Annotated in this window: 48 protein-coding genes and 1 pseudogene (1 of these 49 running past the window's edge); 13 read left to right on the top strand and 36 right to left on the bottom strand. The window is 43.2% G+C overall.

The features are described 5' to 3' along the window. The 4 genes from plsY to RMZ41_RS12900 form a co-directional block, all read right to left on the bottom strand. Nucleotides 1-522, bottom strand: the 5' portion of a protein-coding gene (plsY, locus tag RMZ41_RS12915; RefSeq protein ID WP_322641878.1) for a glycerol-3-phosphate 1-O-acyltransferase PlsY. It extends 159 nt beyond the left edge of the window; the window shows 522 of its 681 coding nt (coding positions 1-522); its start codon is at nt 520-522; its stop codon lies beyond the left edge, outside the window. A gap of 92 nt (nt 523-614) precedes the next feature. Next, nucleotides 615-1,880 carry a DUF3086 domain-containing protein gene (locus RMZ41_RS12910; RefSeq protein WP_322641879.1) on the bottom strand — a complete coding sequence of 422 codons (1,266 nt, stop codon included), beginning with the start codon at nt 1,878-1,880 and terminating at the stop codon, nt 615-617. Nucleotides 1,881-2,261: 381 nt separating this feature from the next. Beyond that, nucleotides 2,262-2,648 carry a DUF3119 family protein gene (locus RMZ41_RS12905; protein ID WP_322641880.1) on the bottom strand — a complete coding sequence of 129 codons (387 nt, stop codon included), beginning with the start codon at nt 2,646-2,648 and terminating at the stop codon, nt 2,262-2,264. Between the two features lie 133 nt (nt 2,649-2,781). Continuing rightward, nucleotides 2,782-3,576: an MlaE family lipid ABC transporter permease subunit gene (locus RMZ41_RS12900; protein WP_322641881.1), complete on the bottom strand. Its 795-nt coding sequence runs from the start codon at nt 3,574-3,576 to the stop codon at nt 2,782-2,784. A gap of 424 nt (nt 3,577-4,000) precedes the next feature. Here RMZ41_RS12900 and RMZ41_RS12895 point away from each other — a divergent pair, with 424 nt between their 5' ends. The 4 genes from RMZ41_RS12895 to RMZ41_RS12880 all read left to right on the top strand — a co-directional run bounded on the left by RMZ41_RS12895 (nt 4,001) and on the right by RMZ41_RS12880 (nt 7,430). Continuing rightward, the gene (locus RMZ41_RS12895) at nt 4,001-4,297 is read left to right on the top strand and encodes a hypothetical protein (protein WP_322641882.1); all 297 of its coding nucleotides are present in this window, start codon (nt 4,001-4,003) and stop codon (nt 4,295-4,297) included. A 908-nt stretch (nt 4,298-5,205) separates the two neighbouring features. Beyond that, entirely contained in the window at nt 5,206-6,027 is an 822-nt protein-coding gene (gene sppA / locus RMZ41_RS12890; protein ID WP_322641883.1) for a signal peptide peptidase SppA, read from the top strand. A gap of 129 nt (nt 6,028-6,156) precedes the next feature. After that, complete coding sequence (aroH, locus tag RMZ41_RS12885) at nt 6,157-6,558, top strand: chorismate mutase (RefSeq protein ID WP_322641884.1); 402 nt, start codon at nt 6,157-6,159, stop codon at nt 6,556-6,558. 320 nt (nt 6,559-6,878) lie between these two features. Then, complete coding sequence (locus RMZ41_RS12880; RefSeq protein ID WP_322641885.1) at nt 6,879-7,430, top strand: opioid growth factor receptor-related protein; 552 nt, start codon at nt 6,879-6,881, stop codon at nt 7,428-7,430. A 73-nt stretch (nt 7,431-7,503) separates the two neighbouring features. Here RMZ41_RS12880 and RMZ41_RS12875 read toward each other — a convergent pair whose 3' ends face one another. The 10 genes and pseudogenes from RMZ41_RS12875 to RMZ41_RS12830 all read right to left on the bottom strand — a co-directional run bounded on the left by RMZ41_RS12875 (nt 7,504) and on the right by RMZ41_RS12830 (nt 22,268). Continuing rightward, nucleotides 7,504-10,299 carry a response regulator gene (locus RMZ41_RS12875; protein ID WP_322641886.1) on the bottom strand — a complete coding sequence of 932 codons (2,796 nt, stop codon included), beginning with the start codon at nt 10,297-10,299 and terminating at the stop codon, nt 7,504-7,506. Nucleotides 10,300-10,301: 2 nt separating this feature from the next. Beyond that, a complete protein-coding gene (locus tag RMZ41_RS12870) occupies nt 10,302-13,574 on the bottom strand; it encodes an ATP-binding protein (protein WP_409875266.1) in 3,273 nt (1,090 codons plus the stop codon). A 36-nt stretch (nt 13,575-13,610) separates the two neighbouring features. Further along, nucleotides 13,611-15,380 (bottom strand): annotated as a pseudogene (locus tag RMZ41_RS12865) (GAF domain-containing protein); the annotation flags it as partial. A gap of 32 nt (nt 15,381-15,412) precedes the next feature. Next, nucleotides 15,413-16,090 (bottom strand): polysaccharide deacetylase family protein, encoded by a 678-nt coding sequence (locus RMZ41_RS12860; protein WP_322641887.1) that lies wholly within the window; start codon nt 16,088-16,090, stop codon nt 15,413-15,415. A 187-nt stretch (nt 16,091-16,277) separates the two neighbouring features. Beyond that, a complete protein-coding gene (locus RMZ41_RS12855) occupies nt 16,278-16,916 on the bottom strand; it encodes a Uma2 family endonuclease (protein ID WP_322641888.1) in 639 nt (212 codons plus the stop codon). A 54-nt stretch (nt 16,917-16,970) separates the two neighbouring features. Next, nucleotides 16,971-17,273: a hypothetical protein gene (locus RMZ41_RS12850; RefSeq protein WP_409875234.1), complete on the bottom strand. Its 303-nt coding sequence runs from the start codon at nt 17,271-17,273 to the stop codon at nt 16,971-16,973. A 100-nt stretch (nt 17,274-17,373) separates the two neighbouring features. Further along, nucleotides 17,374-17,847 (bottom strand): hypothetical protein, encoded by a 474-nt coding sequence (locus RMZ41_RS12845; protein ID WP_322641889.1) that lies wholly within the window; start codon nt 17,845-17,847, stop codon nt 17,374-17,376. Between the two features lie 239 nt (nt 17,848-18,086). Further along, on the bottom strand, nt 18,087-20,375 hold the full coding sequence (locus RMZ41_RS12840; RefSeq protein ID WP_322641890.1) for a PhoD-like phosphatase: 2,289 nt from the start codon (nt 20,373-20,375) through the stop codon (nt 18,087-18,089). A 163-nt stretch (nt 20,376-20,538) separates the two neighbouring features. Beyond that, entirely contained in the window at nt 20,539-20,715 is a 177-nt protein-coding gene (locus RMZ41_RS12835; protein WP_322641891.1) for a hypothetical protein, read from the bottom strand. 161 nt (nt 20,716-20,876) lie between these two features. Further along, entirely contained in the window at nt 20,877-22,268 is a 1,392-nt protein-coding gene (locus RMZ41_RS12830) for a malic enzyme-like NAD(P)-binding protein (protein ID WP_322641892.1), read from the bottom strand. Between the two features lie 706 nt (nt 22,269-22,974). Here RMZ41_RS12830 and RMZ41_RS12825 point away from each other — a divergent pair. Both RMZ41_RS12825 and RMZ41_RS12820 read left to right on the top strand, forming a co-directional pair. Next, the gene (locus tag RMZ41_RS12825) at nt 22,975-23,145 is read left to right on the top strand and encodes a hypothetical protein (RefSeq protein ID WP_322641893.1); all 171 of its coding nucleotides are present in this window, start codon (nt 22,975-22,977) and stop codon (nt 23,143-23,145) included. Nucleotides 23,146-23,214: 69 nt separating this feature from the next. Next, nucleotides 23,215-23,595, top strand: coding sequence for a type II toxin-antitoxin system HicB family antitoxin (locus tag RMZ41_RS12820; RefSeq protein WP_322641894.1), 381 nt, complete (start codon nt 23,215-23,217; stop codon nt 23,593-23,595). A 37-nt stretch (nt 23,596-23,632) separates the two neighbouring features. Here RMZ41_RS12820 and RMZ41_RS12815 read toward each other — a convergent pair whose 3' ends face one another. From RMZ41_RS12815 to RMZ41_RS12805, 3 genes are all read right to left on the bottom strand, one after another. Beyond that, the gene (locus tag RMZ41_RS12815) at nt 23,633-24,064 is read right to left on the bottom strand and encodes an NUDIX hydrolase (protein WP_322641895.1); all 432 of its coding nucleotides are present in this window, start codon (nt 24,062-24,064) and stop codon (nt 23,633-23,635) included. A gap of 8 nt (nt 24,065-24,072) precedes the next feature. Then, nucleotides 24,073-24,525 carry a DUF3531 family protein gene (locus RMZ41_RS12810; RefSeq protein ID WP_069070833.1) on the bottom strand — a complete coding sequence of 151 codons (453 nt, stop codon included), beginning with the start codon at nt 24,523-24,525 and terminating at the stop codon, nt 24,073-24,075. A gap of 206 nt (nt 24,526-24,731) precedes the next feature. Further along, a complete protein-coding gene (locus tag RMZ41_RS12805) occupies nt 24,732-25,691 on the bottom strand; it encodes a Sll0314/Alr1548 family TPR repeat-containing protein (RefSeq protein ID WP_322641896.1) in 960 nt (319 codons plus the stop codon). Nucleotides 25,692-26,009: 318 nt separating this feature from the next. Here RMZ41_RS12805 and RMZ41_RS12800 point away from each other — a divergent pair, with 318 nt between their 5' ends. Further along, nucleotides 26,010-26,684, top strand: a complete 675-nt coding sequence (locus RMZ41_RS12800; protein WP_322641897.1) for an energy-coupling factor ABC transporter ATP-binding protein — start codon at nt 26,010-26,012, stop codon at nt 26,682-26,684. 84 nt (nt 26,685-26,768) lie between these two features. After that, nucleotides 26,769-27,503: a 16S rRNA (guanine(527)-N(7))-methyltransferase RsmG gene (rsmG, locus tag RMZ41_RS12795; RefSeq protein ID WP_322641898.1), complete on the top strand. Its 735-nt coding sequence runs from the start codon at nt 26,769-26,771 to the stop codon at nt 27,501-27,503. 115 nt (nt 27,504-27,618) lie between these two features. Here rsmG and RMZ41_RS12790 read toward each other — a convergent pair whose 3' ends face one another. From RMZ41_RS12790 to RMZ41_RS12765, 6 genes are all read right to left on the bottom strand, one after another. Then, nucleotides 27,619-28,398, bottom strand: coding sequence for a superoxide dismutase (locus tag RMZ41_RS12790; RefSeq protein ID WP_322641899.1), 780 nt, complete (start codon nt 28,396-28,398; stop codon nt 27,619-27,621). Nucleotides 28,399-28,508: 110 nt separating this feature from the next. Further along, nucleotides 28,509-29,597, bottom strand: a complete 1,089-nt coding sequence (locus tag RMZ41_RS12785; RefSeq protein WP_322641900.1) for an ABC transporter ATP-binding protein — start codon at nt 29,595-29,597, stop codon at nt 28,509-28,511. Between the two features lie 51 nt (nt 29,598-29,648). Further along, entirely contained in the window at nt 29,649-29,894 is a 246-nt protein-coding gene (locus RMZ41_RS12780; protein ID WP_322641901.1) for a hypothetical protein, read from the bottom strand. A 7-nt stretch (nt 29,895-29,901) separates the two neighbouring features. Next, entirely contained in the window at nt 29,902-30,174 is a 273-nt protein-coding gene (locus tag RMZ41_RS12775; RefSeq protein WP_322641902.1) for a BrnT family toxin, read from the bottom strand. 7 nt (nt 30,175-30,181) lie between these two features. After that, a complete protein-coding gene (locus RMZ41_RS12770; RefSeq protein WP_322641903.1) occupies nt 30,182-30,400 on the bottom strand; it encodes a type II toxin-antitoxin system HicB family antitoxin in 219 nt (72 codons plus the stop codon). A gap of 28 nt (nt 30,401-30,428) precedes the next feature. Beyond that, nucleotides 30,429-31,157, bottom strand: a complete 729-nt coding sequence (locus RMZ41_RS12765; protein ID WP_322641904.1) for a GUN4 domain-containing protein — start codon at nt 31,155-31,157, stop codon at nt 30,429-30,431. Nucleotides 31,158-31,698: 541 nt separating this feature from the next. Here RMZ41_RS12765 and RMZ41_RS12760 point away from each other — a divergent pair. Next, complete coding sequence (locus RMZ41_RS12760) at nt 31,699-33,120, top strand: NADP-dependent isocitrate dehydrogenase (RefSeq protein WP_322641905.1); 1,422 nt, start codon at nt 31,699-31,701, stop codon at nt 33,118-33,120. Nucleotides 33,121-34,131: 1,011 nt separating this feature from the next. On the opposite strand, the gene mtnA is transcribed toward RMZ41_RS12760, so the two are convergent. The 6 genes from mtnA to RMZ41_RS12730 all read right to left on the bottom strand — a co-directional run bounded on the left by mtnA (nt 34,132) and on the right by RMZ41_RS12730 (nt 42,992). Next, nucleotides 34,132-35,193 (bottom strand): S-methyl-5-thioribose-1-phosphate isomerase, encoded by a 1,062-nt coding sequence (gene mtnA, locus RMZ41_RS12755; RefSeq protein WP_322641906.1) that lies wholly within the window; start codon nt 35,191-35,193, stop codon nt 34,132-34,134. A 204-nt stretch (nt 35,194-35,397) separates the two neighbouring features. Further along, nucleotides 35,398-36,774: a cytochrome P450 gene (locus RMZ41_RS12750; protein ID WP_322641907.1), complete on the bottom strand. Its 1,377-nt coding sequence runs from the start codon at nt 36,772-36,774 to the stop codon at nt 35,398-35,400. A gap of 609 nt (nt 36,775-37,383) precedes the next feature. Further along, nucleotides 37,384-38,946: a calcium-binding protein gene (locus RMZ41_RS12745; RefSeq protein WP_322734463.1), complete on the bottom strand. Its 1,563-nt coding sequence runs from the start codon at nt 38,944-38,946 to the stop codon at nt 37,384-37,386. A gap of 554 nt (nt 38,947-39,500) precedes the next feature. Further along, nucleotides 39,501-41,408 carry a 1-deoxy-D-xylulose-5-phosphate synthase gene (gene dxs / locus RMZ41_RS12740; protein ID WP_322641909.1) on the bottom strand — a complete coding sequence of 636 codons (1,908 nt, stop codon included), beginning with the start codon at nt 41,406-41,408 and terminating at the stop codon, nt 39,501-39,503. A gap of 541 nt (nt 41,409-41,949) precedes the next feature. After that, nucleotides 41,950-42,396 (bottom strand): hypothetical protein, encoded by a 447-nt coding sequence (locus RMZ41_RS12735; RefSeq protein WP_322641910.1) that lies wholly within the window; start codon nt 42,394-42,396, stop codon nt 41,950-41,952. A gap of 224 nt (nt 42,397-42,620) precedes the next feature. Next, complete coding sequence (locus RMZ41_RS12730; RefSeq protein ID WP_322641911.1) at nt 42,621-42,992, bottom strand: hypothetical protein; 372 nt, start codon at nt 42,990-42,992, stop codon at nt 42,621-42,623. A 241-nt stretch (nt 42,993-43,233) separates the two neighbouring features. On the opposite strand from RMZ41_RS12730, the gene RMZ41_RS12725 reads away from it, so the two are divergent. Continuing rightward, nucleotides 43,234-43,368, top strand: coding sequence for a hypothetical protein (locus RMZ41_RS12725; protein WP_322641912.1), 135 nt, complete (start codon nt 43,234-43,236; stop codon nt 43,366-43,368). A 99-nt stretch (nt 43,369-43,467) separates the two neighbouring features. Here RMZ41_RS12725 and RMZ41_RS12720 read toward each other — a convergent pair whose 3' ends face one another. The 7 genes from RMZ41_RS12720 to RMZ41_RS12690 form a co-directional block, all read right to left on the bottom strand. Beyond that, on the bottom strand, nt 43,468-44,430 hold the full coding sequence (locus tag RMZ41_RS12720; RefSeq protein ID WP_322641913.1) for an aldo/keto reductase: 963 nt from the start codon (nt 44,428-44,430) through the stop codon (nt 43,468-43,470). 392 nt (nt 44,431-44,822) lie between these two features. Beyond that, nucleotides 44,823-45,605, bottom strand: coding sequence for a hypothetical protein (locus tag RMZ41_RS12715; protein ID WP_322641914.1), 783 nt, complete (start codon nt 45,603-45,605; stop codon nt 44,823-44,825). 595 nt (nt 45,606-46,200) lie between these two features. Next, on the bottom strand, nt 46,201-46,506 hold the full coding sequence (locus tag RMZ41_RS12710) for a DUF4090 family protein (RefSeq protein WP_322641915.1): 306 nt from the start codon (nt 46,504-46,506) through the stop codon (nt 46,201-46,203). 164 nt (nt 46,507-46,670) lie between these two features. Then, complete coding sequence (locus tag RMZ41_RS12705) at nt 46,671-47,411, bottom strand: COG4280 domain-containing protein (RefSeq protein WP_322641916.1); 741 nt, start codon at nt 47,409-47,411, stop codon at nt 46,671-46,673. A gap of 264 nt (nt 47,412-47,675) precedes the next feature. Next, on the bottom strand, nt 47,676-47,930 hold the full coding sequence (locus tag RMZ41_RS12700) for a hypothetical protein (RefSeq protein ID WP_322641917.1): 255 nt from the start codon (nt 47,928-47,930) through the stop codon (nt 47,676-47,678). A gap of 175 nt (nt 47,931-48,105) precedes the next feature. Further along, on the bottom strand, nt 48,106-51,198 hold the full coding sequence (locus RMZ41_RS12695; protein WP_322641918.1) for a phosphoenolpyruvate carboxylase: 3,093 nt from the start codon (nt 51,196-51,198) through the stop codon (nt 48,106-48,108). A gap of 101 nt (nt 51,199-51,299) precedes the next feature. After that, complete coding sequence (locus RMZ41_RS12690) at nt 51,300-51,536, bottom strand: hypothetical protein (protein ID WP_322641919.1); 237 nt, start codon at nt 51,534-51,536, stop codon at nt 51,300-51,302. Nucleotides 51,537-52,005: 469 nt separating this feature from the next. On the opposite strand from RMZ41_RS12690, the gene RMZ41_RS12685 reads away from it, so the two are divergent. From RMZ41_RS12685 to RMZ41_RS12675, 3 genes are all read left to right on the top strand, one after another. Next, the gene (locus tag RMZ41_RS12685; protein ID WP_322641920.1) at nt 52,006-55,017 is read left to right on the top strand and encodes a DUF1574 domain-containing protein; all 3,012 of its coding nucleotides are present in this window, start codon (nt 52,006-52,008) and stop codon (nt 55,015-55,017) included. Nucleotides 55,018-55,100: 83 nt separating this feature from the next. Then, nucleotides 55,101-56,600: an MBOAT family protein gene (locus RMZ41_RS12680; RefSeq protein WP_322641921.1), complete on the top strand. Its 1,500-nt coding sequence runs from the start codon at nt 55,101-55,103 to the stop codon at nt 56,598-56,600. Between the two features lie 340 nt (nt 56,601-56,940). Next, the coding region (locus RMZ41_RS12675) for a photosystem II q(b) protein (protein WP_409875224.1) at nt 56,941-57,671 on the top strand (731 nt) is incomplete at its 3' end.

Here is a 57,671-nt window from a genome sequence, read left to right as displayed (position 1 = left end):
GAAAATGGAAACTGCGATCGCACCTGCAATTGAACTCAAAGAAACAATCCGCGATATCGCCACAACAACAGCAAACACACCAGCTGTTGCTAAACCTATTTGCCAACTCATAGCCAATAAAATCCCCAAGCTGATAGCAACGGATTTACCACCGGTAAAGCCCAAAAAAATCGATTTACTATGTCCCAGGATGGCAGCTAACCCAGTTAAAGTTACTATCCACGGTTGCCACAATTGTGCATCTACTGTTGGGGGGATAAAATTTTGACTAGAAGCGAAATCGAATAACCAGTAAACTAGAGCGATCGCTAATACTCCTTTTAAGGCATCAAGTACTAAAACGAAAGCTCCTGGCCCTTTCCCCAAGGTTCTTAGCACATTAGTTGCGCCAGTAGAACCTGAACCAACTTCCCGAATATCAATACCCTTTAACTGCTTCACAGCAATGTAGCCAGTGGGAAAAGAACCCAGCAGGTAAGCTATGACTACAATTGCTGCACATCCCGTTAACCAAATAGCCATAATAAAATTTAAAATTTACTCATTCAAAATTCAAAAAAGTCAAGAGTAATACCTCTTGACCAATTCCCAATTCCCAATTCCCAATCACTCATTTAAAAATCATCATCATAGTTTCTCACGGTTTTGGGGTCAGGAGCAAAGGCTAACCACAGAGGAAATTGCAGCAATGACAAACTGATTTGTTCCTCTGAATCGTCAATGATAATTAAAGGCAGTTGATTGGCTTTGGTTAATCGGTCTGCTTTTTGAGCCAAAGCATCAGATGCCTCGAATAATACCACGCCTCGGTCTGGGCCGAAATCTGGGCGACCGATTCCCAAACAGTCTTGCAAGCCGCGCCGCCATTCACCTAATCGCTCCGGTGTATTAGCTAAAACTAGAGTACGGACGCGATCGCCATACAGCTTGTGTAATATCGAAATTGCAGCCGAGGCAATTAAAATATTCTGTAAGCGGCTACCCATTGTCCGCAAACCACCCCGTCCTCCTTGGGTAAAAAACCAGTCTGAGACTCGTTCTGCATGGATTGGTTCAAAGGTACGGCGTAATTGCCACGCTGGGCCATAGTAATCTGGTTTATTGCGATATTGGTCAATTAGGCGACGAATTTGCTTTGTAGTGTCTTGAAATTGCTGCTGGGCAAATTGTGGAATTCCTGATTGGGGTTCAGCAGGTTTAACCTCTTTCACAGATGGTTTCTCGCGTGCTACTACAGTTGGTGTTAGTTGCAATTGTTCAGCTGCAACAGCCAAATCCTGTAAGCTACCCGTGAGATAGTCTTTAAAACCCTGCACCCGAATTGCTAAATCTTGGGATGTACCAGCAAAAGTGGTTCGCATTTCGTTGCGAATACGTTCTTGGCGGCGTTCTAGTTGTTCTACAGAGATTTGCAGAGTTTGTTTGCGTTGTTCTAACTGCACCAATGACTCTTGCACAAGTCGTCCCAGTGAAGTTTGAGTTTCGCTAACTTGTGCTTGAAGGTTTTTGTAAGAAGCTTGCAGGTTGGCTATTTCTTCCTTGAGAGCCGCTTCAGTGCTTTGCAATTCTGCCACTCGCTGCTCTGCTTCTGTATATAATGACGCTCCAATTTCTGACCCCAGTACGGTATTTTCCGATTCGGGTTGCGCTACAAACTCGCCATTTGAATTTTCTGTTAGCTCTACTGTAGTATCTACCACTTCTGCATTGGAAACAAGTGGCTCAAAAGTTGCGTAGTCTTCTGATGAGCTAACGCCTCCTGTTTCTCCCACTGACTCAACAGATGGATTGACAGGATGTTCAACCACATTGTTCTCTTCTTGTTTTTCTGCCAACCGCTCATCAATTGGTTCTGGGGTTTGAGATGCCTCTGGGTTCATAAACAATAGTGTAATTCCTATGACGCGAATAAATAGCTTTCAGAAATATTACAATTGACCTGCCATAAAAGTCGTGAGTAATGAGTGCTGAGTTATGAGTTTAGATCAAAACGACTCAGCACAGATGGCACTCATACCAATATTTATGAAGCTGCATAAAATTAAGCTTGGTAGGATTTGGGGCAATACTTGTCGGGTTTTGGGGAAAAGGGGAAGGTGGGGCCCCCTCTGGGGATAAGAGGCGGGGGAAAAGGGAAAGAAAAAACCTTTAACCCTTCCCCTTTAACCTTTTCCCAAACCCAATTCTGAGTTCAAAATCCAAAACCCGAGTAGTATTGCGACTTGGGGTAAGATCCCCAAGTTCTGTAATTGGTATCAGCATTAAATACGCGGACAACGTTGTTCTAAGCAAGTTTTCAAGACGTTGGGATCGAATAAAATCGGCAAAAAGTGAATACTTTTAATTTCTTTAAAGTAAAACAGGATGGGGACTCCATTCCAGAAGATTCGCCAGTTTTGCCATTCCTGGTAGGGAAAGCGCCGAATCAATTTTTCGCCTCTGTAAATATCTAAGTCGGTGACGGTAAATTGCAACCGCAGCGTTAACGCCTGAAACATGAGAAACAAACCAAACAGTGTGAAAACAGAGCCTATCCACGGTTGTACTAACAGTAGCGGAATCGCGGCAATCACCAACACTATAGGTATATTGTAACTAGGCTTGAGTTCCACAGTTGATGTGGAGTTAGGAGCAAATGAACTGGCCACAGTCTTAAATCCTGCTTTATTTATTAGTAGGCATATCTCCTATTTTAGGAGTCAGAAGTTAGGAGTTATGAGTTATGAGTGAGGAGTTTTAACTTTTAACTCCTAACTCCTAACTATTCAGTCCTAATTTTTATCAGCCTTTCAAGAATGCACTGCCAAGCCCCTGAAACATCAACCAAGAAAGAAAGAAGTTGCTCACAAATATAATCAGTAAGGCAGTCACAACAGCAGTTGTGGTTGACTGTCCTACACCTTTGGCTCCTCCTGTTGTTGTTAACCCCCAACTGCAACCAATTACGGCGATTAAAATACCAAAGCAGCATGCCTTAATCATGGCGCTAAAAATATCCCAGGTACCAAGAAAGTTACGGGCTGAGTCTAAAAATACTGTATCAGACAGATTGTAGATACTTATCGCAACTAGGAATCCTCCAAACATCCCTGTTACCAAAGATAGAAGGGTTAAAATCGGTAACATTAAACAGCAAGCAAGAACGCGGGGAATAACTAGGTAATCGATTGGATCTGTTTTTAACATCAACATGGCATCGATTTGTTCTGTGACTCGCATCGTACCAATTTCGGCTGCAAAGGCCGAACCTACTCTCCCTGCCAAAACCACTGCTGTTAACACGGGAGAAAGTTCTCGTGTCAAAGCTATAGAAAGCACTCCACCGATAATGTTTCCTGCGCCAAAGTTGATAAATTCCCGCGCCACTTGAATCGTAAACACTGCACCAACGAAAATAGCCGTCAAAAGGGCAATAAATAGGGAATCGGGCCCAACTGCTGCCATTTGTTCTAAGGTGTTGCGCCGATGGATTTTGCCCCTCAATAGGTGAACTAGGACTTGCCCACCCAGAAAAATCGCTGCCAGCAATCGCTGACTCCATTCTCCTAAACTGGATTTGGATGTAGTCTGGTTCAATGTTCTGTAGCTAACTCGGTAACTGCCTTAAGAATAGCGGAAGTCATTGGAATTGGGAATTGGGCATTGGGAATTGGGAATGGGGAATGGTTATTTTTACCTCGTTTCCTTGATGCCCCTGGCTCATAGGGGGACTGAATATTAACTTAGATTAAAGATGCTCTCAGAAAGAAAAGCTATGATTAAATGTGTTGCAAACCAATGATTAGCTGCTAACCTTGAGTACAAGCTTGATTCTACAAGGGTTTGATTGAATTAAATAATTTTTCAAAGCCCCAGCATGTGCTGTAACTAGTAGCCGTTTCTTTTAATGAAAACTTAAGATTTTTGACAGATTGTTTGCTTAGGAGCGATCGCACGTATTGTAGAAAATGACAAACCGCTATCTCGCTAGCGTCATCTCTACTCACGGAGTTTGTCCTAAATGACTATTTTCATTAACTTTCTCCGCTCTTTACTGTTGACAATCATTTTTAGTTTTGTTGCTCCCATTTTCTTAGTAGGCGGTGGACTGCTTCTTTTATCCCTCATCGGCTTTTTTCCCGGCTTACAAGACTTAACTGAAGCGATCGCTACTCAGATTATGCATTTTCTTGCCATCTTTGGCAGTGGAACTCCCCTGCATGGATTATTTGTCATTAGCTTGACCTGTAGTTTTGTCGGGGCGCTATTTGATACGTATGTTTGTTATCGGTATCAAATTTTACGGATAAATTCATAAAATAATGTTCAAGAGCTTTTTTAGGGGTTCATGAGTTGTACAACAGAGGAAAAATTGATATTTCCCAAAGTTAAAGTACTACTGGTATTAACCTAAATAGAACGGTTAGGAAAAACCAAACTATGTCAATAAAATTAAAGTAGACTAAAACCCTCTTTCCTCCTGCCTTCTGCTGAGGTTTACGGACTCGCTACCGCTACGCTATCCTGCCTTATCCTGATGATAAATATTCACGCTGACCTACTTAAATAGGGATTAGGGTAGCTGAATGAATTTTTATTATTAATTAAATTGATTACCGAAATTATTGATTAAATACTTATTAGTTATTAGTTATCAATTACTGATAATTAGTGCAGTCGTGCGACCATAGTAAAACAATTTAAAAATAGCCCAAAAGCCTTGAAGGAGAATTCAGAATTCAGAAGTCAGAAGTCAGAATCAAGACGCTCTCTACGAGACGCTAGCGCGAACGCTATCAGTGAGGGATTCATACCCGCGACTGATTGAAGACCACTAAATTTTTAATTTAGTGGGGGTCTTAAACCCGGTTATTCATCCGCCAGTCGTACAAAATTTATTCTGAATTCTGACTCCTGACTCCTGAATTCTGTTCGATAAGAGTAAGGGCTTTAAAACTTAGAATTATGCAAAACAGCTAAAATAGTCTGTGCTAAATCACGGCGTTGGACGCTAGACTAGAATTTGGCGTTTTGTGTTGGCTGCAATCTTTAAGGAATTTATTAGCATTCATTGAGAATATCAGATAAAACTCACTGGAAAATATAAAAACTTCCTTAAAATCCTGATAAACACAATGCCTGCTCATGTTTCTTAACAGAGCAAAGGAGGTCGTCTGACCTCTGGGGATCTTATATTGAGTTTATTACGAGGTATGTTTACAGCTTATGGTTTGGCCGTTTAAGCCCAAGTTTAAAAAACAAATTGCGCGGATTGAAATTACTGGTGCGATCGCCAGTGCTACTCGCAAGCGCGTCCTAGAAGCACTGAAAACTGTAGAAGAAAAAAAATTTCCGGCATTATTGCTGCGTATCGATAGCCCTGGCGGTACAGTCGGAGATTCTCAAGAAATCTACAGCGCCTTGAAGCGTTTGCGCGAAAAAATTAAAATCGTCGCAAGCTTTGGCAATATTTCGGCTTCTGGAGGTGTTTACATCGGCATGGGAGCCGAACACATCGTTGCTAACCCAGGTACAATTACGGGTAGTATTGGTGTCATTTTGCGCGGAAATAACTTGGAGCGCTTGCTAGAAAAAGTTGGTGTTTCTTTCCAGGTAATTAAGTCTGGCCCTTATAAAGACATTTTAGCTTTTGATCGGCAACTGACTCAACCAGAAGAAAACATCCTGCAAGAGTTGATTGACACAAGTTATCAGCAGTTTGTCCAAACGGTAGCTGATGGACGTTCTCTAACAGTAGAAGCTGTGAAAAGTTTCGCTGATGGTCGGATTTTTACTGGACAGCAAGCCCTAGAGTTGGGTGTTGTAGACCGCCTGGGCACAGAAGAAGATGCCCGTCGCTGGACAGCAGAATTGGTTGGACTCGATCCAGAAAAAACTCTCTGCTATACCCTAGAAGAACGTAAACCCTTAGTGAGTCGCCTTTTACCAGGGAGTCGTCAGTTTTCATCAGGAATTCGATCTGGTATTGATTGGCTCGAATTTGAAATGTCTACTAGTGGTTTACCGTTGTGGTTATATCGACCATAAATGGTTGTTTGTCATTGGTTATTTGTCTTTTGTCCTTTGTTCAAAGTCAAATGACCAATGACTAATGACTAATGACTAATGACTAATGACTAATAATTAATTAAGGAGGAATTTGGCGTGGAGTGGCAAATGAAGGCTATTCGCGGAGCAACAACCGTTTCTGAAAATACTGTTGAGGCAATTACAGAGGTAGTGACAGAACTACTGGATGAACTAGAAAATCGGAATGAATTCCAGCCGAAAGACATGATTAGTGTGACTTTCTCGGTGACACGCGATTTGGATGCGATTTTTCCAGCTGCGATCGCCAGAGTGCGACCAGGTTGGGATAATGTGGCTATGTTAGATGTGCAGCAAATGCACGTTGAAGGTAGCTTACAGCGCTGCATTCGGTTCTTAATCCACGCTTATCTGCCAGCCTCCGCCTCAATTCATCATATCTATTTACGCAACGCCGCTAGCTTGCGTCCTGACTGGAGTTTACCTCAGCCTTTACAGACATCACAGCCAGCAGTTAAGTCAAAAGTGTAAACTATTTAAGAAAATTCATATTAAAAAGAACAGGCAAAACTAGGTCGCCCACAAGGAGCGAGGTTTCAAGCTACCCTGTAATACAAAATTTTTTCGTCTATGAAGGGCAAGGTTTTAAACCTTTAACTTATTGCTTAATAAAAGTACAAAATTAGCTGTAGGATTACTATTTGATTTTTGAACGAAATTAGGTATTGTAGAGTGCGTTAGAACGAAGTTCGTAATGCACTATTATAAAGGGTTTGATGCCGTACTCTTTGCGCTCACATCCTACTGATATTTTCATAAATCAAACCGGATTCCTATACTTATGTTGCTTTATGAATCATGAAAAACAACTTAGTGCAATGCTTGTTCCTTTCTACTTAGGGGAGCAAAGAGATTCAGAAGATCGCACAATTCAAGAAATATGGACTTGGGATTTTGAAGAATTAGAGTGTACTCACAATTATATTCAGTGGTTGTTTCCTTTACCTGAGCGAAGTGCATTTAATTCTAATGCACCTATTGTTAATAAAGAAGTAATTCAAGCATTTAAAAAGAACCCACGCCTCCGTGAAAATTTGCTGCGCTCCTTGACAGTTATACTTAAGTTTTATGGGTTGGAACGTCACGAGAGTAATGACGGAAAAATAGTTATCAGCCAGTCAAAAGACTATCCGAATCGGAAACGTGAATGGGTACATATATTTAACCACAATTATCTTCGCATCACCCGAATCTTAAAGTGCTTAATGACATTTGGATTGGAGAATGAAGCCCAAGCATTTTATGAATGTTTACGGCAAATCTACCGTGAAGATAGCGATCGCATTGGAAGTGAAACATTCCAGCATTGGACAATTGCAGTTAAATCCAATATGGCAATGTAACCAATCTCGTTGGATGCCGATGTGATTGAAACTGTTCGCTGAGACTAAGAGCCTACAAATCTCAACATTTTAATTAACCTGAGTTCGGGTTAAACATCCCGTGTTCTAACAGGTTGACAATCTTCCTCACTAACTCCTCTGGTTCTAATGGCTTGGTAATGTGAGCTTGAAACCCAGCAGTTAAGGCTTTTTGCTGGTCAATATCTGCGGCATAAGCGGTAAGCGCGATCGCCAAAATCGTTCCTCCTTGATTGGATGGGCGCGAACGAATTTGCTCTATCAGCATATAGCCATCCATATCAGCCATACCGACATCACTCACAATTACATCGGGAATGAAACTATCAAGTACTTGCAATGCTTCTAGCCCAGACGCTACGGCTGTCACTTTTGCGCCATTTTCTTCTAGCAAAAATGCTTGAAACTCACGAGTATCACTATTATCATCCACTACCAAAATTTCCAGGTTGCTTAAGGGAGTCTGGGTGCTTGATGTTTCAGCATCGTCTGAGTCAAGGACAATTTGTGCTGATTGGTTCAAGATCGGTATTTGAACTGTAAAGGTTGCGCCCTGATTCTCACCCAAGCTTTCTGCTGTGACTGTGCCACCGTGCAGTTCTACAATTTGGCGGACGATCGCTAGCCCCAAACCCAAGCCACCAAATTTACGTGTCGTTGAGCTATCCTCTTGCTGGAAATAATCAAACACGTATGGTAGAAATTCCGGTTGAATGCCAATGCCTGTATCGATCACCCGGATTTGAGCCTGCCCTGCAATTTGCCTTAATTCAATGATTACTTGTCCGTCATCTGATGTAAATTTGACGGCATTGGTAAGCAAGTTCCACACCACTTGTTGCAAGCGGGCAGCGTCACCAGAGATGGGTGCAGTCGGTTCGAGATCGATGTGTAAGTTAATATTCTTTGCTTCTGCTGCTAAACGCACCGTTTCCAGGGCGGCAGAAATAACAGGGATTAAATTAAGGGGAGCCACTGTTAAGGACAGCTTACCCCGCATAATCCGCGAGATGTCGAGTAAGTCTTCAATTAATTGTGATTGCAGTTTGGCGTTGCGCTCAATCGTTAGTAGTGCTTCGCGTTGACGGGTGGCGTTGAGCTTGCCTTTTTGCAGCAGTTGTGACCAGCCCAAGATCGGGTTGAGGGGCGATCGCAACTCATGAGACAGCACTGCTAAAAACTCGTCTTTAATCTGGTTGGCTCGTTGCAACTGTTCTGCCTGTTGCTGAATCGAAACAATTAGGTTGGCTCGGTCGAGGGCGATCGCTATTTGCTCAGACATCAATTGCAGCAAATTGATTTCTTCTGGGGTAAAGCCAGTGCGGGTGCGGCTAGCAAACGAGATGGTTCCCAATAACCTCTCCTCCACAATTAACGGTTGACTGACATAAGCAGTAACACCCTGGTTGCGGACGATTTCGGCAAGAGGATCGGTGGCAATTTGGATGTGGTTGAGAACCATCTGCTGTCGTTCTTGCGCTGCCCAGCCACAGACGTATTCACCAAACTCAATCCACTCCATCGCCTCAGCCAACTCTTGAGTAATACCCTCATAGTTTTTCAAATGCAGGATGGGGCGGTTGTCTTTTGACTCGACGATGTAGTTGTAGTAAAAGTCCAACCCTAGCGCAGGTGCAAGTTTGCTGAATAAATTGTGCATCAGCGTCATCGGTTGCTCAACCGCCAGGAGAGCGCTGGTGATGTCATAGAGCAACCGAAAACGTTCATCAGCTTGCCTCTTTGAGGTTACATCGCGCATGATTTTAATAAATCCTTGCACGTCCTCGGCTTCATTGCGTAAGGGCATCACAAAGCCACTACCCCAAAAGCGGCTACCGTCTTTTCGGATATGCCAGCACTCATTTTCTGCCTGTCCTTGAGTTTGGGCGGTCTGGAATTCCCAGCCAACGCGGTCTTGTTGGTTTTCTTCAAAGGCATAAAGGCTGCGACTGTCACGGCCAATCATCTCTGCTTCTGAATACTTGAACAATTCTTCAGCACCAGCACTCCAACTTGTGATCGCAGCGTTGGGATCGACGGTAAAAATCGCATATTCTTTTGCACTTGACACCATTAACCGAAAGCGAGCTTCACTTTGTTTGAGGGCAATTTCGATTTGTTTGCGATCGCTAATGTCGTAGGACATTGCCAGCACCGCATCAACTTCACCGCGATCGTTGCGTAAGGGTGTGCCATGAGAGATATAGTAGCGATCGTGGCTGTTGTGTTCTAAGGTAAACGATTCGCCATTGAGAGCTTGACGAAAGTAGGGTTCGTAGCTGGCTGCTAGGGCGGGTTCGAGGGCTTCCCAGAGTGTTTTGCCGACAAAGTTTTCCGTAGTCATACCGACCCACTCCAGCGCTTCGCCTTCTGCCAGTTGGTAGCGCAAATCTCGATCCACAATGAATACAGCGCCATGAGGCAGTTTGGCCGCGACTTGACGCAAGCGGGCTTCGGCAAGTTGGCGATCGCGCTTTTCTTGGGCTTCTCGCAGCGCCCGTTGGACAGAAGGAACCAACCGCCCTAAGTTGCGCTTTAGCACATAGTCGGTGGCTCCCAGTTTCAGCGCTTCAATCGCCAATTCTTCGCCCATACTGCCAGAGACGAAAATAAAGGGCGTGTCAGGACAGAGGTTTTGGGCAATTTTCAAGGCAGAAATGCCATCAAAACCGGGCAAAGTATAGTCTGCCAAAATCAAATCAAACGCATTGCTTTCTAATGCCTTCACAAACTCAGCGCCAGTTTCCACCCGGAGCAGTTCAAAATTAGCGCCGCCATCGGTGAGGGTGACATCTATCACCTCTGCATCAAGGGGATTGTCTTCCAGCAAAAGAAAGCGCAGCCCTGTCATAACTACACCTCATGTTTCGGGAGCGAAAAGTAAAACGTTGCACCCTGGTTGATTGCACCTTCTGCCCAGATACGTCCGCCATGTCGATGAATGATCCGCCGGACAGTGGCAAGGCCGACTCCCGTGCCAGGAAACTCTTCCTGGGGATGCAGCCGTTGAAATATGCTGAATAGGCGATCGCAGTATTTCATGTCGAACCCTGCACCATTATCTTTGACAAAGAATATCACTTCTTGCTCCTGTTCAATCCTACCAATTTTGATGGCGGCTTCAGTGTTATTGCGCGTGTACTTGATGGCATTCGACAGCAAATTTTGCAGTACTAACCGCAGCAGTACTGGGTCAGCCTCTACCGTTGCCAATGGCTCGATTTCCCAGTGGAGCGATCGCTCAACCAGTTCTGGCTGCAATTGTTCTCGTACTTCTTGTACCAATTGACTGATATTAACAGTAGTCAAATGAATTTCTGTCTTCCCCAGGCGGGAAAACTCCAGCAGATCGTCTACCATTTTTTCTGCCTCAAGAGCAGATTTCGTGATAATGTTAAGAGTTTGCAAACTGGATGCATCGACGAGGGTTGCATTGAGCTTACCTTGCAACCGTTCGGCAAAGCTACTGATGTAGCGTAGCGGCGTTCGCAAGTCGTGGGATATTGAGGAAGAGAACGCCTCCAGTTCTTGGTTGATGGCTTCTAGTTGAGCAGTCCGCGCTTTCACCTGTTGCTCCAAGCGGTCGTTGAGTGTTTGTACTGCTTGCATTACCTGTTCGCGGTAGACTGCTTCGCGTCGCAGTTGTGCTAATTGGAGGTTGGCATTGACTCGCGCTAATAGTTCTCGTGCCGAGAAGGGTTTAATTAAGTAGTCATCTGCGCCAGTTTCTAACCCCTCCACCCGTGATTCTTCGCCAGCACGGGCAGAGAGCAAAATAATCGGGATTGTCTGAGTATTTGGTGAAGCCCGTAGCGATCGCAGTAACTCAAATCCATCCATTCTGGGCATCATCACATCTGCTAACACCAAGTCATAGATGATATTTCCACCACGCCGGATCGCAGTCAGTGCGGCTAACCCATCATTTACAGCTTCCACCTCGTAGTACTGGTTTAACAACCGCCTGAGATAGCCGCGCATGTCGGCGTTATCATCCACTAGGAGAATACGCGCCCTCTTGGAGTTCTGAAGCTCAACCTCCGAGTTCTGAACTTGAACTTCCGAGTTCTGAGCATGAACTTCCGAGTTCAGAAGCTCAACGTCCGAGTTCTGAAGCTCAACTTCCGAGTTCTGAAGCTCAACTTCCGAGTTCAGAAGCTCAACCTCCGAGTTCTGAAGCTCAACCTCCGAACTTTGAAGTTGAAATTCTGTACTTTCGTCAAGGGCAGTTCCCCCTGCCCCCAGCAAAGTGCCCCCTTCCTCTTCTTCAGGTAGCCAACGTAAGGCTTCTTCAACAAAAGCATTCGCCGTTACAGCCGTCGATGCCAGTGTAGAGGCAACCCAAATTTGGTCGGCGGGTAGATGGGCGGTTCCGGTGGGGATAGTGACGGTGAAGGTTGTGCCTTGTTCTACTGTACTCGTAACCGCGATCGCACCGCCGTGCCGCTTGACGAGTTCCTGCACCAGAGACAAACCAATGCCTGAGCCTTCATAGCTGCGCCCCTTCGCGCCTTTGACTTGATAGAACCTCTCAAACAGGTGAGGCAGTTCGGAAGGGGGAATACCTACGCCCGTGTCGCTGACTATCAATTCAACGAAGAGGCAGGGGGCATCGAGAAGAGGCAGAGGGGCAGGGTGCGGGGGGCAGAGGGGAAAATTCTTCTCCCTTGCTCCCTGCTCCCCTGCTCCCTGCTCCCTTGCCTCTTTAACGGGTTTGAGCGAGACAGAAATCATACCCTCGAAGGTAAACTTTAAGGCATTGGAGAGCAGATTCAAGACAATCTTTTCCCACATTTCGCGATCGACGTAAATGGGATCGGGTAAGGGAGGACAATCGATAACTAACTGTAAATTGGCATTCTCGATCGCCGAGCGGAAAACACTTGCCAGTTCCGCCGTGTAGGTGGATAAGTCGGTGGGTTCGTAGTTTGCCTTCAGGCGATCGGCTTCGATGCGAGAGAAGTCGAGCAGCGTATTGACCAGTTTCAGCAAACGCAAGCTGTTGCGATGTGCTAGTTTTAGCCGTTCCCGTTGTGAAGAAGTTAGGAGATCTAGCGAATTGCTCAGGGCATCTTGCAGGGGAGCGAGTATCAACGTTAGCGGAGTGCGGAATTCGTGGGAAACGTTGCTAAAGAAGAGGGTTTTGGCGCGATCGAGTTCTGCTAAAGCTTCGGCGCGTTGGCGTTCTTCTTCGCGGGCGGATTGTTCTCGAATCCGCCCAATTTCTGATTCGCGCAATTCTGTTTCGGCACGGGCGCGGATAATCGTCGCCCAGATGCGTTCGGCGGTTTCGCGCACCAGTTCAACTTCCGTCGCCGACCACTGGCGCGGTAAAGATTCGGTGACGCAGAGTGAGCCTACCAACGTGCCTGCTTTGATCAGCGGTGAGGTGATATGCGCGGCAATCCTGACAGCCGCCATGATCTCACGGTCGGCTTCGGGAATGATGTCCGAGGTTTGGGCATCCGCGACGATGACAGGTTCGCCTCTGCGAAGCAACGGCAGAGTCCAGTCGTAATCCGCTACCCGATAAACACCAACGAGCGAGGGCGAGTCACCGCGCAAATAATTTTGATTGACGCGCGTGTAACCCTCTGCTTCATTGGTTTCGACGTAGTAGGCGCGGTCAACACCTAAATGTTCGCCCAGCAGACGGCACGCTTCTGCCTGAATTTCAACGGGGTCGGTGAGCGATCGCAATGCATCGGACAGCTTCACCCGAAATGCGTCCATCTCGGCAGCACGGCGCAATTGTGCTTCTGCCTGTTTGCGCTCTGAGATATTACTGAATAAGACAGCAATCTGTCCTGGTATCTGAGCGGGGAAGACCTCTGCTTCCATCCATCGGTCGAGTGCCGAAATATAGTCCTCGAACTGCTGAGGCTGTCCGGTTCGCACCACTTCGTCGTAGATGTCGATGATTGGTTGTTCAGCATCGGGCAAGAATTCGCGGATCGTCTTACCAACGACATCGTGCATTCCAGTATGATGCTCAAAGGCTGGGTTTGTTGTGAGGTATCGGAAGTCGCTCGGTTGCCCTGCCCCCGTCTCGATCTTCTCGATGATGCAGAAGCCTTGAGCCATCGTCGTGAATAGCGATCGATATTTTGCTTCCGATTCGCGCAACCCTACTTCGGCGCGGGCGCGTTCCAGCCGCGTCCAGATGCGGTTGGCGAGTTCGCGGGTTAGTTCAATTTCGTCGTCGCGCCAGTCATGGGGTTCGCTACGATAGATAACGAGCAGGAATTGCCACTCGCCATTGCGTATGAGCGGTATGCTGAGGAAAGAGCCGATATTCAGAGTTGCAAACTGCTCGCCATCGGTCAGGGGGTCGTCGAACACATCGCGGATGACGATATCAACTCCTGCCAGACAAAGTTGCATAACTTCGGGTGTTAAAAACTCTTGCATGCGATACGTACCACGCAGGCTCGGCACGTCGCTGCGATGCCAGTTGTAGTCGATGACTGCAATTCCAGCCGACCCATAAAGTTCGGCAAAGGCGCAGGCTGACAGGCCGAAATGTCTGCCGATTTTTTCGCCCAGCGCATTCATTGTCTCGTCAATGTCCGTCAGACGTGCAAGGTCTTGGCTGACTTCGGCTAAAAAGGTGAGATTTGCATCGTGCCGTTTGCGTTCGGTGATGTCATTAAAGACAGTGCAGATTTGGCGACTGCCCGCTTTGCCGACGCGCGAAGCGTAAGCCTGATACCAACGCCCGGTAGATTGGTTGTAATTTTCAATACGCTGGGGTTTTCCTGTCTTTACCACATCGTCATAGACTTCAAGCCAGTAGCTTTCAGTGTTCGGGGCAATCTCGCTTCCCAGCTTGCCCACCACGTTTTCGAGTCCCGTCTGCTGCTCGAAGACTTGATTCACTTCCAAAAAACGGTAATCAACCGCCTTTGGGGTTTCGTCATAAATTATCTCGAAAATGCAGAAGCCTTCGTCAATCGAATCGAACAGCGATCGGTATTTTTCTTCCGATTCGCGTAAGGCTGATAAAGCTTGTCGCTGCTCAATTAAATCAGCCGCTTGGCGGGCGAGTAAATCGAGAAAGCGCAGTTCGCGATCGCTCGGTCGATGGTGTTTGCGCCAATGGGTCGAAACGATACCGATCAATTTGCCCGATCGAGCGATCAGCGGGGTTGACTGCGCCGAGAGATATCCGGCATCAACGTGTATTTGCATTGAACCGTCGGGGTCTTCGCTCTCAGGTACGTCAAAATCAACAAACATACGAGTATTGGTCTTAAGTGCGATGCCGCAGGGCGTGTTGGAACTCGCATTCACGCGGTAGAAATACTCGGTCATATTCCGCTCAAAGCCCTGCGTGGCAAGCAGCACCAATTCTTGTGTCGCTTCGTCGATAATTTGTATTGTTCCGGCATCTGCCCGTGTGAGGGCGATCGCGGCAGCTATAATCTCCTGGTAGAGCGTCTGAATGTCGCCTTCGGTTATAAGCCTCGCGCTCAGTTCGTGCAGCAGTTGCGTATCTTTCAGGTCTGACTCGTTGGCTGATAAAGCTTGTTTGCGCTTGGTAATATCTTTGTCAAGTTCTTGGGCTTCCTGCAATGCTCGTTGTACCGATGGCACTAACCGCCCTAAGCGTTGCTTGAGAACATAATCTGTCGCGCCTTGCTTGATCGCTTCAATCGCCAATTCTTCGCCCAAACTGCCAGAGATGAAAATAAACGGTATCTCAGGACGTAGGCGACGGGCGATCGTTAATGCCGCAATCTCATCAAAATTAGACAAGGCGTAGTCTGCCAAAATCAGGTCTATTTCACCGATTTCCAGTGTTCTAATAAAATCAGCGCGAGTCTCTACCCGTAGTAGTTCACAGTCAATCCCGCCCTCTCTCAGCGTGGCTTGCACGACTTCTGCATCGGGTAGATTAGCTTCGAGTAAGAGAAACTGAAGTGCTGACATGATTTTCTTCTTTTCCTTATCCCGAACTCAGGTTAATTAGTCTTAGCTTGATGCCATAGAGTATCAACAGTCACGAACTCATAGCCTTGTTGTAGCAGTTGTGGAATGAGAATTTGAATTATGGCAGCAACATCTTGTCCACCGCAAACACCATCATGCAAGACAATCAGCGAGCCATTTTTTACCTGTTGCATAACTCGCTCTACCACAGTGTTGACACCTGGTTGCACCCAATCTTCTGGTACAACGCTCCACATAACGGGACGGTAATTCCACTGCAAAAACAATTTTAAAGTAGCAGGTGTAAAAAAACCATTTGGGGGACGGACATCTCGCACTTGTTCAGGTTGCAGATTACAAGCATTGTAGATGGCAGTTTGGGTTTTTTCTAAACTGTTCTTTAAGTCATTTGGGGAAAGTAGGGGAAAAGAGCGGTGATCGTAACCATGTAATCCGATCCAGTGGCCGCGATCGCTAACAGCTTTGGCGATCGCTGGTGAACGGTTGACGCAAACACCCAACCAAAAAAAACTGGCTGTAATCTGATAACGGTCTAACACTGCCAAAACTTCGGGTGTGTATTGAGGATGTGGCCCATCATCAAAGGTGAGTGCGATCGCTTTAGTCTGAGGATTTCCACGCCAAAGGCAATTGGGAAAACTCGGTTGGAGAATACGATAGACAATTGGAAACAGGGGAGCTAGCTGCATTTGCGTTTATCGGCTGCTGACAAATTTTTGTAGGTGTTGCTTGCGAATTAGTTAGGACTTACGCAAAATATCTCTTAAACTCTGATTTCTCCGTGTCCTCTGCGCCTCTGCGGTTCGTTATTCCGTAACTCATGCGTAAGTCCTATTAGTTTTAAGATGATCTAATTGTGTTAATGCTCCAAACTTTTTACTGGAACTGGCTTAATAACCAAGCTCCAACTTCAGATTGATTGATTTCACGACTTTGACGTAAGGCTTCTTCTAAAATAGACATTGCCAATCTAGGCAATACCTGTGACTCTTGAATACGTTTACTGCCTTGATCTGCGATCGCATAGACAATGATTTGGGCATTTTGAACATCTACTACCCAATATTCAGCAACACCTAACTCTTCATAGAGCGATCGCTTTGTACCCAAGTCATCCAATAGAGATGTTTTAGCAATTTCAATTACCAAATCCGGTGCAGGATAGCGATCGAGGTTGACAATTCCTGTACCTGCTGGGATAGCTTGGGCGTTTTCTCTGAGGTAATATGCTACATCGGGTTTACAATCCTGAAAACCAGTTTTACGAAAAGTGGTTGTATCTAAACCTGTCGCTAGTATTCCTTTAAGTGCTGCAAATAGAGTCACTGCAAAAATAATTACAACATGGTCTTTACCACGATCAAAACTAACTGGTGGCATTTCTAGCCTCATGTGCCCCTTATAGTAGTAACTCTTTACCTTCTCGTTGAGCAAATTAGCGATCGCTTCCTCATACTCCTGCCAAGAAGCACAAATCCATGTATCTGTCGGTAACGGGGTCTGAGTTTCACTCATTGCCTAACCCTTATGCCAGTAAGCTATATCTCTTGTAACTCAAATTCTAAACTTCTAACTCAACTGTTTAACCTCTGAAGCCAAATGTTCGAGTTCTAAAGGGGATGCTTGAGCCTCAAAACTCGGAAGTTGCACCTTTTTACTCGAACGTTGAGCCTTTGAACTCGGAAGTTGCACCTTTTTACTCGAACGTTGAGCCTCAGAACTCGGAAGTTGAGCCTTTTTACTCGAACGTTGAGCCTCTGAACTCGGAAGTTGCACCTTTTTACTCAAACGTTGAGCCTTTGAACTCGGAAGTTGCACCTTTTTGCTCGAACGTTGAGCCTTTGAACTCGAACGTTGAGCCTCTGAACTCAAAAAATGAAGCTCAGAACTCGGAATGTCGTGCTTTTAACTCCAACATTCAAATTCTGAGCCTCAACGTTGCATCTTTTAAGTGCAAGTACTGAGCTATTTTCTACAACACTGCTTTTTGAGACTTGGATTTTCCAGGTTTACGAGCAAATCGTTGTCCCATTTCCACAACCACTGCATCTAAACCCGCGCCTTGTCCACTGGCTTTTGCGTAGTTATACACCTGTAACGCGGCTGCATAAGCTTCACTACCCACTGCAAGAGATGTATCATCTACCAACTCTTGTAACTGCGTCAACGACAACAACACCGGATACAATGCTTCAAATAATTGCACGTCCTTCCGCATCTCTTCTAAGTCGAACGATCGCGGTAAAAACTCTGGGTTCTGCGTCGCCACCTCTAATGCTCTGCTGACAAACGCCCGACTCTTATCTCCCATTTTGGGTAAAGTCTTGCGATCGTCGGAACTCAAATCAACCAAAAAAGGTAGCTTCTCTTTAATGGTGGCGATCGCTTGCAACACAGCATCTCTGTCTCTTTGTGCGAACGTTGCACTAATTGGGGTCGTAGACATAAGAATTACTCTCCAGTATGTTTCTCAAATCTAGAGTGCCCACATATACAACACAAATTCCCATTCATAGAACAAAGCTAGTAGTCTGCCAACCCAAAAATGCTAAGTGAGGGCTGGGGAAAGGGGAAAGGGAAAAGGGTAAGGGATTTAAACCCTTTCCCCCCGCCCCTTATCCCCAGAGGGGGCCCCACCTTCCCCTTTACCCTTTACCCCGCCAAGTTCCCTTGGCGTACTACTAGTTATTCTAATAAAGACTGATTGGGTATTAACTCGCTCTCAAAATGGCTGTAAACAACTTGAGTTGGATACCAAGAAGAAAACCAGTACAAATCTTGAATAACTTTATCAGAGCTACTCGCGTCTGCAAAATCAAAGTGAACCAAACCTAAATTATTCAATCCAACGACTTCTCGCCCCTCCTGAAACCAACGAGATTTCCAAAACATCAGGGGTTGTAACCATTTCCATTTAGCATCTTCGGCTCGTTTCCAAGGAGCTATTAATGATGATATATCTGCTTTGAAGCGAGAAGTCTGAACGCTGTTTCGAGGTATCCACTCCAGCACACAATGCCAATCAGAGTTAGCTAGCATCTGGCGATTATGGTGTAATTGTTTTGCAGAAACTTCTACCATATTGGGTGGCTCACTCCACCCAATCCAATGTCGCACTTTTTCGGGTAGTAACCAATCTTTCAATCGTGTATGAATCAACCGCGTCAAAATCTCTTCATTCTTTAATGCACTAGCGGTTAACTGCACTAAAACAGACTGCAATTTAGAATGTGTGTGTGCATAAGACAAGTGAGCAACAGAACTGTAGTGAATATCTCCAGAGAGAATCACTATTTGTTGACGTTCTTCAAACAAGGTAGTTAGAAATTTCGCCAGTGCTTCCATGTTAATGTTCCAAGCATCTCCAACATCCGTTGAAAAAACTTTCTCTTGTTTTAAGTTCCAATGGTGAATCCAATCAATGACTTGCATTCCAAATACATTGGTGGGCGCAATCACAAATGTAGTTTGAATCTGAGTTTCTTCAACTACTTTTTGTAAAGGTAAAACTAGTTGTTGCTCAAAGGCTTTTGGACACAACAGCATTGGTGGGGCAATTGGTTTTTGATCGGCTGGATAACCCCGCCAAGTGCGTGTATCAAGGACAATTACTTCATGGCAATCGCTTCTGACTGTGTAGTGCCAAGTCAGTGCTTCAGGATCTCTCTCAAGAATGAATACCGAACCGTCTCGAACTAGAATTGGTAAACCTGTAGCGGGATCGTTGGCTGGCATACCTAGATAACGAGCGATCGCCTCATTCGCTTTTTTATCCTTCCCTTGGGATGCTGACCAAGCTTGTGCAGCCGCCAACAGCTTTTCACCGGATTGATCTTTGGTAAATTGCCCCGGTATATTGCCCCATCCTTGAAACACCGTGTAAGCTAACAAAGCATTCTGGACTATTCTTCGCCCCAAGGGACGGCCTAACACCCGCAAACACCAAGCTTGGTTTAAGTTCCAGTCATCGCTAACATCATGGTCATCAAAGATGGTGTACATGGGAATATTGGCAAGGGCGCGACGCACTTTCCAAAGGGTGTAGATGAATTGGCGTAAATGCCAGACTGCTTTATTCCAGTCTTTGATAGCATGGCGATCGCGCGTTACTTGGTGTCCTTTGGGAAATGCGGTTGGCCAGCACACTGGCGACCAAGCTAGTAAATAAGTAGCGTAATATTCACCCAGACTGAAAAGATGACTGTTAACTTTCTCCGATTTATTATGTAATCCTGCGGTCAAGCCAGCTTGATTTGTCGCCACATCAGCACGATCTCCAGGGGGTAGCTGCTGGGGAGTACAGTAAACTCCATTCACTGGAAGTTGTTCTTCCCAACCCAAGAGGGCATCACCAAGGGTAGTTGCAACCCATAATGACGGATCTGCTACATCATCTCCGTAAATTTGATCTCCAGTCATGAATAGCTGGTGAGGACGATGTTGGGGTTGATTGGCTGAAGCCTCAATTAAACTGTCAAGAATTGGCAGTGCATCAAACCCATGACCATGAGGTTTACGGCAGGAAGAATGGACAATTTGCAAATCTTGCAGACGGTTTGGCGGCAAAACAAAGGTTGGTTTTTGATGATCGAAGTAGCTGATGCTGACTGTAGGTAAAGAGTTTGAGCATAATGCTTGTTGCAGCGTTTGCTGGGTTTGGTCTGCAATAGTAAGCTGGAGATCGTAAGCATAGAGGCGATCGCTAGTTAGGCGACATCCAGCCGGAGATCGAGCCGTTATTGCAACTACATGAAGATATTTACCCAGAGCAAAGCTAGAGCGTTCTCCCTCTAATAAACAATTTCCAAGCACTTCACCATCATTTATAGTTTCATAAACCTTGAGTTCTACTTTACAAGACTGTTTCAGAGCTACCCATACCGTCACTGACTCTGGTTCAGTATGTTTTAGGATTGGCCCCGCCAAAATTAGCGGCAGTTGTTGTAAAAACTCGTCCCCAGCTTGATACTTCATTGCAAAGAGTTGACAAAATGGTGGATTTTAGATGGTATTGCTTTATTTATATAATCCAATCACCAAATGGGGACGAGTTTTTCGCCAGTCCTCGATCTGACATATCGATGATAAGCGATGCCTTCTCTACAAGACACAAACAAGGCAAGTTAGAAATAATACCTCAGCTATGGGCGTTAGGATTGAGTATTGAATAGATAGCCATAGCCCACAATACGCTTAAATTGATGTTTTTTGATGGAAATTCTAGCTCGTAAAGACGCGATAAATCAATCATCACAAAGACGCGATAAATCGCCGTCTCTACAATAATCAGTCTTTTGTAGAGACGGCGATTCATCGCGTCTTTTGCCTTATATTCAGATAGCCGACAACTGTACAACCGAAATCATAAAATGATCGAGACTACCCAAAATGGTTTGCTAGTTTTAGCAATTTCCTTATGGAAGAATGTGCTTTGGGACGGGCGATACACCAATCCCACAAGAGTAATGAATTTACTTAATTGTGAGCGATACCTTCTTGACGCGCTGCTTGTTGCACAGCAGATGCAACAGCCTTGGCTACTCGATCATCAAAGACTGAAGGAATAATATGCTCCCGATCCAAGTCTGAAGGTTTGACTAAAGAAGCGATCGCATTTGCGGCTTCTAAGTACATTGTGGTAGTAATCGTCTTTGCTCGACAATCTAAAGCGCCACGGAATACCCCAGGAAAAGCTAGGACGTTATTGATTTGATTGGGGTAATCACTGCGGCCGGTAGCGATAACAGCAACATCTTTACTGATTAATTCTGGCTGAATTTCTGGAATCGGATTTGCCATTGCAAACACAATTGGATCTTTCGCCATCGAATGCACCATTTCTGGTGTCAAAACTCCCGGTGCGCTGACACCAATAAATACATCTGCACCTTGCATTGCACCCGCTAACGTACCTTGAGCTTTCACAGCAAATTCGAGTTTTTCTTCTGTCAAATCGGTACGACTGTTAGAGATAATCCCTTTAGAGTCGCACATCCAGATTTTTTCTGCCCCAGCTTTACGGAGTAACCGCGCGATCGCTACTCCTGCCGCCCCAGCACCGTTAATCACGATGCGGATTTCTGCCATTGCTTTATGTACCAGCTTTAGAGAATTAAACAATGCTGCCAAGGTGACAATGGCCGTACCGTGTTGATCGTCATGAAAAACGGGAATATCTAACTCTTCGCGCAATCTCTTTTCAATTTCAAAGCAGCGAGGTGCAGCGATATCCTCTAAATTCACACCCCCAAAAACTGGCGCGATATTCTTAACTGTCTGGATAATCTCTTCTGTATCTTGAGTGGCGAGACAAATGGGGAAAGCATCTAGCCCAGCAAATTCTTTAAATAGCATTGCTTTGCCTTCCATGACTGGGAGAGCAGCATCTGGCCCAAGATTTCCTAATCCTAAAACGGCACTACCATCGGTAACAATAGCAACAGTGTTTTGTTTGATGGTTAACTTGTAAACTTCTTCTGGATCTTGAGCGATCGCTGTACAAATTCGTCCGACTCCAGGAGTGTAAGCCATTGCGAGATCGGATACACTTTTTAGAGGAATTCTGCTCGTAATACTGATTTTGCCACCACGGTGCAAATTAAAGGTGCGATCGTAGACACTGAGTAACTTGATGTCTGGCAATGCTTTCACTGCTTGCACAATGGTTTCAGCATGTTCGGTACTAGCAGCATCAACAGTAATATCGCGGGTGGACTCTTTGCGGCTTTGCTCGATTAAATCAATTTGACCGAGATTGCCACCAGTAGCTGCGATCGCCTGGGTGACTGACGCTAACATCCCTACACGATTGGGAATCTGTAAGCGCAACGTCAAACTAAAACTAGAATTAGGAGTTAAGTCTGCCATGTTGATTTAGGATTTTAAGTTTTAAATTTTATATTGAATTGAGACGAAAACTAAAGCCTACTCACGGCTTGATAATTGTTTGTATTTATACCAACGTTTTATTAAAATAAATGAGTTCAGAACTTAGTAATTGTACCCAAATACAGCAGATATTTTTTAAAAGTTTTATCAATGAAGGCATAAGACGGAGCATAAGAAGCAGGAGGGCAGAGAAAGCAAGGGTTAAAAACCCCCTGGTGTTTGCGATCGCACCCTAACAACCGCAACAGATTGCAAGCAGGGATAATTTATAAGAAGAATTCAGGAATCAGGAGTCAGAATTCAGCATTCAGGATTCAGCATGAATTCTGTACGAGTGGTTGATAGCTTGCGGAGTGCGAGTTCACGATAGCGTAGCGGTAGCGAGTCTGCGAGCGTCGCGTCTGAATATTGGTTTAAAACCGGTCTTTTTTTTCTACGAGACGCTACCGCGAACGCGCCCCACTGCACGCTAACGCCCGCAAGTGGCGCGAAAAGAATTAAAATATTCTCGCCTTAAAACTCCATCCCTTCATGGGTGGAGTATTCTGAATCCTGTATTCTGACTCCTGACTCCTGTTTATAGTATGACTTTCGTAAAGATTAACAGCGATGACTGAACTACTTGAAGAAGCGATCGCTTTTTTATATCTCAAAAATTTGATACTATATATAGTATCATCTCTCAATGAGCAAATTAAGAGAATTAGTAGAGCGTTTCTTGAAACGACCTCCAGAAGTGCGGTTTCAGGAAGTTTACTATCTATTGGAAGCTTTTGGCTTTGAAGAAAAAAGTCTAAGGGTAGCCATCATAGCTTCCGAAACTCTCAAGGTAAAACGATTACTGTACCCAAGATAGGAGGACAAAAAGTTAAAGGAATCTATGTGCAGCAGATAATTGAATTATTAAATTTAGAAGAGTGGATTGATGAAGACACTGAACCAGAAGAACCAGAAGCTTGAAAAGCAGTCCTTAGAATATTATTTAAATCTTCAATATCCTGTAACTCTTTATCCCGAACCAGAGGGGGGATATGTAGCTCAAATTAAAGATTTACCAGGATGTCTTACCCAAGGCGAAACCCTTGAAGAGACAGTGGCAAATCTCAATGAGGCGCGGGAATTGTGGATTGAAACAGCTTATGAATTTGGCGATGATATCCCCTTACCAACTAGCAATCATAGCTATAGCGGTAAAATACTACTACGGATGCCGAAATCTTTACATCGTCGTTTAGCTGAGACTTCTGAACAAGAAGGTGTTAGTCTCAACCAGTATATTGTGTCTTTGTTGAGTAGGGTAGCATAATTAACAGCAAAGCAATCTTATAAGTTTTTCAAATAATTTATAGATATTGGAAAAATACTTCAGGTACTAACTTGAATTTCCCAGATTTCAAGCGAGAGATATCCATCCATAATGCTCTATGTTTATGAGTTTGTGATTCTGAAAAAACTAAACTTTCGAGTTGATAAAATTTTGAATCAACAAAGTCACATTGGTAAAGTTGAATAATTTCATGACCTTGCCTACCATTAAATGTAAACAGGTTCTCTATACAACCTAGATATTTAATATTCGTTAATTCTGCCTGAATTTCCTCTTGAAACTCTCTTTGTAGTGCGTCGCGGCTAGTTTCGCCAAATTCAACCCCACCGCCTAAAGCCCGATAAAATGTTTCGCGCTTTACGGGATCGTAGCCTTCAGAAAGAAATATGCGTTCGCCATTCCGAATTAGCCCCAAGGCTATTACCCTAATTTCTCCTGCTTTACTCATTTTTGTAACTAATTATCGTAAATAGACTGAGGACGACTTTCGCTATCCTCAATAGGCCAATCAGGATTTTCGCCACCGATGTACAATTCTTCAATGGTCACATATTCTTGACTTAGCTGGGTGAGAGCGTTGATTAAAATATCCAGAGCGATCGCATCACTGGTTCCTAAGTCAAACCAACAACGCCCCCACTGTCCCTCATATTCAAATTCACCGATGTTGTGCATCAGTGCTAACAGGCTTTTGTCATATCCTTGTTCATCATAATTCATGTAGCTGATATCGAGTCCAGTGTCTTGCACCTGGAGATTCTCTGCATTAAATGCGCCCAATTTACCCAGATAAAACCAGGAATTGAAAACTTCTTCTACATACTGCTTTTCACGGGCAGAAGGATTTGTGCTGAATTTTAGCCAAATCCACATATCAAAAGGATTAATTTCGCGGAACTGAATCTCCATTTTGGTCTAATATCTCAATTACTCTTCTGCAAATAAGCATATCAAAGTAGGGAATGGGGAATGGGTAAGAAGCAGGGGAGCAGGGAGCAGGGGGACAAGGGGAAATTACTGAATAAGTCTCTCCCAAGTCTCCCCCCTCTGACTTGTCTCTTCTTCATGCCCAATTCCCAATTTCCAATTCCCAATTCCCAATTCCCAATTTCCAATTACCCAGCATCATTTAGGCTAGCAGCATTTTTGCGTTCGCGTTCAATTTGTTTGACTAAATCGCTTGGGAGTTGGGATTTTTTAGTCAATGCTTTGTCAAAATTTGCGATCGCTTCTCGGATCATCTGCTGGCTTTTTTCTTTTTGTCCCAGGTTTTTCAGGATTTGGGCTTTGAGATAATAAATTTCTGGATTATCAGATGTGGTTTTGAGCGCCCGATTCACATATTCTAGTGCCTGCGGATACCGTTTTAAATCCCGGTAAGCAAGAGCAATACCCCGATCCACGAGATACCCAGGAGCAGCATTTTTTTCTAAGCGTCCAATTGCCTGATCTGGGCTAGCGAAAGGCAAATTAACCGCTAACAGTAAATCCATATAACCCTTAATTAAATTCAGTTCTGGATCGTTAGCAGAAATTACTTCAGCTTTATCTAAATATTCATAAACTTGCCGCAGCCGACTAAAAGCTTCCGGTACACCGTTGACAGTACCCTTACGAGTGAGAGTTACTGCTCCTTCTAAAAAATGACCAACAGCAGTGTATAAATTACCACGCAATGGATCGCTAGCAACCAGTTTTTGTCCAGCTTCTAGAGTTTTTTTACTGTAGGTGTCTAGTTTAGACCAATCCTTATTTCCGTATGCCAAAGATGCTTTCATCGCATAAGCTAGAGGTTCATTTGGCTCTTTGGATATTGCTTGTTCTAGATAACGCTCTGCTGCTGGATAGTTACCCTGCTGGAAAATCGCTTTAAAAGCTGCTTCTGTTTGGTCGCCAATTTGATGAGGTTGGCTATTGCGAAAGGGATCGCCAGCTAGTGAAGGGTTTATCCATAGATTAAGTGCGATTACCCAAGGGGCAACGCCAAAGGCGATCGCAGCACCAAAAGTAGTCTGAGCAAGAGTAGTGAGTCTCCTAGACACTACTAATTGAGGCGAAGAAAACCTTTTAGTCATTTTAAACCTCAGAATAATTGCGGATAAAATAGTTGTATTTGTTACTTAAAATGTAAAAAATGGTTAATTTTAACTTGCCTCTAGCTCAACCCAAATTTTCTTGTATAAAGGTTGACTTTAGTAATTTTTCCATATTTATAGGCTCGTCATAGCCAAAGTTTTCAGGATGAGTCTGCCACAATGGAGAAAAATTGGATGATTCTTGCTGCTAGATTAAGCTGTTAATCCAGGTAATGCATGATAAATTTTTTCAGAATTTTCCAGGTACTCTCAGTGTAGCTAATTAGTAATTTGCTGACTTTTTGGTAATCTTAACAAATGCTCTATCTCCGAAATGTAAATTATCATCCCACAGCGTGTCCAACAGCGATTCTTAAATCGATCGACTTGGAATTAGCACCCCAGCAGTTAGGTCTGATTATTGGCCCCAGTGGTTCGGGAAAAAGTACCTTACTAGAAATTTTATCGGGACTAGCTGAACCCACTACTGGGGCACTCTTCTGGCGGGAACAAGAACTTATAGCCGAACAGCTACAACAATTAGCTGGGTTAGTATTTCAGTTTCCAGAACGGCACTTTTGCGGTGGTTCAATTTTAGAAGAATTGCGTTTAGGACATCCTGAGTTAGGGTCAGAACGAGTTAGAGAAGCCCTAACTGAGGTGGGATTAGAGCATTTATCGCTTTCTGCTGCTCCCCATGCTTTGAGTGGTGGTCAACAGAGGCGTTTAGCTTTAGCAGTGCAATTGATTCGCCAGCCAAATTTACTGTTATTGGATGAACCAACTGCTGGGTTAGATTGGTCAATGCGCCGACAACTGGTAAGTTTATTAGCGAAACTAAAACAAGATTGGACGTTGTTGGTAGTCACACACGATGCTGGGGATCTGTTAGCGATCGCAGATCGTTGTTGGACACTCAACCACGGTGAACTACAATCAGTAGATCCAAAAACATTAGAATCCAAAGTCAAAGAACCTCTACCATCGGCATGAAAGGGGACTGGGGACTGGGGACTGGAGAAAAAAGAATACCCAATGCCCCATCCCAAATGACAAATGACAAATGACAAATGACAAATGACAAACTTATTGCCTGAGATGGCAGAAATCTGGCAGCAAAGTCTAAATTGGCAACCAACTGTCGAACAGCAAGAACAATTCCAAAGGCTTTATGAATTAATCCTAGAAGGTAATCGCCAACTAAATTTAACTCGCATTACTGACCCCCAAGAGTTTTGGGAAAAACATCTCTGGGATTCTCTACGAGGAATTCTACCCCTGTTATCAGGAAATTTACCTCCGGCTTCCCCTACTATCATTGATATTGGTACAGGTGCAGGTTTTCCAGGTGTTCCAGTGGCAATAACAGTACCTAATTGCACAATTACTCTTCTGGATTCCACTCAAAAAAAAATTACTTTTCTCGACAATCTATTATCTGAACTTGCCCTTACTAATGCCAAAACCCTTGTTGCTAGGGCTGAAGAAATCGGTCAGCATCCTCAGCATCGATTAGTTTATGATATTGCATTGATCCGCGCTGTAGGTGCAGCCTCTGTTTGTGCAGAATATACTCTACCACTGCTTAAACAGGGAGGTTTAGCCATAATTTATCGCGGTAATTGGACAGACGAAGAAACAACATCTTTGCAGAATGCTGTGAAACAGTTGGGTGGCGTTATTGAATCAATCGAACAATTTACAACACCCTTGAGTCACAGCATCCGGCATTGTGTCTATTTGCGTAAGGTAGCTATCACACCGATTGAGTTTCCTCGTGCTATTGGTGTACCAACTCAAAAGCCCCTTTAACTAATTCGTAATTCGTAATTCATAATTAGAAAGGGTACAAACTTTTGTTAATTGTAATTACGAATTACTTTGACAGTGCGAAAAATAAATTTTTCTATCTCTTCCGTGTCAATATTTAAGCTAATTTACTTGCTGTTGCAAACCGCTTGTTAATCTCATCCCAATTAACGACGTTCCACCAAGCATCTAAGTAATCGGCGCGGCGATTCTGGTAATTTAAATAATATGCATGTTCCCATACGTCATTACCCAAAATAGGATATTTACCTGCACTTAAGGGACTATCTTGGTTAGCTGTGGTTGTCACTTCCAATTTGCCACCTTTATTACGCACTAACCAAACCCAACCACTACCAAAACGGCCAGCACCAGCTTCGTTAAACTGTTTTTTGAACGCTGCAAAACTGCCAAAACTTTGATTAATTGCGGAGGCTATATTTCCTGTTGGTTCTCCTCCACCTTTTGGCTTCATAATTTCCCAGAACATTGAGTGGTTCACATGACCGCCACCATTATTGCGTACTGTTCTGCGAATATCTTGTGGTACACTATCGAGTTTCTGTAACAGTTCCTCAATAGTTTTGCCTTTGAGTTCTGGATGTTTATCTAACGCTGCATTTAGGTTTTTTACATAAGTTGCGTGATGTTTATCATGGTGGAATTGCATTGTTTTAGCATCGATGTGTGGTTCTAGTGCTTCGTATGCGTAAGGTAAAGGCGGTAGTTGGATAGCACCTTTTTTATTTTGTGTTATATTCCCTTTTGTGTTTGGTGTTGATTCAGGAGTTGCAGCGTTTCCATCAGGAGATTTCTCTGCCAATGCACAAGCATCTAATACAAAAGCACCTGCACCGGATGTAAGTAAAAACAAGAAATTGCGTCGATTAATAGACATATAAGTTTTTGCAGCTAATCCATTAAGTCTCTATTGCCGTTTTTATTTTCTTAGATTTTGGCTACAAAAAATTGTTAATTGTGATTATTTTTGGGAGTTTAAGAAACTATTTATAAAATTCTGTCCCCAGTTTTAGGATCAAATACAAACAAGTGATGCAAATCAAGTTGTAGAGAAAGCCTATCGCCTGGACGCAAACGCACATCCCCACCCACTTGAATATTCAACACCACCGCCGAACCAGGTAAGCCAGCACGAATCAAAGTTTCCCTTCCCAAAGGTTCTACCACCTTAACCTCTACAATCAGCTGATTCTCATTTCCTTTTGGCGGTTCGTTAATAAAAATATGCTCTGGACGAATCCCCAAATCATAACTGTGCCCTTGACGCAACTGTAATTTATCTTTCACATCTGCTGAAACCGTTAATAATTGCCCACTCACATCAAAACCGTTATTTTGATAGATTGCAGGCAAGATATTCATTGGCGGACTGCCTAAAAAACTTGCCACCATCTGATTAGCAGGACTTGCATAAATAGTTTGGGGATCGCCAATTTGTTGAATCCGTCCTCGATTTAGCACGACAATTTTATCAGCCAAAGTCATCGCTTCAACTTGATCGTGGGTGACGTAAATAGTTGTAATTCCTAATTCTTGATGTAACTGTTTCAATTCCGCCCTTGTATCGTCGCGTAATTGGGCATCTAAATTAGATAAAGGTTCATCAAGTAAAAACACTTGTGGTTTACGAGCGATCGCTCTTCCTAATGCTACCCGTTGTTGCTGTCCTCCGGAAAGTTGTTTGGGTTTACGATCCAGCAGATGATCCAAAGAAAGCGATCGCGCTACATTCATCACTCGTTCTTGAATGATTTTCCGGTCAACCTTCCGCATTTGCAAGCCAAAACCGATGTTTTCTGCCACACTCATGTGAGGATAGAGAGCGTAGTTTTGGAACACCATCGCCACATCTCGCTGTCTGGCTGGGATATTATTTACCAAGCGATCGCCAATAAAGAGTTTACCTGATGTGGCAGTTTCTAAACCTGCGATCGTTCGCAAAATTGTCGATTTACCACAACCCGATGGCCCGACTAAAACCCAAAACTCACCATCGGGAATTTCAAAGGTAATATCCTCGATTGCGGTGACATTGTTAAACCTACGCTTAATATCTTCTAGACGAACATTTGCCATTATCTGATTTGATATTTTCAGTTTGGGATCTGCGGTACTTCCAACTCAATACTAGGAGGTTTTATCCGCTCCCTCCGAGGAACTGTGAGGCTGCTTTGCAAGTGCAGAAACTTGATTGTCGTGTACAACTCTAATCAAAAATCTTAGAGCCTCATTCACAGCATCGGCATTGGGAAAAACCTCTGCAACATCAGGTTCTAAACGAATTGTTGTCTTCCCAAAGCTTTTTCGTTCCGGGCCGAACTTTCTGACCCTTAAACTCTTTAAGTCATACTCCGATCGCAGATCGTCTTCCATTTCTGGCTTACCCTTCTTTGTATGCTTCTCGCTCGGATCGTGTTACTTCTCTTGCACTAATGAGACGAATCGAATTTCCTCTCTCTGTATATGACGTAATTAGTAAACGTCCCCGATTTGACTCTCCAATAATAAGGTAATGCTCCTCATCATTAGAGTGGTCTGGATCATAGAAGTCAACATAGAGCGGATCGTCGAAAACAGTCTTGGCTTCTTCAAAGGAAACCTGATGTTTTAAAAGATTTATTGCCGCTTTGTTTTCGTCCCACTCAAACTTCATGGAATTATTAAATCACTACCTTTTGAATACCTATAAATTCTGGTATTTCTTCATCATTTGTTGTTTCTAAACAAAGTTCAATTACTTGTTTCATGTTAGCCATCAACTCATCAATTGTTTCTCCTTGACTGTAACAGGCTTGTAGCTGAGGGACTTCTCCGACATAGTAACCATCTTCATCCCGTTCAATGATGACGTAGAATTCTCGCTTGGTAGAATTGATCATAATCTATTTGTCCGTAAGCTCAAAATCATTATTTTTCTGAGTTCTTTGTCCAAGCAGGGTGAGAGAGTAAAGAAGCAAAGACTCGTACCCCTCGCAGTTGATTAGAAAGGGGTAAATGACCTCTAGGCGCACTCAAATTCCAGGTAAAACTGTTAGGGTATCGCGTCCAGTTATTACCTTCTTTCCAGCCAATTTTCGGCCAGAAATTTTCCCAATTTTTACCCAAACTCAACCAGATTTCTCGCTGCACTGAAAAGCCAAATTTACCTTCGGAGTGAACTAACCAGAGGTTGTTAATAGTTTGCAAGTCAACAGATGAGATATTTTCTACCTCAGTAAAGTACAACCATTTTCGTTGTACAGCCGTTGGCCCTGATAGTTCACACATTTTTTCGATGGTGACGCGATCGGCTGCTTGGAAGTCTTGAGCAGCAAGTAGCTGTTGCAAAGAATTGTAGTTAATCTCGCACTCTGATTTTAGAGGTACAATTCCTACAGGAAAACAGGAGCGCAAAAACTCTTTGGCTTGAGGTGCATCAGAGTTGTAAAGGACTTGGTAAGCTTTACCATCAATCCAAGTCGCTGGGTTTTCACGTCGTTTCAGTAAAAATTCCATCAACACGTCTAATCCCTCATTACCCAACTCAGCTAACTGTGGGATTATCTGCTGTTGGACTTTTTCAGACCCAGCGATTAACGTTCGTCGGAGGGAGTCGATGTCATTAGCAGGATCTGATAAAATCATTGGGTTTGTCATGCCATTCTAGTTTTAGCGGTCAGTGAAAGGGCGATAAGCTATCTAGCTCCTCCAAGGTGAAGCATTGATAGCGAAAAGTAGTTTACAACTATTAAAGCAGAAAGCCCATAAGGTTAAGCCTGTACTGAATTCAGGACACGCTTAACTGTCATTGACGGTATGGGATGAATGTGTTCGTGTAGCGTCTTGTTGGCGCAGCGTAGAAAAACGCTTTTAGGTGCAGTATGTGGTTTAGCAAGCGTAGCCATTCACGAAAAAAGCAAAATTTGCGATCGCTTCACTCAATCCCACACTTAATCCCCAAATAATGTACAAGGAGAATAGGGGGAGAATCTAGAGACTAGAGACTAGGGACTGGGGACTGGGGACTAGGGACTGGGTACTACGACTAAGGGGACATGGAGGACAAGGGTGAATTATTGAAAAAATCACTTCGTTGTCTCTTCCTAATCCCCAATACCCAATCCCCAGTACCCAATATACAAGCCTGCCACATAAGGATTTTTTGACTAGCAGCGTATCGATTAGGAGTGTGTGAACAATGTACGAAAAGATTACCCCCCCCGCAGCCGGAGCAAAAATCACCTTCAAAAATGGTGAACCAATCGTACCGGACAATCCAATTATCCCCTTTATTCGCGGTGACGGTACAGGTATCGACATCTGGCCTGCTACCCAAAAAGTTCTCGATGCTGCGGTAGCCAAAGCATATAAAGGTCAGCGTCAAATTAGTTGGTTCAAGGTTTACGCTGGTGACGAAGCTTGCGATTTATACGGAACTTATCAGTATTTGCCTCAAGATACTCTCACGGCAATTGAAGAATATGGTGTCGCTATTAAAGGGCCTTTAACTACTCCTGTTGGGGGAGGAATTCGTTCTTTAAATGTGGCATTACGACAAATTTTTGACCTGTATGCCTGCGTGCGTCCTTGCCGTTACTATGCAGGTACGCCTTCACCTCACAAAAATCCCGAAAAGCTGGATGTAATTGTTTATCGGGAGAATACGGAAGATATTTATTTAGGCATTGAGTGGCGACAAGGTAGCGAAATTGGCGATCGCTTAATTAAAATTCTCAATGAAGAACTAATCCCCGCCACTCCAGAACATGGGAAAAAACGTATTCCTCTGGATTCTGGGATTGGCATCAAACCCATCAGCAAAACTGGTTCCCAACGCCTAGTTAGACGTGCCATCAAACATGCTTTGCTATTGCCAAAAAATAAGCAACAAGTGACTTTGGTGCATAAGGGCAACATCATGAAGTACACCGAAGGCGCTTTCCGCGATTGGGGTTATGAACTAGCAACTAGTGAATTTCGCCAAGAAACTGTCACCGAAAGGGAATCTTGGATTTTAAGTAACAAGGAAAAAAATCCGAATATTTCCTTGGAAGAAAACGCCCGCGAGATCGATCCTGGGTTTGATAGTCTCACTGAAGAGAAGAAGGCGCAAATTGTCAAGGAAGTTGAAACTGTTCTTAACGCAATTTGGGCAACTCACGGCGATGGCAAATGGAAAGAGAAAGTTTTGGTGAATGACCGGATTGCTGACAGTATTTTTCAACAAATCCAAACCAGACCGGATGAGTATTCGATTTTGGCGACAATGAACTTAAACGGCGATTATTTATCTGATGCCGCCGCCGCCATTGTTGGAGGATTGGGAATGGGGCCAGGAGCAAATATTGGTGATTCTAGTGCCATATTTGAAGCTACCCACGGTACTGCACCCAAACACGCCGGATTGGATCGGATTAATCCAGGTTCAGTGATTTTGTCTGGTGTGATGATGCTGGAATTTATGGGTTGGCAAGAAGCCGCAGACCTAATTAAGAAAGGTTTAAGCGATGCGATCGCAAATAGTCAAGTGACTTACGATTTAGCCCGGTTGCTAGAACCGCCTGTTGAACCTTTAAAATGTTCTGAATTTGCCGACGCAATTATTCAGCATTTTGGTTAATTCTATTAGGGTTAAGTCGAATTACCCCACCCTAACCCTCCCCGGTATGTATTGGGGAGGGAACTGGATTTCTTGTTTCCCCCCTTTATAAGGGGGGATTAAGGGGGGTAATTTGACTTGTGTATACACGCTTTTTTAAGGGAGTTCGGGGGGATCAACAAATATTTAATACTTCTCAGACATTCTTCGATAAATTAACCGTTTCAAAAAAGCGAAATGGCATTTGATTTGCAAAAAATACCAAAATGAGAAAGCAAACTGGGGTTTGAGTAAGTGAAATCTCTTTTTGAGAAAGCAAAAGCTTCTTTTACTTGCGGAAAACACCAAAATTAGAAAGCAAACTGGAGTTTGAGTAAGTCAAAGCTTCTTTTACTTGCGGAAAACACCAAAATTAGAAAGCAAACTGGAGTTTGAGTAAGCAAAAGCTTCTTTTACTTGCGGAAAACACCAAAATGAGAAAGCAAACTGGGGTTTGAGTAAGTCAAAGCTTCTTTTGAGTAACTATTTGCGGATTTTGCTTATTGAATTTAGTCAAAATATGAAGTTTAGATAAAATTTTTGAAACAATTACTGATAAATGATGTGTATTTTGAACCGTCAGATTTTAACGCGATAAGTAGTTACAAAAAACAAAATCCCCGGCTTTTCTAAAAAGCGGGGATTTTTTTGGGGCAATCCCCTATAAAGTTTCCGTTAATTCCGATTTAACCCAATCGGTAGGGGCGTAGCAATGTGTGCTGCACTTGCATACGCAGGTAGCAAGTTTCCATTAATTCCGATTTAACCCAATCGGTAGGGAGTTCGTCTAGGAGCCTTTGCCCCATAAGGCTTTCAGACACCAAATCGACACCACTCTAAAAAACATTATATATGTTGTGTGATGAACAACACGCATACCTTAAATCCTTACCCAGTAAGCAATCGACACCACTCAACGAAAAATATAGAGTTTCGGCGATTTGGCGAGTGGTGTCGATGAACATTTAAAACTCCTATCCTCTTTGTACTCAATTACACTAATTGCTTTACCTGTGATTTCGCTAATTTATCAGGTGCGATCGCTCCATTCTCTGTAATGATGGCTGTAATCAACTCAGCCGGAGTCACATCAAAAGCTGGGTTGTAAAAATCTACACCTTCAGGCGTGAGAATAGTATCTCCCACTTGATATATTTCTGTTGGATCGCGTTCTTCAATGGGAATTTTGCTACCATCGGCTAATTCAAAATCAACGGTAGAAAGGGGTGCAGCCACAAAGAAAGGGATATTATGTGCTTTAGCTGCGATCGCAACACTATAAGTACCAATTTTATTAGCAGTGTCGCCATTAGCAGCAATTCGGTCAGCACCCACAACTACAGCATGAATCAAACCCTGTTTCATGCAATGGGCTGCCATATTATCAGTAATTAATGTTACCGGAATACCTTCTTGCACACATTCCCAAGCAGTGAGTTTTGCACCTTGCAAGCGCGGACGAGTTTCATCAGCAAATAAACGTTCTAAACGTCCTTCTCTCCAAGCCGAACGCACAACACCCAAAGCAGTGCCATAACCAGCCGTAGCTAATGCCCCAGCGTTGCAGTGAGTAAGTAGCGTCAGCTTTTCTGGAGTATTGGGTAAAACTGCCAAACCATTGTCGCCGATCGCTTGACAGGTTTGCAAATCTTCACTGTTGATTGCTTGGGCTGTTTGGAAAAGAATTTGCTTGATGTCTTCTACAGTTCCCAGCGTTTCGTAGGCGGTTTTCATCATCCGGCTAATTGCCCAAAATAAATTTACCGCCGTCGGACGAGTAGAACGCAACAACTGAGCTACTTTATCTAAGTTTTGCAGAAATTCGTGGCGATCGCTAGTTTCAATTTCCCTTGCACCAAGATACATTCCATAAGCAGCAGCCACACCAATTGCCGGCGCACCTCGCACAATCATCGTTTTAATCGCCCGCGCCATATCTTCACTGCGGTGGATTTCTACAAATGTATATTCGTTGGGTAAGCGCGTTTGGTCAATTAGTGACACCGAATCGTTGTGCCAAATAACTGGATAAACATGATTTGTGGAAAGTGTCATAGAAAAAGGTAGTTAATGGATAAGCAATATTTTTTACTTTAATCCACCTTGATGACTTCATCTCAGGACTTACACAAACAATCGCCGAAAAGATTTTCTGGTATGGACAATTCATGAATTGCCCCTAAAGTGTGTGGTTTTACCTTTTAAAAAACAAGATGAAATTAACTATTTCTACCTTTTTCGCTACTGCTAATCAGAATTTTATGCTTGTTGATATTTCTCATCTTTAGAAGCATTTGACGCAATCTGCTTCACTTGTACCTTCAGCCCATTTACTGGACGTAAGGTAATTGAAGGCTGTGGTACGATTGGGTATCCTGGGACTAAATCTATTTGGAAGCGTTGAGCGATCGTTGCCAATAACAAAGCCGCTTCCATCTGAGCAAAACCTTTACCAATACAAATCCTTGGCCCATCTCCAAAGGGAATATATACTCCTTTAGGCAGTTGTTTTTCAAACTCCTGTGTCCATCTTTCTGGTTGAAAAACTTCAGGATTCTCAAAATATTTTGGATGACGGTGCATTACCCATTGGCTAATCATGATTGCTATACCTTGGGGAATTTCATAATCACCAATATGGGTATCTACTGCTGCTTCTCGCCCCATCAGAGGTACTGGAGGATATAACCGCATTGATTCTTTAATAATTTGCTGTGTATAAACTAATTGCCCAAGGTCTTCGAGAGTTGGTAACTTTCCTTGCAAGACTTGATTTAGCTCTGATTCTAATTTTTTACGCACTTCAGGATTTTGTGCCAAGAGCATCCACGTCCAGGATAAAGTATTTGCAGTTGTTTCATGTCCTGCCAACATTAAAGTAGCAACTTCATCCCGCAGCAGTTTATCATCCATCTGCTGAAGAGTTTCTTCGTCTTTTGCTTCCATTAACATTGTCAACAAATCATTCTTTTTTTCTTTACTATTGCGACGTTCTTGAATCAACTTATAAATAGCTTCATTCATTTGGGCAATAGCATCACGATAACGGACATTTTCAGGTCTTGGAAACCACTCCCACACCAAAAAATTTTGCCGCCGCTTACTTTCAAACCACTGCATTGCTACATCTAAGGCATTAGCAACAACTTTTGCTTCTCCTGTATCCACATCAGCGCTAAATATGCACTTCATAACTATTAAAAGTGTCAGGTGCATCATATCTTCGTGAATGTCATGACTTTCACCATCGTGCCAACTTTGAAGCATTCGGTTGGTGTACTCTACCATTATTTCACTATATGCATTAATGCGTTTTTGGTGAAATACTGGTTGAGCAAGGCGACGTTGCCAAAACCATGATTCTCCTTCTGCGCTTAATAATCCTTCTCCTAATAAGCTTTTTAAGGCGCGTAAGCCTCGGCTTTTAATAAAATCATTGCGATTTTTGAGAACTTCTTCTATATATTCAGGATTAGTTATTAAACAACTAGATGTTAACCCTAACTGTAAGGGAACAATATCACCATAGTCACGGCAACGGGTAAGAAATTCTAATGGGTCTTGTCCAAGTTCAAATAGATGTCCAACAATAGAATTAGCTGAGGGTGCTGGCAAATCGAATACATTTTTAGCCACAGGAAAAAACCTCTAAATTGTGTATTTTAAATAAGATTAAGTTACCGTTAATATTAAATTCTTCCCCCAACAGAGAGATTAGGCAAACTGCATATAACCCACATTTCGCACTTGAAGCAGTAGCATATATAAACTAACTTTAAAAAAAATCCACAATTTTAATTTAGACACTTAAATAACTATCAATAAAAATAAATTATGTAGGAAAAAATGCCCAAGTTTGATATGTTTTTTAAAAATGCAATTATACAACAATACGGTTGATTTAAGGACTACTGGTAAAAAATTTTGGGTTTTAGAGACGCGGTAAATCGCCGTCTCTACAAGTGTTTTGGTCTTATCTGAACTATATTGAGTTCTACAAAAATCTTTAATTTTAATTTTCTGGAATTTTCCCATACTTATGATTTTTATCGCTAATCATTTTGACAAATCCTCTTTGAGAGGGAAACAAATAGCCCTGCCCTTATTAAAGGGGGGAAACCAGAAAATCTAGTTTCCTCCCCAATGCATCGAGAGGCTAAGGGTGGGGTAAAACCCTGATTTATCAGCTATTTCTAACTTTTCTGTACACCTTAGCCTTTACAAAGAGAGGGCTGAATTGGTGTTCTAGGCAATGAGATTAAAATCGCTGCTACTCAGAGTAATACCAAGATTTCCTAAACGGGCAAACTCAAATACTGTTCCTGTACCCAGCAGATTGCCATCTTGATTATAAAATAGGCTGCCAGTGCTTTGGCTAAATACAATGTGGGCATTACTAGCATTGACAGATTGATTGTTAGTAACAACTGCAAAGTCAGTTAAAGTTTGACCGACAGTATTAGTAACAGCATTAAAGGTGGTTTTACTCAGCACAATCTGGTCTTGTCCCTTTTCAAACTGAGTGATATTATCAACACCCAAGCTTGTGCTAAAAACCCCGTTACTTTGGAACAGATATTTATCCTTCCCAGTTCCACCAGTGAGAATATCATTGCCCAGTCCTCCTAAAAGTTGGTCATCACCATCACCTCCCTGGAGAGTATCATTTCCGTCACCACCAATCAGAGTGTTATTCAGTGTATTACCAGTAAGACTGTCATTACCTGTGCCACCCGTTGCATTTTCGATAACGTTGTTGGCAGAGAGAATCAGCTTGAGATTGCTATTAACAGTTTGCGAGGTGCTTACACCTAGATTTACATTGACGGCAACTGTAGTACCGCTAAAGTTAATAGTGTCAATACCATCTGTTGTAGTTTCTACAATTGTGTCGGTTCCCAAGGCTGTATTAGCGACAAAAGAATAGGTATCATTTCCTGTTAACCCTTGCAGAGTATCATTTCCGTTACCACCAATCAGGGTGTTATTCAGTGTATTACCAGTGAGACTGTCATTACTTGTGCCACCCGTTGCATTTTCGATAACGTTGTTGGCAGAGAGAATCAGTTTGAGATTGCTATTAACCGTTTGCAAGGTGGTTAAACTAAGATTTAGGTTGACAGCAACTGTAGTACCGCTAAAGTCAATAGTGTCAATACCATCTGTTGTGGTTTCTATAATTGTGTCGGTTCCCAAGGCACTATTAGCTAAGAAATAATAGGTATCATTTCCAGCACCACCATACAAAGTATCATCACCCGCACCACCTTCTAAACGGTCATTTCCTTGTTCACCAAACAGGACATCATTACCTCTAAATCCTCTGAGGGTATCATTATTTAAACCGCCAAACAACTGATCTGCGTAATAGTCATTACCATCAATAGTCTGAGCAAAGTTATCAGTATTCAAAAGGAAATCACTGGCTTGCAGGAGGCTAGGATTGATGCCATTGAGTTTTAGTTGGGCAGGATAACCACCAGAGAAAGTTGTAATTAAAGCATTATTTTGACCATCATTAGTAATCAGCTTTTGCAGGGTAGTCCAATCACTAATGTTTAGGCTTCTGACATCAATTTTATCCTGTCCTCGGATAAAATCTATGACGACATCGTTTTCTTGATAGTATGCCAAGTCAAATACATCATTCCCTGTCCCACCATACAAGGTATCATCGCCTCTACCACCTTCTAAACGGTCGTTTCCACCTAGCCCAGAAAGGCTATCATTACCGTTTAAGCCTTGAATAGTATCATTTCCAGAAGTGCCAACTAAAGTATCGTTATTGTTTGTTCCTTGAATAGCCATAGTTTTACCGTCTTTTTTTGGGTTTAAAATGGTGAAAATGTAAATTGACACACGATGTAATAGATATTACATTATTTGTATTAGCTTAATATTAAATATTAATTAAGAAGTCTATTAAATATTAGAATCAAGTTTGATTTTAAAAAAATGAATTGGCAAAATCTTAAGTTAAACTTCAGTTGTCTAACCCATGAAAATTATGAAGCGATCGCGTGCTAATGCACTGATGCTGCGACTAAATTGATAATATATAGGACTACTATTTGATTTTTGAAAAGATACGTAGGGTGTGAGCGCAAAGAGTACGGCACTAAAGTCTTAAGAATAGTGCGTTACGGCTTACGCCTAACACATCCTACAAATACTTAGATTTTTCATAAATCAAATATGATTCCTATAGAAATCCTGACCATGAAATAGATTAAGTATAGAGATAATCTTTACGTAGGCGATCGCTAAATTTTTTAATCTACTAATATTAGTTTTGCTGTTTTTATACGCGATCGCCCACACCTGAGTCACAAGTATGGGCGATTCATTTTACAAAAAATTAACTAAACAACAGCAGATACTTGCTGCTTAAAGAAAGCTTGCAAAACTCTTTCTGCTATTTGATGACTAGTTAAACCTAGTTCTGTTTTAGATTCATTGGGTTCAGCATGATCTACTAATACATCTGGGACACCGAATCGCTTGACAGGAACGAGAATATCTGCATCCATCAAAGCTTCAGCGATCGCACTACCAAAGCCACCCATGATACAGCCTTCTTCTAAGGTGATAACGCGGCCGATTTTCTTAGCTAAAGGCAAAATCAACTCGGTATCCAAAGGTTTAGCAAAACGGGCATTAATTACAGTTGCTTCAATGCCGTGTTCGCTGAGAATTTCGGCAGCTTGCATCCCTGGATAGACCATTGTGCCATAAGCGACGATTAACACGTCATCGCCAGTACGGAGAATTTCGCTTTTACCAATTTCCAAAGGTTCCCAACCTTCCTCCATTAGGGGAACGCCGTAGCCATTGCCACGAGGGTAGCGCATAGCGATCGGGCCACTGGTATGGTTAATGCCAGTTACTACCATGCGTTGCAGTTCTGCTTCGTCTTTGGGAGCCATTATTACAATGTTGGGAATGCAACGGAGATAAGCGATGTCATACATGCCTTGGTGGGTAGGGCCATCAGATCCAACAATTCCCGCCCTATCTAAGCAAAAGAATACTGGCAGGTTTTGGATGCAGACATCGTGAATTATCTGGTCATAAGCGCGTTGCAGGAAAGTAGAATAAATTGCAGCTACGGGACGCATCCCTTGAGTTGCAAGTCCTGCTGCTAGGGTAATTGCGTGTTGTTCAGCAATGCCGACATCAATATATTGATTGGGCAGTTTGGCTTGAAGTTTATCTAAACCTGTCCCTGTTGCCATAGCCGCAGTAATCCCAACGATTTTGGGGTTTTGTTCGGCAAGTTTCACTAGAGTGTGAGAAAAGACTTTGGCATAAGCCGGGGGTTTGGGTTTACTGGAAGGAATAGCTTTACCAGTTGCGACGTTAAAGGGACTTTGGGCGTGATAGCCAACTTGATCTAGTTCGGCAATTTCATAGCCTTTGCCTTTGGTTGTGGCTACATGTACCAAAACTGGGCCTTGTATTTGATGTGCTTGTTGGAAGGTGGCAATCAATTCTTCGAGATTATGCCCATCTACTGGCCCAATGTAAGTAAAGCCTAGTTCTTCAAAAACTGCTCCTACCTTGGGAACAGCCAAACGTTTCATACCTTCTTTAATGCGTCCGAGTTCAGGAGACAAAGATTCACCCACAAAGGGAATTTGCTTAAATTGTTCCTCAAGATTATCTTTTATAAATTGCACCGGCTGGCTGAGGCGCATTTTGTTGAGATAGCGGGGAATCGCGCCGACGTTGCGAGATATGGACATGTCGTTGTCGTTAAGAACAACCAATAGGTTAGTTTTCGGCATGTGTCCCGCGTGGTTGATGGCTTCTAAAGCCATACCCCCAGTTAGCGCCCCATCGCCAATCACAGCAACGGCTTTAAATTTTTCGCCTTTCAAGTCTCGCGCTAAAGCCATGCCTAACGCTGCTGAAATACTTGTAGAAGCATGTCCAGCCCCAAAGTGATCGAACTTGTTTTCACCGAGTTTGAGATAACCTGCAACTCCATCCTTTTGTCTGAGGGTGTGGAAGCGATCGTAACGTCCTGTAAGGAGTTTGTGCGGATAAGCTTGGTGTCCGACATCCCAAATCACTTTATCCCGATCTAAGTCCAGCGTCTGGTAAAGCCCTAGTGTTAATTCCACAACACCCAATCCTGGCCCCAAGTGTCCACCATTAACTGCTACGGTTTGGAGATGCTTATCTCGAATCTGACGGGCAATCTGTTGCAGTTGGCGAACAGATAAACCGTGCAACTGATTAGGATGGGTGATTTCGCTCAGATGCATATTATAGTGTTTTCCTCTGTAATTCGACGTTTTCAGTATTTTGATTTTCCCACGGTCGGGTTGTCCAGATAATCACACTCTTACATTGTTACTAAGTTGTAGTGGAAAGTATAACTTCGTAATTAATAATGGTGATAAATTTGCTAACCATTAACAATTTTTCAAAATGAGGTTGCAATTACACAAAGTCACAGCATATTTGTCAATAAGTAATGACACTTAAATAAAGTACGTTATTTGTATATAAAATCAAGCTTTCAGAAGTATATTGCGGAAATTCCTGAACTGGAACACTCAGTTTTCTCTTTTTAAGCAATCATAAATAAAGAATTAAATATCTCATTTCTGGCTAGATGTTCAGGATCGTTGCTAGCAAATATCTTTTCTGTTGTTCATTAATAGCAGCTAATTTTATCTGCGATCGCAGTTCATCTAGATGCGACAAATAAATATAATAATCTCCGTAAACAACAAGATCCCCAACTTCTTTAAGAAGTCGGGGATCTAAGCCTTTAGATTGAAAAAAAATCAAATAGGATTACTATTTACCAAAAGCATCCTTGATGTTCTCAACAGTACGTTCAACAACATTCTTTGTGTTGTCTACTGCTTCTTTAGTGCGAGATGCATCTTCATTTGCTCTTTTCTGAATTGTAGCGGCATCTTTCTTTGCTTTGCGCTCAATAAAACTACCATTATCTGTAGCTCGGTCAACTTTACTGGCATTACTCTTGGCAGCATCCTTAACTTTATCTGCCGCATCATCAATGAAATTTTTGGTTCGTCCAGCATCTCTACTGGCTTTTTCTTGAGCTTGATCGCCTGCGTCTTTTGATGCAATCAAGGTTCCAGCAGGATCAGCCATTGCGGAGGTGTTCGAGAAAAATGCACCTTGCCAAACGAAAGCCATCGCTAACATACAAAGCATTGTTGTAGCCATCCAGCGTTTTACCGTGGAAAGCTGTTTTGTCAAATAATTCAATTTCATAGAATGCAATCTCATGTGACTTAGTATACTATTTCTACTTTATTTAGCTAATTCACCATATCGATCCCTAGATAGAATTTATTGAATCATTAGTTATGAAACAAGTTCACTATTTTGATAGATTGAATTTTGAGTAAAGATTTTTTGCTAGTAATCAAGAACAGATTTTAAACATGGGCGATCGCCATTGAGTTAATTAACTAGCGATCGCTTTCATTGGGTGGTTACGCCATCGCAACTGACTTTTTACGATTGGGACGCTTGCGTTCTGATTTCTTTTTCAGTCCAATCGCTTGGGCTTGATCGCTATCCGATCCATATTGTCCGCGCACAACTTCTTTCATGGCTAATACAGCATTATGGAATTCCCATTCTGCTAATCGCGCAGCATTAGCAGCACCACGATATAAAGCTAGTTTCTCGATTTCAGCTTGTTGCTGTGTCAACATAGTCTGATAAGCTTGCTGTAAATGTGCCACAGACGCATCAGCCCGGGTTGTATTGTATGTGCTAATGGTTTGGAAACCGTGCAATGAGTTTATATCTTGACTAATTGATTGAGAAGGCAAGCGACGTGTTTTATCCTGAGCGGGCATATACGGATACTGGGATAAAGTACGTTATTAATGTGCCCATTAAAACAATAAAACTAACGGTAAGGGCGCACAAATATTTTCTCTGGAGATAAAAAGGTTTTTAAATATGGCAAGGGACTGGGTGAAAAGTCTTTTTGTGTCTAAGTTTTATCATCTGTTGATGTCCTAACCACCAAGGCTTGTGCTGTAAAACAAAGTTAGAGAAAAGGTGAGTTAATTTTTGCAAGTCAAAACAATCATATTGTCAACCGAAACAATGGCATTGTCAGCCAAAACAATCGTATTGTCAGCCGAAACAATGGCATTGTCAGCCAAAACAATCGTATTGTTAGCCGAAACAATGGCATTGTCAGTCAAAACAATACTATTGCAGTGAGTTGCATTAATATAGCGTGACAATACAATTACAAAACGGCAAGATGTTTTAGTGTTTTACAATCGGATGAACTTCTTCAGAGACGACACTAAAAAAGCATCACGCTGACATCAATTGTTGGATGCGCTGTGGTTCCTCTCCTAGCCATTCTAGATTTTGGGCAGTGCTATCAAAGATTGATGAGGTTTTGAAAGGCTCAAACTCGCCGCGTGATGCTGCTTGTGCGGTTTTTGCTAAAAGCGATCGCACTTGCTCGTCATTCATCGGCTGGAAAGTCCGCATTGCTTCAAAGGCTTGGTCTAGAATCTCCATGCTGTCAATTCCGGTAATCACAACCGATGTGGGCAGATTCAAAGCATAGTGTAAACATTCAATTGGCGTTACAGTCTTTGAGCGTAAAAGAATACCGTTTGCCAAGCTTTTCATTCCCAGAACGCCAATGTTTTGTTTAACCAGTTCTGGCACAACTAGCTTGGCAAAACTCCGATAGTGGGCATCCATGACATTGAGCGGCATCTGCACTGTATCAAATTTAAACCCGTTGGTAGCTGCAACTTCCAACATGTGCAGATGAACATAAGGGTCTTTATGCCCAGTGAAACCAATGTATCGGAGTTTGCCGGCTTGCTTCGCCTCAAGAAAAGCAACATTCGCCCCTTCTTCGTCAAAAACTCGATGCGGATCTTCGTGTCGAAGGATTTCGTGGTGCTGAACGAGATCGATGCAATCCACTTGCAGACGTTTAAGCGATTCGTCTAGCTGTCTTGCTGCTTCCTTTTTAGAACGACCATCGATCTTCGTCATCAAGAAAACTTTGTCACGGTAGCGATCGCGCAGGGCTTTTCCCATACGAATCTCGCTGACTCCACCGTTGTAATCCCAACTGTTATCCATAAAGGTGATGCCGCGATCGATCGCTGTTCTAACAATTCGGATAGCCAGTTCTTCATCAACGTGTTTTAAGGCGATGTGCCAACCACCCAATCCAATTGCAGAAACTCTTTCTCCTGTACTACCGAGAACTCGATATGACATTTCTGAATTTGGCGTAGTTTCTGACATCTGTTCTCCAAGTCTTTCAGCTATTACTTAAGTACATATAGCCGTGTGCCAATTCAAAATGCAAGGCAAACTTGACAATATCTTGCTGAAGATACAGTTTTTGAAGCGATCGGGAAAATATTAAAGAAGCCAAAATACCGATGGCAATTTAGGATGTGTGAGGTATATATAGGACTCAATACTTGTCGGTTAAAGGAAAAAAGGGGAAGAAAAACCTTTAACCTTTTCCCCAAATCCAATTCCGAGTTAAAAATGTAAAACTACACGCGGTAGTGGCAATTCATGAATTGCCACTACCGGAAAATCAAGATTTAAGTTATCCCGTGACAACTCAAAGTTGTAGTTTTAGGCTTTTATGTTTGCAGTTTGCAACAATTAGAAACTGGCTAGCGTTAAGGAGACGGAACCGCTACTCGATTGCCGGGAACAATCTGTGGCTGATAAGAAAATACTTCTCGGCTACGGGGATTTACGGTCACTTTCACCCAATTCACATCGTTAGTGCCATTCGCCGCATTGTCGCCAAATGTCTCAACACGAGTGAAGTTTTCGATACGTCTACCTTGAGCATCCAGAAATGGCTTGTCAACGCGGTAGTAGTGCGAGTCCCCGTATACATAGGCAATTGGTTTACGGAAAGCGATCGCTTCTTCGCGGAACGCTAATAAAAACTCCTTAAAGCCGTCAGGCTGGCCATCGGTTTGCGCGAGGGTCTTGGGATCGCGCAAAGGCGCTCTGGTTCCGTCGGTCAGATCCCAACCCGGATCGCCTTGGGAGATAAACATGACCGCTACCGAATTGCGTGTTTTTGCCACTTGAAAAGTCTCTCTCATCCATGCAATATCAGCTGTGTTTCGTGCTGCGTATTCAGATGGATCGGGCGCAGTATCACATAGGTTGTTGCACGAACCCTGGATATTGAGTGTCGCATAAGTAACTTTACCAACCGTCCAACGGCGGTTTTCAAGACAGGGCACTGCACCTGTTACACCAAGACACAGTGGTGTTGTCTGCACCTCCTGCACTAGCCGACGCTGCCCAAGGGAAAATTTTGTGTTGAAGAATACTTGGCGCTCGTAGTCGAGGCGATTGAGTGAGTTGAACCCACCGTTAGAGGGGCGATCGCAATCAGTCCAATCATTATCGCCTGGGGTGAAGGCTGCTGGTGCTTTCAAGGAGTTAAAGAAGCCGAGTGCCTGGGCATAGAGTTCATTACTGCATGTGGTCGGCGTGACCGAGCCTGGTGTAGAGTTACCCCCCTTTAGATCGCCGTCGTGGACACTAAAGGCCAGGTCTTGTGCGTTCATATCAGCAATCAGGTTCGGGACTCCCGTTGTTGCCTGGAGATCCGAGTAAGGGAGATCCCCCCAAAGTCCGATGGCATAAGTCTCGTTTTCGCCTTCGTACTCGTACTCATACTTCTTATCGCTGGCAGTCGCCACATTGATTGCGGAACTTGCCAGGAACGGCACAGTCAGCGCCAATAAACATACTTTACGCAGCAAACGCGCAGTGGTGAGGTGTTGAAACACTGAGTACCTAATATTTGTCATCATCTATATCCTCATTATTCTTTGGGATCGCGAGCGCATTTTGGAGAATTAGCTCCTTGCCCAACCATTTCAGTGAGGAAATTAGATTAGCGGATTGCCGATGACAGATAGGTTATGGATGGGTTAATCCTTCGTTTTTTTACAGGGATTTCACGGCTACTTTAGTTGTTTGTGTAGCCGCGAATATATAGAACCTGACTGTGCTGTGCTGTTATATTTATTTGCCGCTATAAAAAAAGGCAATTTCTTTTTCTTTGAGGGGCGCAAAATCAGCATCTATAAGTAATTGGTCGAGTTCTGCTTGGGGAATGTGTTTTGCACCAATTCGCACAATTCGCGATCGCATAGTATTAGATACGCCACTGCGCTGTCTATTGCCTTCTAGCGCCATGACTTTACCATAAAGTTCTAGTTTGGCAGGCGGAATAGGAGATCCATCAAAATCAATTCCCCGTGCGATCGCTTCATCAATAGCATCAGCACCCGTGGTAGTTTGATTCCCTGGGTTAGTTTCAGTAGTCATGGTGTTCGCTCTTTTTCGCTATGGGTAGATTTTACCAGTCTTGCTGACACCAAACCTGGCTACTAGCTTTTTTGTAATCAAGGATTAATTGCAATTCTTTCTGTCTTAGCGTGGGAAATTTATAAAACAAACCGCTTGGGTTATTAACTCAAACGTTTTGTCACTTAACCGATCGCTTCCTTTGTTTTTTGTAAACCAACTCGCCAGCGCCAAATTGCCGAGGCGATTGCCATGCCCACACCCCAAGCTAAAGGCAACCAAATAATAGCCCAGTGACCACCAGCCCAGTCTACATTCAATCCTGCACCCAGCCAATAAACACCAAATCCCATCAGCAGCATTGCCGCCACAAATTTCATTGGTTTGACTGGTACTTGCTGGAGTGGTGCCCTGAATAATAAAGCAAACACAACTAAACCAATTGCCGCGAAACCAGCGCCACTAATTGCTTCTAGCCATTCATTTTCGGCAGCACCCAAAGTTACAACTGCGATCGCTACTTCTACACTATCCAACAACGCACCCTTAAAGGTGGTGACAACAGCAAACCAGTTCCAGCCAGATTGATTCTCATCTTTTGCTAGTTGCTCTTCCAGGTTATCTTCCCCGCCACCTTTACGCTTTTTGGGAAGACCGGCATAATACCTAACAATGGAACGCATCCATTTTTGCCCAAAAAGTAGCAGTAAAACTCCCGCCACAATTCTGAGAATATCTACAGGGATCAGCGTCAAACTTTTTCCTAAGACCAGAGATAGCAGTAACGTCAAGGCAATGCCACCGCCTGAACCAACCAGTGCATTACGCCAACCTGCCAACCTGCCGACAACGATGACTATACCAAGAATCTCGACTAATTCAATTAAAGAGCTAGCAAAACTAGCGAGAATAATTTCCCAATTCATAATATTTTGATACTTGATCGTAGGGCAACACGATTCAGTTAATCACATTTGATTAGGTAGTCAACAGATTTAGGACTTACGCACTGTACAAAATAATCATGCTATGCATTTACGAAAATAGGTTGTTTCAGGCTTTTACTAATTATTGTTTGATGTTAAATATCCGTGCAATGTAAGGGCACAGCACTGCTGTGCCCTTATGAAAGATATAGTTTTTCAAAACATCCATATTTAGTGTTTTATGTCAATGCGTAAGTCCCAAGATTAATTCCGAGCTTGTCGCGTCACCAAACCACCAACAAACGCCCCTAAGATAGTACCTGTCCATAACCCCGTTGTGCTACCTTCCCATACTGCTCCTGGTGTAACCCAAGCGTTGCACATCTCCTTTAAACCCCAAGGTTGATTTTGACACTTTTGGCTATGCAGCATGATGCTAATTTGCCCACTGGTGTAACCACCGAAAAAACCGGATGATAGGGCCAGAAAAGTGCAAATTAAAATTCTGTTTTTAATCATTGGGAATTGGGAACTAGGAATTGGGAATTGGGAATTAGGAATTGGGCATGAAGAAGAGACAATGTAGACAAGGAAGAGGGGGTAGACTTGGGAGAGACTTATTCAGTAATTCTCCCTTGTCCCCCTGCCCCCCTGCTCCCTGCCCCCCTGCTTCTTCCCCATTCCCCATTCCCCATCACCCTGTATTTCTCATCCCTGCTGCAATCCCATTAATAGTTAACAATGCACCTCGTAATAATTCGCCTTTGCTGTAACGAGAATGGATGACTCCAGAAGTAGCATTAGAATTCATAGACTGGCGTAGGCGCTTGAGCAGGGAAACTTGGATAAATCCCAAGGGGACAATTGTGCCATTGCGTAACTGCACAGATCGTTGCAACATAGGATCGCCATCTAACAATTGATTGTGATCGGTGATTTTTAACACCAAATCCCTTGTGAGATAGAATTCGCTGGCAATTTGGTCAAAAACCTTGGCAAAACGAAGTTGATCTTCTGGTTTTGACAATTCTTGAACGTAGTGATGTGCCATTTGCATATCTACTTTTGCCAAAGTCATCTCGGCTTTAGAAATCACCATTTTGAAAAAGGGCCACTTAACGTAAAAGTAACGCAGCAATTTCAAGTGTTCTTCTGGTTCTGCGTTCAAAAACTCTTGTAACGCTGTGCCCACGCCATACCAAGAAGGAAGTAAAAAGCGGGTTTGTGTCCAGCTAAATACCCAAGGAATAGCTCTCAAACTGCTTAAATCTTTCTTACCAGATGGGCGACGGGCTGGACGGGAACTAATTTGCAGTTGGCTAATTTCTTCAATGGGCGTTACTTGGTGAAAGAAGTCAACGAAATCAGGTTGTTCGTAGATTAAAGCACGATAATGTTGACGCGATCGCGCTGCTAATTCTTCCATAATCTCATTCCAGGGTTCAATATCATCAAACCCTGTCCGCAGCAGGCTAGCTTGAATCACGGCGGTAGTGATGGTTTCCATGTGGTACAATGCCAAGTCCAACAAGGAATATTTAGAAGCCAAAACTTCTCCTTGTTCGGTAATCTTGATTCGCCCATTGATACTATGACCGGGTTGAGCCAAAATCGCCTCGTAAGCAGGGCCACCACCCCGCCCTACAGAACCACCGCGTCCGTGGAAAATCCGCAAACTTACATCATAGTTTTCTGCTATTTTTTGCAGTGATTTTTGGGCTTTATGAATTTCCCAGTTACTGCTTAAAAAACCTGAGTCTTTGTTGCTGTCAGAATACCCCAGCATTACTTCTTGTAAGTTAGGGGTGAGGGGTGAGGGGGAGGCAGGGGAGCAGGGGAGCAGGGGAGCAGGGGGGGATGAGTTTTCATCAGTATCCTCTGTTTTTGTCTGTTCGTAGCCGCCAGCTAATAAAGCGCGATATAAGGGGAGTTCAAACAGGTTCCGCATGACGCTTCTGGAACGTTGTAAGTCTTCTACTGTCTCAAATAGAGGGACGACTTGAATGGTTCCGACGGCGATGGCGGGGTCAAAAAGTCTGGCTTCTTTGGCTAAGAGTAATACTTCTAGCACGTCGCTTACGTCGCGGCACATGCTGATAATGTAAGTTTGGCAGATATTCAGGCCAAATTCTTGTTGGAGCGATCGCACGACGCGAAAGGTTTCAATGACATCGTTGGTTTTTTCCGAAAATGGCAGTTCTGCGGGAATTAACGGCCGACGAGTTTGCAGTTCTCCTGTAAGCCAAGCGACTTTTTGCTCCTCAGATAGTTCGTTGTAAGGTTGAGGTAATATTTGCAGGTATTGTAGTATCTCATTCAGCGTATCAGCGTGGCGGGATGATTCTTGACGAATATCTAGCTGTGTCAAATTAAAGCCAAAAATTTCTACCTGACAGATGAGATTTTCTAATTCTCGACAGCTTAAACCTGTTTCTGTCAAGTTGCGCTGAATCATCCGCAGTTCTGCTAAAAAATCGTCTCCCGAACGATACAGGGGGCTGTCTGGATTTTTTGGCGTTTCTCGATTGTACAAAGCTAGATTGCGATCGCGAGTATTTTCTAGCCGTTTCAGTACATAAGCAAGTTTCAGCCGATAGGGTTCTTGCCGATAACGCAACGCCAATGCGTCGTACACTTCACTCAACTGGGATTGATCTAACTCTAGAGATTCCAGCAAATCTGGTAAGACATCACTCCAGTGCATCGACACACTCAACAATTCAATCAGATTTTTCACTGACTGAATATATCTCCCCAGCACCATTTTGCGCTGATAGCAAGCTGTTTGCCAGGTAATTTCTGGTGTAACTGATGGATTCCCATCTCTATCTGAGCCTACCCAGGAACCGAAAGAGCAAAAGTTTTTACTCGGTGGTTCTAGCCAAGGAAAGGTATTAGATAAGGTGTGTTTGAAACGTTTATAAAGTTGGGGAATGCCATCAAATAAAACTTCTTGGAAGTAGTGCAAAGCATAGTCTACTTCATCTAGCACTGTGGGTTTGAACTGGTGAAGTTCGTCTGTGCGCCACCACAAGCGAATTTCTTCGAGCAATTGTTCGCGGACATCTGCTGCTTCCCAAGGATATGCTCCTGGGGTAGTCCCGGAATGGTTTTCCAAAGCATCCAGTTTTTGCAAAAGTTGTACCACCTGTCGCTGCTTATCGCGGATGGTATGACGAACAATTTCCGTTGGGTGCGCTGTAAAAACTAAGCGGACATCCAGATGAGCAATTAGACGTTGAATTTGCTGGGGTGGTACATTCAGTTTGAATAAATAGGGAAACAAAGCAGCGAAAGTACCTTTTGGTTTGACTGGCGCTTTTTCTAGATAACTTTTTTTCAGGAAGGCTGCTGCTATTCCCTTGCTAACAGGCGCGTCATCTTCTCTTTGATTGGAGGAATAGTTAACATTGGATGGTGTTTCTGGCTCTGTAGCCTCTGTATCTGCTTCATAGCGACTTAGTTGCTGCCGTTGTTCGTATTCTTGCTCAATGATGTTAATCAGCTGAAAATAGAGGGCGAAAGCACGAGCCGCGCGGATTGCTTCATTGATATTTAGTTGTTCAATTAATTTGACGGCTGAGGATGCTTGGTCATTTCTTGCCTGTCCTTCTGGCGAACACAAATCACGCAGTTGCCGCAGCAAGTCTACCATGTTTTGACCGCATTCTTGCCTCAGAACTGACTCCCACAATTCTTCCACTACCTGGAGACGATGACGCAAAAATAATTCCGACACCGGGTATATATCCGCAGTTTGAGACGAAGAGTATAAAAGGGAACCCATATTCTCTATCTTGTAAAGCTAATAACTGTTTACACTTCTAGGTTTTCTAGTGAATGCTCATCGGGTTATTCCTGAGCAAATAATTATTTGGTGTATATTTTCTAAGTTTGATTGGTTTCGTCATCCTCTGGGAAGTCGAGAATGGGTAGGCGATCGCCTCGAAACAATTCTTCACTGGCTTCCCCTATGCTTTCTAGTGCCCTTACGGTGGTTTTTCCGCTAATGAGCAGCAGTAATATAGACGCTGTACTTACTTGTAAAAGGAACGATTTAGGAATGGTAAATAAATCGAGATGGGATGGCGGGTTAGTTGCGGGTTCGTGGTTGGCAGGAGGCATTGCTAATTTTTGCTTATGGGAATTATGAGTAAAAAGGGATTGAGGTTAGGAGTGAGGAGTGAGGAGTTAGGAGTTAGGAGTTAGGAGTTAAGATGACTCCAACGATAAAGGGATGAAGTTTAAATGAGATAAGCTTGTTGCTTGTTTCGTCCATTAGGGGCGTTAGCGTAGGATGCAAGTCCAGTTTTAAAGGACAAGTCATCAGCCAGTCATATAGAATTATTCTGACTCCTGACTCCTGACTTTTAATTCCTAACTCCTAACTTTTGATTCCCTATTAGTAAAATAAACGCAAAACTCAATATTAGTCAGACTTGCAACCTGTACAAGACTATCTTGGCCGATTTTGTGAGCTACGAAGGTAACAAAATTGTTAAAAAAAAACGTCAGAGTGTGATAAACAGATGGTTCTAGTTTACAAGTGCAGGCACTATTCCCTAACAATCGCTGACTGTAAAGTTAACTTTCCATGAAAACAGTATTACCAGATCGCCAGCAATCTTTAGTCCAATGGGTAAGCCAAGCCACAGGAATTAACACTTTCGGGGTGAAAGTCCGGTTACGGGGAAATGACCTTCATATTCTTTGTGAAGGTACTGAATGTCCGCAGCGTTGGCGTACTTTGTCTGATTTGCTGCAAGCATTACAGCAAACAAACTTAGATACTCTCACAAGCAGCGAACAAACCTCAATATATCAAGTATTTGTCTATGGCCGAAGAAAAGGGGAGCAGCGCCCCAAATGGTGTCATCGAGTTTACTTGAATCAAATAGATAAGCATCTGGAGCAGGTAGAACAAGCCTTGCTAGCAGACTCGGAAAAATTAAAACAATCGGCTGGGGCGCTAATTGTCTCTAACGAAAGTTTGGCACGTCAAGGTAACCCAGAGGCGATCGCCAGATATCTCAGCGAAACTTTGAGTAGTTTGGGTGTATCTGTAATAGCAAAGATTAAGCCATATAAATCAAATAATTCTCAGGCGGAAGAAAATCGCCTGTGGATATTTTGCCAATCGAGCTATAGTCCTGATGCATCTTTGCTTGCTGAACCTATAGCACAAAAGTTGCGTTATCTCAAACTTTCCGGCTACCAAGATGCCGTAATTGTTTCCCAAGTAAGGGGCGAAACTGCCCCTGATTGGCTGCTGCGGGTGGATTTGACACCAGCAGAGGTAATGCTAAAAGAATGGGCGCGTTGGGGAGATATCCAAGCGATCGCGCGATTATTAACTGAGGTATTGTCAGGATTAAAAGTTGCTGTCCAAGTTTCTCTAAAAGAATCAACTCTACATATTTTTTGTACACCAGCCTTTGACCCTTTAGGAACTGCCCCAATCCCCGACAAATCGGTGTGCTTAGAGGCGATTGTACCCCAGCTAGAAGCGATCGCGCCTCAAGGCATTCTCGCCGCCACCATATACGGACAAAAAGCCGGCGACACACAACCCACTTGGATTGATTGGCTAGCTTTACCCGCCACAAACCATCCCGCCTTTGCCCCATCACCCCTAGATTTGGCTAATACTGGTGATGAACCAGCGATCGTATTTTTACTGGAGCGTTTACTTAATCCTGATTTGGATTGGCGTTTATTGACAGGTGGAATTCGCGTCCTGTTGCTGAACAGAAATGATTTGCTGCATATCATGTGTGATGCGCCTGTTTGTCCACCACGCCAACAAGTAACAAGTAAAATTACGCAGTTTATCCGCCATTTGAAAATTCCCGGTATTATGGGAATACGTGTATACGGTCGCCGGGCTGGGAATAAAGAACCTTTTTGGCACTATGGCGTTGATCTCGAACATCGCCAACGTTTAGTACCAGAAGCAACCCCAGAATTCGCTGCTACTTCTAAATACATTGACGATCTCGTAACCTCTGAGACTAGTGAGCCAATTTTGCGCCCCGATTTAACCACAGAAGAAGTTCAAAGTTTTGTAACAGAAGTAGCGCGAGATTGGATAGCAACGGCCAGTGCAACCGCGAAAAAATTCTTGTTAAAAAGCCAGCTATTTACTGAAAGCCACCAATCAGCAGAAGAAAATCCTGACGATCAAGGACTTAAGATTGCTCTAGTTTGGGGGACACTCGGCTTATTACTGACTCTCCAAACCGATTGGGTATTGGGTCGAATTATTGCCCAGACTAAACCGAATTTGCCCAAAGCGGCCAGTGTTTTACCTTCACCATCTGGACAAAAGGCATCTTTGACATCTGGGAAAACTCAGACTGAGAAAACGGCATTTTTTAGCAGCACTTCCAAGAGAAAATCTCCTGCAAATCAGAGTTCTGTATTTAATGCTTCTGAGTTTACGCAAAGTGATGAGACTCAGACAAATAATTTGGCAGCTGCACCACTGAAGGAAAAAGCAACCGCAACAGCTATTCTTTTAGCAGCGCGATCGCAGATGCCAAGTTTCAATGTCAGGCAGTTAGATGAGCAATTAGCACTGTATAAACAGCGTTTGGCTATAAATGGTACACCGCCTGATGTATTGGTTATTGGTTCCTCCCGCGCCCTCAGAGGAATAGATCCGGCAGCACTTTCTAAAGCTTTAGCGACTCAAGGCTATCCAAATATTGACGTCTTTAACTTTGGGATTAACGGTGCTACTGCACAGGTTGTAGACTTTGTACTTCGCCACGTATTGGAACCATCAGAACTGCCTAAAATAATTGTTTGGGCAGATGGGGCGCGTGCTTTCAACGGTGGACGCGAAGATATTACCTTTAAATCTATTGCTGCATCAGCTGGTTATAAGCAAGCATTCCAAAAAGTAACAACAACTGCAAATAGCAGTAATTCACCGGAAAACCAGGAAAATTCGCAAGAAGAGAAGGTAAAAGAAGAAAAACAGGAAATTAGCCCATATCAAGCTGTCAATGATTCATTAAATCAGGTATTAGCCTCTCTTTCTGGTAGTTATGCAAACCGCGACCAAATAAAAAGTTTATTGCAAAAACAACTACTTATATTTGGTAATAATCAAACAGTTGCATCACAAAAACAACAAACAGACGGAACTTCAGATGAGAGTACTTCCCAGCAAGCAGTTGATTTTGATGGCTTTCTAGCTTTGTCCATCCGCTTCAATCCTGCTAGATACTATCAAAAACATTCTAGAGTTCCCGGAAATTACGACAACGACTATAAATCTTTCCAAGTAGAAGGAAAGCAAGATACTGCTTTCCAAGAAGTGCTTCAGTTTACTCAGTCTCAGAAAATTTCTTTAGTGTTTGTCAACATGCCTCTCACGGCAGATTATTTAGATCCAGTGCGTAAAGGATATGAGCAACAATTTCAGCAATATATGTTGCGTCAAGCAACTAATCCCAACTTTATCTATCGAGATTTGAGCCAAAAATGGCCAAAAGCCAATGATTACTTTTCCGATCCCAGCCACCTCAACCGCTTTGGAGCATACGAAGTCTCCAAAAAGTTGGCTAACGATCCAATGATTCCTTGGCCAGTGAAGTAAGGGAATGGGGAATTGGGAATCGGGAATTGGGAGAATAATCTACGATACCCAATGACAAATGACAAATGACAAATGACTAAAAAATGAACTTTATATCAATTTTCTATGGGCTATTCTTGCTAAGTGTTTTAGGGATTTACTGGTCTTTAGCACGAGAAAAATTACGATTATGGACGCTGCTAATTGCTAGTTTAGTTTTCTATTCATCTTTGCATATCCAGTACATACCATTGCTATTAGCATTGACGTTTATCAATTTCCGTGTGGGGCTAGAGATTGGTAAAAATACATCACCAGGAAAACATTCTCTTGACTGGCAAATTTCTAATGAAGAGTGGCAATTTGCTCAAGGTGATTGGAATCGTCGTCGTCTAAAAGTTTTGTGGGTAGGTATAACTCTCAATGTTTTACTCTTATTAGCTTTTAAGTATGTAACCCCTTTATTTAAGTTTGTTTTCAATATCCAAACAAACTCACCAGATAACTCTTTTAAATTGATTGCGCCCTTGGGGATTTCATTTTTCACCTTTGAATGCATTGCTTATTTAATAGATGTCTATCGCGGTGCGCCTGCTGCCGATCAGTTTCTCAAATTTGCTACCTACAAATTATTCTTCGCTAAACTGATTTCTGGCCCGATTACGCGCTACCACAACTTAGCAAATCAATTCAATGCGCTAGACTTTCCTAGTGCCGATAAAGTAGCACAGGCGCTATGGTTAATTGCCAGAGGCGCAGTCAAAAAAGGTATTTTTGCAGATCACCTGGGAATTTTTGTTGATTTATGTTTTGGTAACTTACAACGAGCAGGTAGTACCGATCTCTGGTTAGCGACATTCGCTTATGGCTTGCAGTTATATCTAGATTTCAACGGTTACGTAGATATTGCCCGTGGCAGTGCTTTGCTTTTCGGCTTAGTTTTACCTGAAAATTTTGACTTTCCCTACTTTAGCGCCAGTATTGGAGAATTTTGGCGGCGTTGGCATATCACTCTAGGAGATTGGCTACGTAACTATGTCTACTTTCCTTTGGGTGGTTCGCGTCGGGGTTTAATCCGCACCTGCTGGAATTTATTTACTGTGATGCTAATTGCTGGTATCTGGCACGGCGCTGCTTTGGGTTATGTCGTTTGGGGTATATTACACGGGTTAGCGTTGGTGGTTCATCGACTTACAGATGCTATGAGCGATCGCTATGAAAAACTAGAGCAATTCTGGCAAAATCCTCTAGGTATCTTCGTAGCTTGGTTCTTAACCCAACTGATGGTTTTTACCTCTTGGATTTGGTTCCGTCTACCTAATCTCGAAGACTCTTCTTTAGTAATTCGACACCTTTGGGGTTATCCGGCTGATGTCCAGTTTGCTCAAAAGGTCTATGTGGATGCCTTAAATATCAGCCAATACCAACTCACTTGGGTACTTCTAACTTTAGCGGCAATGATGGCTGTAGTTTATGCCTTCAACCGAATGCTGAAGTTAGAGTTCAACTGGCCCATTAAGCTTGTCTTTGTTCCCATCTGTTTCTACGCTGTTTGGTTATTAGCTCCTGAAGGCAGTTTGCCCTATATATACTTTGATTTTTAAGTTTCTACCAACAATTACAACAACATAAGACAACGTACAACTTATTATTTCGTTACAAATTAGTTAGGGTTATTTGTAAAGGAATGTAAAGGGAATTAAATAGGCGATCGCGTCATTGAAAGCTATAGCTTAAAATCGCTGAAAAAGCGTTAAATCCTTACTTTTATGAGTATTATTCATAGTAGGAAAACTTTACATTTCGACGAGCTTGTTAAAGAATTTTATTACAGAATATTAAGTCAAAGATCGCGTCCAAGTAATTTCATGTAGACTGTAATTCAACAGGCAAAAATAAAATCTGCTTGTTGCATTTTTAACAAAAAATAGCACTTATAAAACAATGACCACAACCTTACAACGGCGCTCCGACGCTAACGTATGGGATCGCTTTTGCGAGTGGATTACCAGCACAGACAACCGTATCTACATCGGTTGGTTTGGTGTGCTAATGATCCCAACCCTACTAGCTGCTACCACCTGTTTCGTAATTGCATTCATCGCTGCTCCTCCAGTAGACATCGATGGCATCCGCGAACCAGTTGCAGGTTCTTTAATCTACGGAAATAACATCATTTCTGGTGCAGTAGTACCTTCCTCCAACGCTATTGGCTTGCACTTCTACCCAATTTGGGAAGCTGCTTCCTTAGATGAGTGGTTGTACAACGGTGGCCCTTACCAATTGGTAGTTTTCCACTTCTTGATCGGTTGCGCTTGCTACCTCGGTCGTCAGTGGGAACTTTCTTACCGCTTAGGTATGCGTCCTTGGATTTGCGTAGCTTACAGCGCACCTTTGGCTTCCGCTACCGCAGTATTCTTGATCTACCCCATCGGTCAAGGTTCTTTCTCTGATGGTATGCCTTTGGGTATCTCTGGAACCTTCAACTTCATGATTGTGTTCCAAGCAGAACATAACATCTTGATGCACCCCTTCCACATGTTAGGTGTGGCTGGTGTATTCGGCGGTTCCTTGTTCTCTGCAATGCACGGTTCTCTAGTAACCTCTTCTTTGGTGCGTGAAACCACTGAAACCGAATCACAAAACTACGGTTACAAATTCGGTCAAGAAGAAGA

It is taken from the genome of Nostoc sp. DedVER02, from assembly GCF_034530675.2.
GTDB lineage: Bacteria > Cyanobacteriota > Cyanobacteriia > Cyanobacteriales > Nostocaceae > Nostoc.
This window is presented reverse-complemented; position numbering and strand designations above follow the sequence as displayed.

Excerpts from the sequence above, each read along its gene's own strand:
- RMZ41_RS12805 (WP_322641896.1), bottom strand. The coding sequence starts at position 25,691 with ATGACTAAAAGGTTTTCTTCGCCTCAATTAGTAGTGTCTAGGAGACTC.
- RMZ41_RS12770 (WP_322641903.1), bottom strand. The coding sequence starts at position 30,400 with ATGATCAATTCTACCAAGCGAGAATTCTACGTCATCATTGAACGGGAT.
- RMZ41_RS12765 (WP_322641904.1), bottom strand. The coding sequence starts at position 31,157 with ATGACAAACCCAATGATTTTATCAGATCCTGCTAATGACATCGACTCC.
- RMZ41_RS12785 (WP_322641900.1), bottom strand. The coding sequence starts at position 29,597 with ATGGCAAATGTTCGTCTAGAAGATATTAAGCGTAGGTTTAACAATGTC.
- RMZ41_RS12730 (WP_322641911.1), bottom strand. The coding sequence starts at position 42,992 with ATGCCCGCTCAGGATAAAACACGTCGCTTGCCTTCTCAATCAATTAGT.
- RMZ41_RS12790 (WP_322641899.1), bottom strand. The coding sequence starts at position 28,398 with ATGTCTATTAATCGACGCAATTTCTTGTTTTTACTTACATCCGGTGCA.
- aroH (WP_322641884.1), top strand. The coding sequence starts at position 6,157 with ATGAAGGCTATTCGCGGAGCAACAACCGTTTCTGAAAATACTGTTGAG.
- RMZ41_RS12695 (WP_322641918.1), bottom strand. The coding sequence starts at position 51,198 with ATGGGTTCCCTTTTATACTCTTCGTCTCAAACTGCGGATATATACCCG.
- RMZ41_RS12690 (WP_322641919.1), bottom strand. The coding sequence starts at position 51,536 with ATGCCTCCTGCCAACCACGAACCCGCAACTAACCCGCCATCCCATCTC.
- RMZ41_RS12735 (WP_322641910.1), bottom strand. The coding sequence starts at position 42,396 with ATGAAATTGAATTATTTGACAAAACAGCTTTCCACGGTAAAACGCTGG.
- RMZ41_RS12680 (WP_322641921.1), top strand. The coding sequence starts at position 55,101 with ATGAACTTTATATCAATTTTCTATGGGCTATTCTTGCTAAGTGTTTTA.
- RMZ41_RS12710 (WP_322641915.1), bottom strand. The coding sequence starts at position 46,506 with ATGACTACTGAAACTAACCCAGGGAATCAAACTACCACGGGTGCTGAT.
- RMZ41_RS12835 (WP_322641891.1), bottom strand. The coding sequence starts at position 20,715 with ATGAATCGCCGTCTCTACAAAAGACTGATTATTGTAGAGACGGCGATT.
- RMZ41_RS12875 (WP_322641886.1), bottom strand. The coding sequence starts at position 10,299 with ATGACAGGGCTGCGCTTTCTTTTGCTGGAAGACAATCCCCTTGATGCA.
- RMZ41_RS12830 (WP_322641892.1), bottom strand. The coding sequence starts at position 22,268 with ATGGCAGACTTAACTCCTAATTCTAGTTTTAGTTTGACGTTGCGCTTA.
- RMZ41_RS12825 (WP_322641893.1), top strand. The coding sequence starts at position 22,975 with ATGAGCAAATTAAGAGAATTAGTAGAGCGTTTCTTGAAACGACCTCCA.
- RMZ41_RS12840 (WP_322641890.1), bottom strand. The coding sequence starts at position 20,375 with ATGAAGTATCAAGCTGGGGACGAGTTTTTACAACAACTGCCGCTAATT.
- RMZ41_RS12810 (WP_069070833.1), bottom strand. The coding sequence starts at position 24,525 with ATGGAGATTCAGTTCCGCGAAATTAATCCTTTTGATATGTGGATTTGG.
- RMZ41_RS12845 (WP_322641889.1), bottom strand. The coding sequence starts at position 17,847 with ATGTCTACGACCCCAATTAGTGCAACGTTCGCACAAAGAGACAGAGAT.
- RMZ41_RS12855 (WP_322641888.1), bottom strand. The coding sequence starts at position 16,916 with ATGAGTGAAACTCAGACCCCGTTACCGACAGATACATGGATTTGTGCT.
- RMZ41_RS12745 (WP_322734463.1), bottom strand. The coding sequence starts at position 38,946 with ATGGCTATTCAAGGAACAAACAATAACGATACTTTAGTTGGCACTTCT.
- RMZ41_RS12780 (WP_322641901.1), bottom strand. The coding sequence starts at position 29,894 with ATGGAAGACGATCTGCGATCGGAGTATGACTTAAAGAGTTTAAGGGTC.
- RMZ41_RS12705 (WP_322641916.1), bottom strand. The coding sequence starts at position 47,411 with ATGAATTGGGAAATTATTCTCGCTAGTTTTGCTAGCTCTTTAATTGAA.
- RMZ41_RS12800 (WP_322641897.1), top strand. The coding sequence starts at position 26,010 with ATGCTCTATCTCCGAAATGTAAATTATCATCCCACAGCGTGTCCAACA.
- mtnA (WP_322641906.1), bottom strand. The coding sequence starts at position 35,193 with ATGACACTTTCCACAAATCATGTTTATCCAGTTATTTGGCACAACGAT.
- sppA (WP_322641883.1), top strand. The coding sequence starts at position 5,206 with ATGGTTTGGCCGTTTAAGCCCAAGTTTAAAAAACAAATTGCGCGGATT.
- RMZ41_RS12910 (WP_322641879.1), bottom strand. The coding sequence starts at position 1,880 with ATGAACCCAGAGGCATCTCAAACCCCAGAACCAATTGATGAGCGGTTG.
- RMZ41_RS12700 (WP_322641917.1), bottom strand. The coding sequence starts at position 47,930 with ATGATTAAAAACAGAATTTTAATTTGCACTTTTCTGGCCCTATCATCC.
- RMZ41_RS12775 (WP_322641902.1), bottom strand. The coding sequence starts at position 30,174 with ATGAAGTTTGAGTGGGACGAAAACAAAGCGGCAATAAATCTTTTAAAA.
- RMZ41_RS12820 (WP_322641894.1), top strand. The coding sequence starts at position 23,215 with ATGAAGACACTGAACCAGAAGAACCAGAAGCTTGAAAAGCAGTCCTTA.
- RMZ41_RS12760 (WP_322641905.1), top strand. The coding sequence starts at position 31,699 with ATGTACGAAAAGATTACCCCCCCCGCAGCCGGAGCAAAAATCACCTTC.
- dxs (WP_322641909.1), bottom strand. The coding sequence starts at position 41,408 with ATGCATCTGAGCGAAATCACCCATCCTAATCAGTTGCACGGTTTATCT.
- RMZ41_RS12860 (WP_322641887.1), bottom strand. The coding sequence starts at position 16,090 with ATGCAGCTAGCTCCCCTGTTTCCAATTGTCTATCGTATTCTCCAACCG.
- RMZ41_RS12815 (WP_322641895.1), bottom strand. The coding sequence starts at position 24,064 with ATGAGTAAAGCAGGAGAAATTAGGGTAATAGCCTTGGGGCTAATTCGG.
- RMZ41_RS12895 (WP_322641882.1), top strand. The coding sequence starts at position 4,001 with ATGACTATTTTCATTAACTTTCTCCGCTCTTTACTGTTGACAATCATT.
- RMZ41_RS12880 (WP_322641885.1), top strand. The coding sequence starts at position 6,879 with ATGAATCATGAAAAACAACTTAGTGCAATGCTTGTTCCTTTCTACTTA.
- RMZ41_RS12685 (WP_322641920.1), top strand. The coding sequence starts at position 52,006 with ATGAAAACAGTATTACCAGATCGCCAGCAATCTTTAGTCCAATGGGTA.
- rsmG (WP_322641898.1), top strand. The coding sequence starts at position 26,769 with ATGACAAACTTATTGCCTGAGATGGCAGAAATCTGGCAGCAAAGTCTA.
- RMZ41_RS12720 (WP_322641913.1), bottom strand. The coding sequence starts at position 44,430 with ATGTCAGAAACTACGCCAAATTCAGAAATGTCATATCGAGTTCTCGGT.